Annotated in this window: 47 protein-coding genes, 1 tRNA gene and 3 pseudogenes (1 of these 51 running past the window's edge); 32 read left to right on the top strand and 19 right to left on the bottom strand. The window is 65.1% G+C overall.

What is annotated here, in order from left to right; translation table 11 throughout:
• On the bottom strand, positions 1-683 hold the beginning of the coding sequence (locus tag H9L12_RS04405; RefSeq protein WP_187542779.1) for a tetratricopeptide repeat protein. It extends 892 nt beyond the left edge of the window; only the first 683 of its 1575 coding nucleotides appear in the window; the start codon lies at positions 681-683; its stop codon lies off the left edge, out of view.
• A gap of 261 nt (positions 684-944) precedes the next feature.
• On the opposite strand from H9L12_RS04405, the gene alaS reads away from it, so the two are divergent.
• The 10 genes from alaS (at position 945) to H9L12_RS04455 (ending at position 12340) form a co-directional block, all read left to right on the top strand.
• Complete coding sequence (gene alaS, locus H9L12_RS04410; protein WP_187542780.1) at positions 945-3602, top strand: alanine--tRNA ligase; 2658 nt, start codon at positions 945-947, stop codon at positions 3600-3602.
• On the top strand, positions 3602-4045 hold the full coding sequence (locus H9L12_RS04415) for a GFA family protein (protein WP_187542781.1): 444 nt from the start codon (positions 3602-3604) through the stop codon (positions 4043-4045). The genes alaS and H9L12_RS04415 overlap by 1 nt, the downstream gene beginning before the upstream one ends.
• Positions 4042-4764: a tRNA (guanosine(37)-N1)-methyltransferase TrmD gene (gene trmD, locus H9L12_RS04420; protein WP_187542782.1), complete on the top strand. Its 723-nt coding sequence runs from the start codon at positions 4042-4044 to the stop codon at positions 4762-4764. Before H9L12_RS04415 ends, trmD begins: the two co-directional genes overlap by 4 nt.
• Before the next feature lie 13 nt (positions 4765-4777).
• Entirely contained in the window at positions 4778-5170 is a 393-nt protein-coding gene (gene rplS, locus H9L12_RS04425) for a 50S ribosomal protein L19 (protein ID WP_187542783.1), read from the top strand.
• A 92-nt stretch (positions 5171-5262) separates the two neighbouring features.
• Entirely contained in the window at positions 5263-7533 is a 2271-nt protein-coding gene (locus H9L12_RS04430; protein ID WP_246450602.1) for a S9 family peptidase, read from the top strand.
• 54 nt (positions 7534-7587) lie between these two features.
• On the top strand, positions 7588-8619 hold the full coding sequence (locus tag H9L12_RS04435) for an aspartate-semialdehyde dehydrogenase (protein ID WP_187542785.1): 1032 nt from the start codon (positions 7588-7590) through the stop codon (positions 8617-8619).
• A 152-nt stretch (positions 8620-8771) separates the two neighbouring features.
• The gene (locus H9L12_RS04440; protein WP_187542786.1) at positions 8772-9200 is read left to right on the top strand and encodes a DUF4440 domain-containing protein; all 429 of its coding nucleotides are present in this window, start codon (positions 8772-8774) and stop codon (positions 9198-9200) included.
• Positions 9197-9637, top strand: coding sequence for a GFA family protein (locus tag H9L12_RS04445; protein WP_187542787.1), 441 nt, complete (start codon positions 9197-9199; stop codon positions 9635-9637). Before H9L12_RS04440 ends, H9L12_RS04445 begins: the two co-directional genes overlap by 4 nt.
• 3 nt (positions 9638-9640) lie before the next feature.
• Positions 9641-10402, top strand: coding sequence for an alpha/beta fold hydrolase (locus H9L12_RS04450; protein WP_187542788.1), 762 nt, complete (start codon positions 9641-9643; stop codon positions 10400-10402).
• A gap of 66 nt (positions 10403-10468) precedes the next feature.
• A complete protein-coding gene (locus H9L12_RS04455) occupies positions 10469-12340 on the top strand; it encodes a M2 family metallopeptidase (RefSeq protein WP_187542789.1) in 1872 nt (623 codons plus the stop codon).
• A gap of 48 nt (positions 12341-12388) precedes the next feature.
• On the opposite strand, the gene H9L12_RS04460 is transcribed toward H9L12_RS04455, so the two are convergent.
• Both H9L12_RS04460 and H9L12_RS04465 read right to left on the bottom strand, forming a co-directional pair.
• Positions 12389-12820 carry a hypothetical protein gene (locus tag H9L12_RS04460; protein WP_187542790.1) on the bottom strand — a complete coding sequence of 144 codons (432 nt, stop codon included), beginning with the start codon at positions 12818-12820 and terminating at the stop codon, positions 12389-12391.
• Between the two features lie 87 nt (positions 12821-12907).
• Positions 12908-13387, bottom strand: coding sequence for a peroxiredoxin (locus tag H9L12_RS04465; protein WP_187542791.1), 480 nt, complete (start codon positions 13385-13387; stop codon positions 12908-12910).
• A 100-nt stretch (positions 13388-13487) separates the two neighbouring features.
• Here H9L12_RS04465 and H9L12_RS04470 point away from each other — a divergent pair, with 100 nt between their 5' ends.
• The 3 genes from H9L12_RS04470 (at position 13488) to ahcY (ending at position 16253) form a co-directional block, all read left to right on the top strand.
• A complete protein-coding gene (locus tag H9L12_RS04470) occupies positions 13488-14048 on the top strand; it encodes a YqgE/AlgH family protein (protein ID WP_187542792.1) in 561 nt (186 codons plus the stop codon).
• A gap of 171 nt (positions 14049-14219) precedes the next feature.
• Positions 14220-14717 carry a hypothetical protein gene (locus H9L12_RS04475; protein ID WP_187542793.1) on the top strand — a complete coding sequence of 166 codons (498 nt, stop codon included), beginning with the start codon at positions 14220-14222 and terminating at the stop codon, positions 14715-14717.
• Between the two features lie 144 nt (positions 14718-14861).
• Positions 14862-16253, top strand: coding sequence for an adenosylhomocysteinase (gene ahcY / locus H9L12_RS04480; protein ID WP_425506814.1), 1392 nt, complete (start codon positions 14862-14864; stop codon positions 16251-16253).
• Here ahcY and H9L12_RS04485 read toward each other — a convergent pair.
• On the bottom strand, positions 16250-17185 hold the full coding sequence (locus H9L12_RS04485) for a prolyl hydroxylase family protein (RefSeq protein ID WP_187542795.1): 936 nt from the start codon (positions 17183-17185) through the stop codon (positions 16250-16252). The genes ahcY and H9L12_RS04485 overlap by 4 nt on opposite strands.
• A 148-nt stretch (positions 17186-17333) precedes the next feature.
• Here H9L12_RS04485 and H9L12_RS04490 point away from each other — a divergent pair, with 148 nt between their 5' ends.
• The 6 genes and pseudogenes from H9L12_RS04490 (at position 17334) to H9L12_RS04510 (ending at position 24682) form a co-directional block, all read left to right on the top strand.
• A complete protein-coding gene (locus H9L12_RS04490; RefSeq protein ID WP_246450604.1) occupies positions 17334-19685 on the top strand; it encodes a sensor histidine kinase in 2352 nt (783 codons plus the stop codon).
• 41 nt (positions 19686-19726) lie between these two features.
• On the top strand, positions 19727-20119 hold the full coding sequence (tsaE, locus tag H9L12_RS04495; RefSeq protein WP_343060487.1) for a tRNA (adenosine(37)-N6)-threonylcarbamoyltransferase complex ATPase subunit type 1 TsaE: 393 nt from the start codon (positions 19727-19729) through the stop codon (positions 20117-20119).
• Positions 20116-21101: pseudogene (locus H9L12_RS04500) on the top strand (aminoglycoside phosphotransferase family protein). Before tsaE ends, H9L12_RS04500 begins: the two are co-directional and overlap by 4 nt.
• A gap of 26 nt (positions 21102-21127) precedes the next feature.
• Positions 21128-21817, top strand: coding sequence for a nucleotidyltransferase family protein (locus H9L12_RS04505; protein ID WP_246450607.1), 690 nt, complete (start codon positions 21128-21130; stop codon positions 21815-21817).
• On the top strand, positions 21810-22217 hold the full coding sequence (locus H9L12_RS14075) for a hypothetical protein (RefSeq protein WP_343060488.1): 408 nt from the start codon (positions 21810-21812) through the stop codon (positions 22215-22217). Before H9L12_RS04505 ends, H9L12_RS14075 begins: the two co-directional genes overlap by 8 nt.
• Entirely contained in the window at positions 22175-24682 is a 2508-nt protein-coding gene (locus tag H9L12_RS04510) for a PD-(D/E)XK nuclease family protein (protein ID WP_343060490.1), read from the top strand. Before H9L12_RS14075 ends, H9L12_RS04510 begins: the two co-directional genes overlap by 43 nt.
• On the opposite strand, the gene H9L12_RS04515 is transcribed toward H9L12_RS04510, so the two are convergent.
• Entirely contained in the window at positions 24679-24822 is a 144-nt protein-coding gene (locus tag H9L12_RS04515) for a hypothetical protein (protein ID WP_246450609.1), read from the bottom strand. The two genes, H9L12_RS04510 and H9L12_RS04515, sit on opposite strands and share 4 nt — an antisense overlap.
• An 87-nt stretch (positions 24823-24909) precedes the next feature.
• Between H9L12_RS04515 and H9L12_RS13425 the strand changes: the two genes are divergently transcribed.
• The 4 genes from H9L12_RS13425 to secA all read left to right on the top strand — a co-directional run bounded on the left by H9L12_RS13425 (position 24910) and on the right by secA (position 31563).
• Positions 24910-26691: a UvrD-helicase domain-containing protein gene (locus H9L12_RS13425; RefSeq protein WP_246450610.1), complete on the top strand. Its 1782-nt coding sequence runs from the start codon at positions 24910-24912 to the stop codon at positions 26689-26691.
• Positions 26646-28328: a 3'-5' exonuclease gene (locus H9L12_RS13430; RefSeq protein WP_246450612.1), complete on the top strand. Its 1683-nt coding sequence runs from the start codon at positions 26646-26648 to the stop codon at positions 28326-28328. Before H9L12_RS13425 ends, H9L12_RS13430 begins: the two co-directional genes overlap by 46 nt.
• A 60-nt stretch (positions 28329-28388) precedes the next feature.
• Entirely contained in the window at positions 28389-28715 is a 327-nt protein-coding gene (gene trxA, locus H9L12_RS04525) for a thioredoxin (RefSeq protein WP_187542799.1), read from the top strand.
• Between the two features lie 121 nt (positions 28716-28836).
• On the top strand, positions 28837-31563 hold the full coding sequence (secA, locus tag H9L12_RS04530; RefSeq protein ID WP_187542800.1) for a preprotein translocase subunit SecA: 2727 nt from the start codon (positions 28837-28839) through the stop codon (positions 31561-31563).
• Between the two features lie 16 nt (positions 31564-31579).
• Here the strand turns inward: secA and H9L12_RS04535 are convergent, their stop codons facing one another.
• A complete protein-coding gene (locus H9L12_RS04535; RefSeq protein WP_187542801.1) occupies positions 31580-32698 on the bottom strand; it encodes an acyltransferase family protein in 1119 nt (372 codons plus the stop codon).
• Positions 32699-32791: 93 nt separating this feature from the next.
• Between H9L12_RS04535 and putA the strand changes: the two genes are divergently transcribed.
• Positions 32792-35902, top strand: a complete 3111-nt coding sequence (putA, locus tag H9L12_RS04540) for a bifunctional proline dehydrogenase/L-glutamate gamma-semialdehyde dehydrogenase PutA (protein ID WP_187542802.1) — start codon at positions 32792-32794, stop codon at positions 35900-35902.
• Between the two features lie 49 nt (positions 35903-35951).
• Here putA and H9L12_RS04545 read toward each other — a convergent pair.
• Positions 35952-36026, bottom strand: a tRNA-Asn gene (locus H9L12_RS04545).
• Positions 36027-36083: 57 nt separating this feature from the next.
• Positions 36084-36896 (bottom strand): NAD kinase, encoded by an 813-nt coding sequence (locus H9L12_RS04550; RefSeq protein ID WP_246450613.1) that lies wholly within the window; start codon positions 36894-36896, stop codon positions 36084-36086.
• A 203-nt stretch (positions 36897-37099) separates the two neighbouring features.
• Here H9L12_RS04550 and H9L12_RS04555 point away from each other — a divergent pair, with 203 nt between their 5' ends.
• On the top strand, positions 37100-37864 hold the full coding sequence (locus H9L12_RS04555; protein ID WP_187542804.1) for an EAL domain-containing protein: 765 nt from the start codon (positions 37100-37102) through the stop codon (positions 37862-37864).
• Here H9L12_RS04555 and mfd read toward each other — a convergent pair.
• A pseudogene (gene mfd, locus H9L12_RS04560) lies at positions 37861-41372 on the bottom strand (transcription-repair coupling factor). The gene H9L12_RS04555 and the pseudogene mfd sit on opposite strands and share 4 nt — an antisense overlap.
• A complete protein-coding gene (locus H9L12_RS04565) occupies positions 41369-41629 on the bottom strand; it encodes a succinate dehydrogenase assembly factor 2 (RefSeq protein WP_187542805.1) in 261 nt (86 codons plus the stop codon). Before H9L12_RS04565 ends, mfd begins: the two are co-directional and overlap by 4 nt.
• 102 nt (positions 41630-41731) lie before the next feature.
• On the opposite strand from H9L12_RS04565, the pseudogene recG reads away from it, so the two are divergent.
• A pseudogene (recG, locus tag H9L12_RS04570) lies at positions 41732-43788 on the top strand (ATP-dependent DNA helicase RecG).
• Here the strand turns inward: recG and tyrS are convergent.
• Positions 43785-45011 (bottom strand): tyrosine--tRNA ligase, encoded by a 1227-nt coding sequence (gene tyrS / locus H9L12_RS04575; protein ID WP_187542806.1) that lies wholly within the window; start codon positions 45009-45011, stop codon positions 43785-43787. The pseudogene recG and the gene tyrS overlap by 4 nt on opposite strands.
• Before the next feature lie 55 nt (positions 45012-45066).
• Between tyrS and H9L12_RS04580 the strand changes: the two genes are divergently transcribed.
• Positions 45067-45609, top strand: coding sequence for a DOMON-like domain-containing protein (locus H9L12_RS04580; protein WP_187542807.1), 543 nt, complete (start codon positions 45067-45069; stop codon positions 45607-45609).
• Between the two features lie 7 nt (positions 45610-45616).
• Positions 45617-46813 (top strand): exo-beta-N-acetylmuramidase NamZ family protein, encoded by a 1197-nt coding sequence (locus H9L12_RS04585; protein ID WP_187542808.1) that lies wholly within the window; start codon positions 45617-45619, stop codon positions 46811-46813.
• Here H9L12_RS04585 and H9L12_RS04590 read toward each other — a convergent pair whose 3' ends face one another.
• Positions 46814-47995: a vWA domain-containing protein gene (locus tag H9L12_RS04590; protein WP_187542809.1), complete on the bottom strand. Its 1182-nt coding sequence runs from the start codon at positions 47993-47995 to the stop codon at positions 46814-46816.
• 112 nt (positions 47996-48107) lie between these two features.
• On the opposite strand from H9L12_RS04590, the gene H9L12_RS04595 reads away from it, so the two are divergent.
• The gene (locus H9L12_RS04595; protein WP_187542810.1) at positions 48108-49505 is read left to right on the top strand and encodes a methyl-accepting chemotaxis protein; all 1398 of its coding nucleotides are present in this window, start codon (positions 48108-48110) and stop codon (positions 49503-49505) included.
• A gap of 6 nt (positions 49506-49511) precedes the next feature.
• Here H9L12_RS04595 and H9L12_RS04600 read toward each other — a convergent pair whose 3' ends face one another.
• Positions 49512-50174, bottom strand: a complete 663-nt coding sequence (locus H9L12_RS04600; protein WP_246450697.1) for an ABC transporter permease — start codon at positions 50172-50174, stop codon at positions 49512-49514.
• A gap of 60 nt (positions 50175-50234) precedes the next feature.
• Positions 50235-51140, bottom strand: coding sequence for an ATP-binding cassette domain-containing protein (locus tag H9L12_RS04605; RefSeq protein ID WP_223177151.1), 906 nt, complete (start codon positions 51138-51140; stop codon positions 50235-50237).
• An 85-nt stretch (positions 51141-51225) separates the two neighbouring features.
• Here H9L12_RS04605 and H9L12_RS04610 point away from each other — a divergent pair, with 85 nt between their 5' ends.
• The gene (locus tag H9L12_RS04610) at positions 51226-51675 is read left to right on the top strand and encodes a DUF2975 domain-containing protein (protein ID WP_187542812.1); all 450 of its coding nucleotides are present in this window, start codon (positions 51226-51228) and stop codon (positions 51673-51675) included.
• Complete coding sequence (locus H9L12_RS04615) at positions 51675-51887, top strand: helix-turn-helix domain-containing protein (protein ID WP_187542813.1); 213 nt, start codon at positions 51675-51677, stop codon at positions 51885-51887. Before H9L12_RS04610 ends, H9L12_RS04615 begins: the two co-directional genes overlap by 1 nt.
• Here H9L12_RS04615 and H9L12_RS04620 read toward each other — a convergent pair.
• The 4 genes from H9L12_RS04620 to H9L12_RS04635 form a co-directional block, all read right to left on the bottom strand.
• The gene (locus H9L12_RS04620) at positions 51884-52726 is read right to left on the bottom strand and encodes an AAA family ATPase (RefSeq protein ID WP_187542814.1); all 843 of its coding nucleotides are present in this window, start codon (positions 52724-52726) and stop codon (positions 51884-51886) included. The genes H9L12_RS04615 and H9L12_RS04620 overlap by 4 nt on opposite strands.
• A gap of 63 nt (positions 52727-52789) precedes the next feature.
• Entirely contained in the window at positions 52790-53461 is a 672-nt protein-coding gene (locus H9L12_RS04625) for a DUF6975 family protein (protein WP_246450615.1), read from the bottom strand.
• A gap of 162 nt (positions 53462-53623) precedes the next feature.
• Complete coding sequence (locus H9L12_RS04630) at positions 53624-53932, bottom strand: PspC domain-containing protein (RefSeq protein WP_187542815.1); 309 nt, start codon at positions 53930-53932, stop codon at positions 53624-53626.
• A gap of 216 nt (positions 53933-54148) precedes the next feature.
• Positions 54149-55648 carry a winged helix-turn-helix domain-containing protein gene (locus tag H9L12_RS04635; protein ID WP_187542816.1) on the bottom strand — a complete coding sequence of 500 codons (1500 nt, stop codon included), beginning with the start codon at positions 55646-55648 and terminating at the stop codon, positions 54149-54151.
• A gap of 111 nt (positions 55649-55759) precedes the next feature.
• Here H9L12_RS04635 and H9L12_RS13435 point away from each other — a divergent pair, with 111 nt between their 5' ends.
• A complete protein-coding gene (locus tag H9L12_RS13435) occupies positions 55760-56341 on the top strand; it encodes a PEPxxWA-CTERM sorting domain-containing protein (RefSeq protein WP_246450616.1) in 582 nt (193 codons plus the stop codon).
• A 111-nt stretch (positions 56342-56452) separates the two neighbouring features.
• Here H9L12_RS13435 and H9L12_RS04645 read toward each other — a convergent pair whose 3' ends face one another.
• Positions 56453-56590 carry a hypothetical protein gene (locus H9L12_RS04645; protein ID WP_187542817.1) on the bottom strand — a complete coding sequence of 46 codons (138 nt, stop codon included), beginning with the start codon at positions 56588-56590 and terminating at the stop codon, positions 56453-56455.
• Positions 56591-56826 lie beyond the last annotated feature (236 nt).

The raw sequence follows: 56826 nt of genomic DNA on the forward strand, positions 1-56826 counted from the left end.
GTGGCATGGATGTAGAAATGAATCGCCGGCGTGTAGGCGGGATTGCGCTTCAGGACCGTCTCGAGGATTTCAGCCGCCTTGATTGATGCCTGCTTCCATTCGTCTTCGCTCTCTCCGACGGCCAGCAGGACGGCGTCGGCGGCAATCGTTGCCAGCTCGTCGCTATCGGGGTTCTGCGCGACGATGCGCTGCATCGCGGCCGCAAAAGCGACGTCGCCAGGCTTGCCGCCGCCGCCGTTGCGGTAGCGGGCGACGATGGCGCTGGCGAGCGAGCGTTCGAGGGGAGTACCGTTGGCACGGGCCAGCCGGTTGGCCCTCGCCGCCAATTTCTGCGCCGCTTCCAGTTCGTCCCCTTCGACTCCGTAGTTGATGGTCGGCCCCGCCGCCCAGGCTTCACCCCAGGCACACATCACGCAGGAAGGATCGAGCCTGACACTTTCGGCCATCGCGTCGCTGGCCGCCTTGTGAGCGAACGCGTGGGCGAGTTGCAGGCCGTTGTCGAAGAAGGCCTGGGCCCGCGGGTTCTTGCTCTGGGTTTGCATCCCGCCGTGGCCGTAGCCGTCCAGGATCTGCGCGGCCTTGGGCTTGGTTGCGTCAGCGTGCCCGGTATGGCTGTTGCTATCTTGCGCCCAAGCCGGCGCGGCGAGGCTCATTACCGACGCGAAGATCACCGCTGTTTTCATGCCATTATCCCCCCCGAACGACCGTCCGAGATTAGCATGGATCAAGCGGATGCGGAGCGGAAAAAGTAAAGCCCGGCAACCGAAGTTGCCGGGCTTCCATGGTTCGCATCCGAAGATTTGAACCACGCAAGTAAAACGGCAAAGGCCGCCATCGGTTCCACGACGCTGCAAAAAAATTTTCGCGATCATGAAATTTTGCCGGGAGCGCTCCAGGGGCGCTACCGCTTGCCGCGTTGCAGCAAGACGCATATCTGGCAAGCCATGACCTCGACCAACGACATTCGCCGCGGTTTCCTCGACTATTTCGAGAAGAACGGACATGCGCGCGTCCAATCCGCGCCACTGGTACCGCACAACGATCCCACGCTGATGTTCGTCAACGCCGGCATGGTGCCGTTCAAGAACGTGTTCACCGGCCTGGAATCGAGGCCCTATTCGACGGCGGTCAGCAGCCAGAAGTGCGTCCGCGCCGGAGGCAAGCACAACGACCTCGACAACGTCGGCTACACCGCGCGCCACCACACCTTTTTCGAAATGCTCGGCAACTTCTCGTTCGGCGACTATTTCAAGGAACAGGCGATCCTCCACGCTTGGACCCTCCTCACGAAAGAGTGGGGCCTGCCGGCGGATCGGTTGACGGCGACCGTCTATCACACCGATGACCAGGCGTTCGACCTGTGGAAGAAAATCGCGGGCCTTCCCGAAGAGCGGATCATTCGCATCGCCACCAAGGACAATTTCTGGGCGATGGGGTCGGACGGTCCGTGCGGGCCCTGTTCGGAGATCTTCTACGACCATGGCGATCACATCCCTGGCGGTCCGCCGGGAAGCCCGGACGAGGACGGCGACCGGTTCGTCGAGATCTGGAACCTCGTTTTCATGCAGTTCCTGCAGGAGAATGACGAGATTGTCGGCGACCTGCCCAAGCCGTCGATCGACACCGGCATGGGACTGGAACGGGTTGCGGCGGTGCTTCAGGGCGTCACCGACAATTACGACACCGACACCTTCAAGGCGCTGATCGCAGCATCGGAAGCGCTGACCCATACCAGGGCGGAAGGCGAGCAGCAGGCCTCTCACCGCGTCATCGCGGACCATCTCCGCGCATCGGGCTTCCTGGTCGCCGACGGGGTGCTGCCGGCCAACGAGGGCCGTGGCTACGTCCTGCGCCGGATCATGCGCCGGGCGATGCGCCACGCGCATATCCTGGGCGCCAAAGATCCGCTGATGCACCGGCTGGTGCCGTCGTTGGTGTCAGAAATGGGCGCGGCGTTCCCCGAGCTCGTTCGCGCGCAGCCGCTGATCGAGGCGACGCTGGAACAGGAAGAAACGCGTTTTCGCCAGACTTTGTCGAACGGGCTCCGGCTGCTCGATGAAGCGACGGCCTCGATGGGCGAGGGCGGTACGCTGCCCGGTGCGACCGCGTTCAAGCTCTACGACACCTATGGCTTCCCGTACGACCTGACCGAGGACGCGCTGCGGGCGCGCGGCATGAGCGTGGATCGCACGGGCTTCGACGCGGCGATGGCGGAGCAGAAGGCAGCCGCACGCGCGGCGTGGAAGGGTTCGGGCGAGAAGGCTTCGGACGAGCTATGGTACGACCTTGCCGAGGAAGTCGGCGCAACCGAATTCACCGGCTACAACGGCACCGAGGGCGAGGGCGCGGTGGTCGCGATCGTCAAGGACGGTGCGCGGGTCGACAGCGCGTCGGAGGGCGAGACCGTCACCATCGTCCTCAACCAGACGCCGTTCTACGGCGAGAGCGGCGGCCAGGTCGGCGATGCGGGAAAACTGACCGCGCTCAACGGTTTCGAAGGAGTCGTCGAGGACACGTCGAAGCCGCTGGGCAAGCTCCACGCGCTTCGGACCCGGATCGCCAAGGGCAGCGTCAAGGTCGGCGACAGCCTGCACCAGTCGGTCGACGCCGAGCGACGCGACGCGACCCGCGCCAACCACAGCGCGACCCACCTGCTTCACGCCGCGCTTCGCGACGTGCTGGGCGGACATGTGTCACAGAAGGGCAGCCTGGTAGCGCCGGACCGCCTGCGCTTCGACTTCTCGCACCCCAAGGCGCTGACCGCTGACGAGATCGAGCGGATCGAGGCGGACGTGAATGCGGAGATCCGCGCCAACGAGGATGTCGCGACGCGGCTGATGACGCCGGACGACGCTGTCGCGGCCGGCGCGCTGGCGCTGTTCGGCGAGAAATATGGCGACGAAGTGCGCGTGCTCAGCATGGGCCGACCCGGCGACGCCAAGCATTATTCGGTCGAATTGTGCGGCGGTACGCACGTGTCGGCGACCGGCGACATCGCACTGTTCAAGATCGTTGGAGAAAGCGCGGTCAGCTCCGGCGTGCGGCGCATCGAGGCGCTGACCGGCGAAGCGGCGCGACTGTGGCTCAATGCCCGCGACGAAAAACTCCGCGACGTCGCGGCCAGCCTCAAGACCTCTCCCGACGACGTGCCGTTGCGCGTAGCGACGCTGGTCGAAACCACGCGCCGCCTGGAGCGCGAACTGGCCGAGGCCAAGAAGGCGTTGGCGATGGGCGGCGGCAGCGGCGCGCCCGCGGCTGGCCCGGAACAGGTTGGCGGCCACAGCTTCCTCGGCCAGGTCGTCGACGGGCTCGACCCCAAGGGCCTTCGGGGTGAGGTCGATGCGATGAAGCAGCGGCTCGGCACCGGCGTCGCGGCGCTGGTCGCCGTCAATGACGGCCGCGCCAGCGTGGCGGTCGGCGTTACTGACGACCTGGTCGCCGAGGTGTCGGCGGTCGATCTGGTAAAGGCGGCGGTGGCGGCGCTCGGCGGGCAGGGCGGCGGTGGCCGGCCGGACATGGCGCAGGGCGGCGGTCCCAATGGCGGCGAGGCCGACGCGGCGCTGCAAGCGGTGAGGGACGCGCTCCAGTCCGTCGCGGCCTGATGGACGTCACGTCGTCTGAGCCGATCACCTTGAACGGCGCCTGCCATTGCGGCGCCGTGCGGTTTACCGCGACCCTTCCCTACGGCCTCGCCACTGCTCGGCGGTGCAACTGCTCACTGTGCCGGATGCGCGGTGCTGTCGCTGTCACCGCGCTGGTCGACGGAGGACTGACGGTGACGGCTGGCGAGGAATTCCTTGCGACCTACCAGTTCAACACCAAGGTCGCTGAGCATCATTTCTGCACCAGTTGCGGCATCTATACGCACCATAAACGTCGCGGGAATCCCAACGAATATGGGGTGAACGTCGCCTGCCTCGAGGGTCTGTCGCCGTTCGACTTCCCGGAGGTGACTGTCAACGAAGGCCGGGTGCATCCAAAGGACGCATCCGCGCCGGACTATGACCCGGTGGCAGGCTGGTTACGATTTCAGGCGAACCGATGACATTCCGCGCGACCGTTCTCACGCTCTATCCCGAAATGTTTCCCGGGCCGCTGGGCGTCAGCCTGGCGGGACGGGCGCTGGCCGAAGGGACCTGGTCGCTGGAGGCCCGGAACATCCGCGACCATGCGATCGACAAGCATCGCACGGTCGACGACACGCCGGCCGGCGGCGGGGCGGGGATGGTGCTTCGTTGCGACGTTCTGGCGGCGGCGATCGACGCAGTCGCCGATGGTCGGCCAGTGATGGCGATGAGCCCGCGCGGGGCGCCGCTGACGCAGGCCCGCGTGCGCGACCTGGCGGCGGGCGAGGGGGCGATCATCCTGTGCGGCCGCTTCGAAGGGTTCGACGAGCGCATCTTCGAGGCGCGGGCGGTCGAGCCGGTGTCGATCGGCGACTATATCCTGTCCGGCGGGGAAGTGGGGGCGATGGTGCTGCTGGACGCTTGCGTTCGGCTGCTTCCCGGCGTAATGGGCGCGGCCTCCAGCGGTGAGGAAGAGAGCTTCGAAACGGGGCTTCTCGAATATCCGCACTATACCCGACCCGTTGAATGGGAAGGACGCACGATCCCCGAAGTGCTGCGATCGGGGGATCATGCGAAGATCGCGGCGTGGCGAAAGCAACGCTCGATCGACGATACACGGCTACGGCGGCCGGACCTGATTTCGCGCCATGGGGGCGCGGAGGGGTCGTCGCCCTCTGGTGCGCAGCGCGAAAAATAGGGTCGTAAAGACAATGAACCTGATCCAGACGCTCGAAGCCGAGCAGATTGCCTCGCTGACCGAAGGCAAGACCATTCCCGAATTCCGTCCCGGCGACACGCTGAAGGTCGGCGTGAAGGTCGTCGAAGGCGAGCGCAGCCGCGTCCAGATGTACGAAGGCGTGTGCATCGCCCGCGCCAACAAGGGCGTGAATTCGAACTTCACCGTTCGCAAGATTTCGTTCGGCGAGGGCGTCGAGCGCGTCTTCCCGCTCTATTCGCCGATCATCGATTCGATCGAGGTCGTCCGCCGTGGCGCCGTGCGCCGCGCCAAGCTGTACTACCTCCGCGGCCGCCGCGGTAAGTCGGCCCGTATCGCCGAGCGCCGCGACACCCGTCCGGCCAAGGGCGAGAAGACCGAAGCTTAAGCTTTTGGCTTGCGGGGGTTGCATCCTCCGCGCCAGTCGCGATGAAGGGGCGTCCGGGTTCTCCGGGCGCCCTTTTCCTTTGCAGCCGAAAGGTGCCTTACTTGCGTAATGCGTTCTTGCTTGCCGCCTGTGCCGCTCTCGTGACCGTCCCGACCACCGTCAACGCCCAGGTCGGAAACAAGCCACTGACCCTTGAACGCGTCTACGCCAGTCCGTCGCTGACCGGTTCGACGCCGCGTTCGCTGGAACTGTCGCCTGACGGCAGGCTGGTGACGTTGCTGAAGCCGCGCCCCGATGACCTTGAACGGCTCGATCTTTGGGCGATCGATCCGCAAACCGGGCAGTCACGGATGCTGGTCGACAGCAAGAAATTCGAAAGCGGCGCGGTGCTTAGTGAAGCCGAGCGGATGCAGCGCGAGCGGGCGCGCATTGCCAATCTCAAGGGCATCGTGCGCTACAGCTGGTCAAGCGACGGCAAGTCGATCCTCGTGCCCCTGGATGGAGATATTTTTCTCGCTGACCTCAACGGCAACGTGCGCCGGCTGACCAACAGCAAGGAGACGGAACTTGACGCCACGGTAAGCGAGAAGGGCCGCTACGTCTCCTATGTGCTGAACAACGAACTCAACGTCCTTGATCTTGGCACCGGGAAATCAGCGCAGATTACCAAGGGGGCGTCCGACACGGTCAGTTGGGGGCTTGCGGAGTTCATCGCTCAGGAAGAGCTCGGTCGGACGAAGGGGCATTGGTGGTCGCCCGATGACAGCCGCATTGCGGTGGCGCGTGTCGACGAAAGCGGGGTTGAGCTTGCGACTCGCGCCGCGATAGGCGCCGAGAAGACGACCGTAGTGGAGCAGCGCTATCCGCGCGCTGGGACCAGCAACGCCGTCGTCGACCTTTACCTGATGAATCCGGATGGCAGCGGGGCGGTAAAGGCCGACCTGGGCGACGATCCCGACTATTATCTGGCCCGCGTCAGCTGGACGCACGATGGTCGTTCGGTGATCGTCAAACGCCTGAGCCGGGACCAGCATCGGCTCGACTATCTCGTCGTAGATCCCCGCACCGGCAAGTCGCGGATCCTGCTGACCGACAAGGCCGACAATTGGATCAACCTTGGCAACGACTTCTACGCGCTGAAGGACGGGAGTTTCCTGCTGACTTCGGAGCGGTCGGGGTACAATCACATCTACCGGCTGGCGAACGGGAAGCTTTCCCAGTTGACGTCGGGCCCGTGGGAAGTGGGCCAAGTCAAGAAGGAAGGCCTCAGCGATGCACGCGGCATCCTCGCCGTAAATGAGGAACTCGGACGCCTGATTTTTTCGGCGAACAAGGGGCGGGCGATCGATAGCCATCTCTATGCCCTGGACTATGCCCGGAAAGGCGCGCAGCCGATCCAGCTGACCCTGGATGGAACGTCCAACGGCGGCAAGTTCGACCGGTCGGGCCGTCTTGGCCTCATTTCCACGAACTACCCAGGGCAACCCACCCAGCTTTGGCTGAGCAATGACAAGGGCAAGCGCCTGGCCTGGATTGCCGAGAACAAGGTGACCGGCGACCACCCGCTTGCGCCCTACATCGGCGCATTCGTTGCGCCTCAATATGGCCAACTGATCGCCGCCGATGGCAAGACGAAGCTCGATTATCGAATGCTGAGTCCGAAACTGGCGCCGGGGCAGAAGGCGCCGGTCTATTTCAAGGTCTATGGCGGGCCGCAGTCGCGTGACGTGTCGTTCGGTTTCGTTTCCCCAATCGATCAGTATCTCGTTCAACAGGGTTGGATCGTCTTCCAGGCCAGCAATCGGGGGCAGGAAGGACGCGGAACCGCCTTCCAGACCCCGGCATATCACAAGCTCGGCGGGGTCGAGGTCGCGGACCAGCTGGCGGCGCTTGCGTGGCTGAAGAAGCAGCCGGGGGTCGATCCCGCACGGGTCGCCGTGCACGGCCACAGCTACGGCGGCTACATGACGCTCAAACTGCTGGAGGCGGCCCCTGGCGCATTCGCGGCGGGAATTTCGGCTGCACCGGTGACGCGGTGGGAACTGTACGACACGCACTACACCGAAAAGTACATGGGCGACCCACGCAAGGAGCCGGCCGCCTATGCCAAAGCCAGCGCGCTGACCGATAGCGTCAAGATCCGCGACCCGCTCATGGTCATCCACGGCATGTCGGACGACAATGTGCTGTTCCAGAATTCCACCGAATTGTTCGCCAAGTTGCAGGAAGCCAAGGTGCCGTTTGAAACCATGGTCTACCCGGGTCTCGGCCACAGCATTTCGGGCACGAACATCTCGGTCCATCAGTGGACGACCATCCTGAACTTCCTGAAGCGAAACGGGGTGGCGCCGGGGGCTCGTTGACTTTGACAGGCGCGAGGCCCACCTCGCGCCTGTTCATTCAGTAGGAAAGACATGATGTCGGGCTATCGGGTCGTCGTCGTCGGTGCGACGGGCAATGTCGGTCGGGAAATTCTCAACATCCTCGTCGAGCGGCAATTTCCCTATGCGGAGATCGCCGCGGTCGCGAGCCCGCGTTCGACCGGCGACATCATCGACCTTGGCGATTCCGGCGAGGAACTGAAGGTCAGGAACATCGAGCATTTCGATTTCGAAGGCTGGGACATCGCGCTGTTCGCCGCCGGATCGGACGTGTCGAAGGTCTACGCGCCTATCGCTGCGGCGGCCGGCTGCACGGTGATCGACAACAGTTCGCTCTACCGCATGGACCCGGACGTTCCGCTGATCGTGCCCGAGGTGAACGCGGAGGCGATCGACGGATATCGGGCGAAGAACATCATCGCCAATCCCAATTGCTCGACCGCACAGATGGTCGTCGCGCTGAAGCCACTCCATGATCGCGCGCGGATCAAACGGGTCGTCGTCGCGACCTACCAGTCGGTATCCGGCGCCGGAAAATCCGGCATGGACGAGCTGTTTGAGCAGAGCCGCAATATCTTCGTCGGCGACGCCAACGAGCCAAAGAAATTCACCAAGCAGATCGCCTTCAACGTCATTCCGCACATCGACAGTTTCCTCGACGACGGGTCGACCAAGGAAGAATGGAAGATGGTGGTCGAGACCAAGAAGATCCTCGATCCCCGTATCAAGGTCACCGCAACCTGCGTGCGCGTGCCCGTCTTCGTCGGTCACAGCGAGGCGGTGAACATCGAGTTCGAGGACGAAATCTCCGCCGAGGAAGCTCAGGCCATCCTGCGCGAAAGCCCCGGAATCATGCTGATCGATAAGCGCGAGGACGGCGGCTATGTCACGCCGGTCGAATGCGTCGGCGACTATGCAACCTTCGTCAGCCGCGTGCGCGAAGACCCGACGGTCGACAACGGCCTTTCGATGTGGGTCGTCAGCGACAACCTCCGCAAGGGCGCCGCGCTGAACGCGGTCCAGATCGCGGAGTTGCTCGGGCGCCGCCACCTGCAGAAGGCGGCGTAATCGCGCTAGGCTGGGCGGACCATGGGGCGGAACTCACCGCCGCTTAGATCGTCCATCTACGGACCGTCCTCGGGAACGGCGAACAGGGGAGAAGGGTGATGCGATCGGCTTTTATTGCAGTGGCGGCGCTCTTTCTGCTGACGGGCTGTGAAGTGAGGAAGGCCGCAACCGACGCTCCGGTCGCCGCGGTCGATGAGAGCGAAGCCCAGAAGGCGGTGACCGCCGCCCACGCGGCGCTCGTCAGCGGCGACGCCCAGGCGGTGGCCAATCTGTACGCGCCGGGCGCGACCGTGTTCGATTCATCGCATAACGATCCGACGGCGGACCGGGCGCTGCAAACCCGATGGGCAGCGGATTTCGTCTTGATGAAGCCGGCCGATCTGGTGACCAAGCCCGTCATCCAGCCGATCGCCGACGACGCCTTCATCGCTTCCGGGATCATGGCCTTTACCGCCGATGTCGGGGGACAAAGGCGTCTGCTTCACGCCCGCTATTCCCAGCTGTTCCGCAAGCAGCCCGACGGCCGCTGGCTGATCGTGCACGAGCATATGTCGTCACCGCCCGAAGCGCAGCTGCCATGACCGCGATGCCGGGGGGCTGCGCCTGCGGCCGAGTGCGGTTCGAAGCCGACGTCGAGAGCGACGAGGCTTATTTGTGCCATTGCCGGATGTGTCAGCGGGCCAGCGGCAACGTGTCGCTGGCGATGCTGGGGATTGCCCAGGCCAAGGTTCGCTGGGACGGCGAGCCGGACTGGTACGACAGTTCGCCGATCGCGCATCGGCCATTCTGCTCGGTTTGCGGGACGACTCTAGGCTTCGCGTACAGGGACAGCGATAAGATGGACCTGACCGTCGCCGCGTTCGACGAGCCTTCGCGGTTCCGTCCCGTTCATCACTTCGGCGCGGAAAACATCCACGAATCGTGGATCAATACGTCCGACCTGCCGAGGATCCGCACCGACGAGCACAAGTCGCTCGTCAAGCGCTGGGTCGACGCGACCGGCGAGTTTCCGGGCTGAACGATGGAACCGTCTGTTCATCACTGGAACAGCTCTGATGGCCAGAGCCTGGCCTATCGTTCGTTGGGTGAAGGGATGCCGGTCGTCCTGCTCCACGGGCTATTTTCCGACAGCAACGTCAACTGGGTGAAGTTCGGCCACGCAGCCCTGTTGGCGAGCCGCGGGCGGCAGGTGATCATGCCAGACCTTCGCGCCCATGGACTGAGCGCCAAGCCGCACGACCCGGCCAATTACCCGCACGGCATCCTTGCCCGGGACCTGCGCGAGTTGATCGCGCATCTCAGTCTCGTCGACGGCGCGTACGATCTTGGCGGCTTCTCGCTGGGCGCGCGCACGACCGTGCAGGGGATCGGGGAGGGGCTGAAACCGCGCCGCGCCATCCTTGGCGGTTCCGGGCTGGAAGGCCTGATGGGATGGATCCACCGCAAGGACTTCTTCGTCGACGCGCTGCGCCTGTTCGACAGCGCGACGCGTGGCGACCCGCACTGGCTGTCGATCCAGTTCATGAAGACGATGAAGGTCGACCGGATTGCTGCCGCCGACCTGCTCGCGGTGTTCGAGAACGCCCAGGAGGAATGGCTGGACGCCTTCACCATGCCGACCGCCGTCGTCTGCGGGACGGAGGACGAGGACAATGGGTCGGCGGTGAAGCTGGCGGAACGGCTTCCGAATGCGACCTATTTCGCCGTTCCGGGAACGCACATGAGCAGCGTCACCAAGCCGGAGTTCGGCCAAGCCATCGCAGACTTCCTCGACGCGGCTTGACGCGCGGAGCGGGCGCTCGCACCCTTATCCGACGCGACAGAAGATCGTTCAAAGGTGAGGATTTCCATGCTTCGATATTTACCCGCCACCGCGTCACTGGTCGCGCTGGCGCTGACTGCCTGCGCAAGCGTTACAGGCTCGTCCGTCGCCGATGGTTCGACCGCCGTCTCGGCTGGCACCGCGGCATCACCAACTCCAGCCGACGCCGATGCGTTCGTGGCGGAGGCGGAGCGGCAGTTGGGCGAGCTCAATGTCGAAAATAACCGGGCAAGCTGGGTCAACCAGACCTACATTACCGACGAAACCGACGCTCTCGCCGCACGCTTCGACCGCGACTACACCGCGCTGGTCGTCAGGATGGCGACCGAAGCGTCGAAATACGACCGCCTGCCGGGCCTGGCGCCCGACACGGCCCGCAAACTCTATCTCCTGAAGAATGGCATCGCCAATTCGAGCGGCCTCGCTTCGCCAGCGGATCCCGCACTCGGCTCGGAGCTTTCGACCATCAAGGCTCGCCTGCAATCGACCTACGGCAAGGGGCGCGCGACGCTGAATGGCAAGGAGATCACTGGCGACAATGCCGAGGAAGCGATGCAGACGCTTCGCGACCCGGCCAAGCTGCAGGAAGTGTGGACCAGCTGGCACAACAATGTCGGCCGGCCGATGAAGGCCGACTACACGCGGATGGTCGAGCTCGCCAACCGGGGCGCCAAGGAAATCGGCTTTGCCGACACCGGGACGATGTGGCGCGCGGGCTACGACATGTCGCCGGAAGAGTTTTCGGCAATGTATGACCGGCTGTGGACCGAGGTCCGTCCGCTGTACGACCAGCTCCACTGCTATACCCGCACCAAGCTCAACCAGAAGTACGGCGCGTCGGTGCAGCCTGCGTCGGGCCCGATTCGCGCCGACCTTCTCGGAAATATGTGGGCGCAGGATTGGGGCAACATCTATGACATCGTCGCGCCGAAGGGAGCGGGCGACATCGGCTACAGCGTCACCGACCTGCTGGTCGCCAAGAAGACGACGCCCGAGCAGATGGTCCGCATCGGCGAGCGGTTCTACACTTCGCTAGGCCTGGCGCCACTGCCCGACACATTCTGGAAACGCAGCCAGATTACCCGCCCACGCGACCGCGAGGTGATCTGTCATGCGTCGGCGTGGAACATCGACAACAAGGATGACCTGCGCATCAAGATGTGCACCAAGGTCAACGACACCGACCTTGTCACCGTCCACCATGAACTCGGCCACAACTATTACCAGCGAGCCTACAACCAGCAGCCGTTCCTTTATCTGAACGGTGCCAACGATGGCTTCCACGAGGCGATTGGCGACTTCATCGCGCTGTCGGTGACGCCCGAATATCTGGCGCAGATCGACCTGCTCGACCGCCGCCGGATTCCGGACGCCAGCAAGGACACCGGCCTGCTGCTTCGCCAGGCGATGGACAAGGTTTCGTTCCTGCCGTTCGGCCTACTGGTCGATAAGTGGCGCTGGGGTGTGTTCGACGGCTCGATCACGCCGGCGGAGTATGAAAGCGCATGGGTCGAGCTGAAACGCCAGTATCAGGGCATCACGCCGCCGACCCCGCGCTCCGCGACCGATTTCGATCCGGGTGCCAAATATCACATCCCCGCGAACACTTCCTACGCGCGCTATTTCCTGGCGGCGCTTTTGCAGTTCCAATTCTACAAGGCGGCGTGCGATATGTCGGGCTGGCAGGGGCCCCTCCACCGCTGCAGCTTCTATGGCAACAAGCAGGTCGGCGCGAAGCTGAACCAGATGCTGGCGATGGGCGCATCGCGTCCGTGGCCGGACGCGCTGGAGGTCTTCACCGGCACTCGGGAAATTTCCGGCAAGCCGATGCTGGAATATTTCGCCCCGCTGCAGGCGTGGCTGGTCAGGCAGAACGCCGGGAAGCAATGCGGCTGGTAACAAAAAGGGGAGCGCGAACGCTCCCCTGATTGTTCGCGGCGGGCAGACTTAGTAAGCCAGCGCGCCCGCCTTGGTCTGCTGCTGGACAGTTTCGTCCATCGGATGCTCGGCCGCCGGCGTGCTGTCCTTCAGGGTCAGCGCTTCCTCGGACAATTGCTGTTGCGTTTTTGTGCCGGTGGCACGGCGCTTCATTGCCGAGATCTTCTCGCCCGCCTCGTTAAGGCCGTCCTTGATGCGGCCGGTCAGTTCGTCGGCGCTGTCGCTGAAGGAACGGTCCTTGCGCGAGAAGAAGAAGGCGCCCGCGGCGGCGGCGGCGACGGCGGTCACGGCGCCGGTGGCGATCGCCGCGCTGACATAGGGCCGTTCCTTGATCGTGCGGCCGGTGCGGCTCGCCAGCGAATCGTTGGTCTTGCGCGACCGGCTGCGGGTCGTCGTGCTGCTGCTGCTGCTGCTGCTGCGCGATCGTTTGGTGGTGGCCATGGGGAGACTCCTCACTTGTTACGAATACAGGTGAGGGCGGAACGCACGGCGGAAAGACCTGCTCCCCGCCATGCGCCGAAATGAGGCTTAAAGCTGGCCGAGCATGGTCTCCGCACTGGAGGCGGAGTATTCGCCGGGCGCTTCGACATTGATCTGCTCGACGACGCCGTCGTTGACGATCATCGAGTAGCGCTGGCTGCGCGTGCCCATGCCGAACTTGGATCCGTCCATGGTGAGGCCGAGCGCCTCGGCAAACTGGCCATTGCCGTCCGCCAGCATGGTGATGTCGTCCGAGCCCTGGTCCTTGTTCCAGGCGCCCATGACGAAGGCGTCGTTGACGCTGGTCGCGACGATCTCGTCGACGCCCTTGCCCTTGAGCTCGCCGGCCTTCTCGACATAGCTCGGCAGGTGCTTGGCAGAGCAGGTCGGCGTGTAGGCGCCCGGCACGGCGAACAGGGCGATGCGCTTGCCGGCGAAATAGTCTCCGGTCTTGACCGGGACCGGGCCATCGGCCGTGGCCAGCGACAGCTGCACGTCAGGAATCTTGTCACCGACCTTGATCGTCATCTTGAATCTCCTTTTTTCGGGTCGGCGCGAAATAGGTCCGTTCGTCGTGGCCCACAAGGATTGCGGGAGACGATCCGGCGGGTCATGCGTTCGCGTCGAGATGGATGACCCGCCTTTCCTGACCGGCAAATTACTGCTCGCCATGCCAGGCATGGGCGACCCGCGTTTCGACCATGCGGTCATTGCCATGTGCGCCCATGACGAAGACGGCGCGCTGGGAATTGGCATTGGCCATCATCGCAGCGGTATCCGGCTTCGCGCGCTGCTCAGCCAGCTTGGGCTCGATCCGGGCGAAGCTCCCGACCTTGCCATCCATCATGGCGGTCCGGTCGAACCCGGGAGGGGCTTCGTCCTACACAGCACCGATTGGGGCGGTCAGGACACGATCGGCGTGCCAGGGGTTGGCGCGCTGACGGGAACGATCGACGTCCTCAGGGCGATTGCGGAAGGGACTGGCCCCAGCCGCTACATCGTTGCGCTCGGCTACGCCGGCTGGGGCGAAGGCCAACTAGACGAAGAGATGACCCGGCATGGCTGGTTCGCCGTTCCCGCGAGCGAAACGCTTCTGTTCGACACCGATGCCGACGGCCGGTGGCAGGCGAGCTTCCAAGAGGCCGGAATCGATCCGCGCTTGCTGTCCAACGAGACCGGCATTGCGTGAAGGCGGCCTTTACCAGTCCCACTGAACTTTAAGCCATTAACGAAAAATATCGCGGATTTCCGAGCCTTACACCATTCTCTTAACCTTATGTCGCAACGTTCCGCCAACGTTCCGATGTGATCCTCAACTCCACAGGCCGCCACGGGCGGCGGCCGTTGTGGGAGTGGGGAAATGGACAAGACATTCGCCAAGGGGCTGCTGGTAGCTGCGGCATCGGCACTGACCTTCGCGCAGCCGGCTGAAGCGGCCATGAGCTGCTGGAACCCGCAAGCGGCCTCGGCTGTTGCCATCAAGGACCTTCAGTCGCGGCTGATGGTCGGCACGCTGATGTGCAACGCCATGGGCTACGACAGCTCGGCATCATACAACAAGTTCGTGCTGGCCAACCGGGCGGCGCTCAACCAGGCCAACCGGGACGTGAAGGCGCGATTTACGGCCGCCTACGGAAAGCGCTCGCTGAAGGAATACGACCGCTTCAACACGTCGCTGGCCAATGCCTACGGCGCCAAGCCGACCGATCGCGCCATTTGCGACGCCAACCAGCGCGCAGCCCGGGAAGCGACCGCGGCCAAGGGCAACAGCACCAAGCTGCTGGCTATCGCGGAAGACCTCGGCAGCGACGTGCGTCTGCCCGGCGGACGCTGCGGCCGGAACTTCGCTTCACGTTAAGACCCCACGGCAAGTTCCCCTTTCGCTTGCCGTTGAATCCGGCGGTACCTGCGGCTAATGGAGCCGCGCGTACCGCCGGATCTTTTTTCCTGGCGGCCCTATTTCCCGTTCAGGAGACGATCCGTGGCGACCACTGCCGACACCATGACCCGCGACTATTTGGTCAAGGACATCGCCCTTGCCGACTTCGGCCGCAAGGAAATCGACATTGCCGAGACCGAGATGCCGGGCCTGATGGCGCTGCGCCAGGAATATGGCGCGTCGCAACCGCTCAAGGGCGCGCGCATCACCGGTTCGCTGCACATGACGATCCAGACCGCGGTGCTGATCGAGACACTGACCGCGCTGGGCGCCGAGGTCCGTTGGGCGTCGTGCAACATTTTCTCGACCCAGGACCACGCTGCCGCCGCGATCGCCGCGTCGGGCGTGCCGGTGTTCGCGGTGAAGGGCGAGACGCTGGAGGAATATTGGGACTATGTCGTCCGCATCTTCGACTGGGGCCAGGACACCACCGCCAACATGATCCTGGACGATGGCGGCGACGCCACCATGTTCGCGTTGTGGGGCGCGCGGGTCGAGGCGGGCGAGACGCTGTTCACGCCGACCAACGAAGAAGAGGAAATCTTCGCCGCGACCCTGAAGCGTTTCCTGTCGGAGCGTCCCGGCTACCTCACCAAGACGGTCGAGACGATCAAGGGCGTGTCCGAAGAGACGACCACCGGCGTTCACCGCCTCTACGAACTGGCCAAGCAGGGCAAGCTCCCGTTCCCGGCGATCAACGTCAACGACAGCGTGACCAAGTCGAAGTTCGACAATCTCTACGGCTGCAAGGAAAGCCTGGTCGATGCGATCCGCCGCGGTACCGACGTGATGCTGGCCGGCAAGGTCGCCGCGGTCGCCGGCTTCGGCGACGTCGGCAAGGGCTCGGCTGCTTCGCTCCGCAACGGCGGCGCCCGCGTGCTGGTCACCGAAATCGATCCCATCTGCGCGCTGCAGGCGGCAATGGAAGGCTATGAGGTCGTGACGATGGAAGAGGCGGCCAAGCGCGCCGACATCTTCGTCACCGCCACCGGCAACGCCGACGTCATCACGCTGGACCATATGCGCGAGATGAAGGACATGGCGATCGTCTGCAACATCGGCCACTTCGACAGCGAGATCCAGATCGGCGCGCTGTCGAACATGAAGTGGGACGAGATCAAGCCGCAGGTCGATGAGGTCACCTTCCCCGACGGCAAGCGCCTGATCATCCTGTCGAAGGGCCGCCTGGTGAACCTCGGCAACGCGACCGGCCACCCGAGCTTCGTGATGTCGGCCAGCTTCACCAACCAGACGCTGGCGCAGATCGAGCTGTGGACCAAGTCGGACCAGTACAAGAACGAGGTCTACGTCTTGCCCAAGCACCTCGACGAGAAGGTCGCGGCGCTGCACCTCGACAAGCTGGGCGTGAAGCTGACCAAGCTGACCGACAAGCAGGCGAGCTACATCGGCGTGCCGACCGAAGGTCCGTTCAAGCCGGACCATTACCGCTACTAAGCGTTAGCGTGCTGGTTGGGGTCCGGGGCGAAAGGTCGCTCCCGGATCCAGCGGCTGGCAAGCAGCTTCGTGCCCTTCGTCACGGGGCAGCCGCGATGCGCGGTTCGCTTGTCGGGCCGTCCTTCGTCGTCGACATTGCGGAAGATGAGGGCGGTGCCGGTCTGGCCACGAACGAAGGCGCCGCTCACGAACTGCGTTTCGCCGCCTTCATAGCCGTCGTTGAGATAGACCAGCGCGGTCCACACCCGCTGGTTGTCGAGGCTGGGGATGGCATCGATGTGCGGCTTATATTCCTGCCCCGGCTGGTAACGCAGGACCTGCAGCGGTTCGCCTTGATATACGTTCGTTTCCGTGGCGGCCGCCAGGCGCCGGTTGATGGCCTGGATGACGAGGCTTTCGAGAGGGGGTGTCATCACCGCAGTCTCGGACGTCCGGATGGGGTTGCGGATCGCCTTGCCCGATAGATTATCCACCACCGTCGCAGGTTGAAGATAGGGACCCGCCGCAACCGCGAGATAAGCACATTCGCCCTTGGTCAGCAGGCCGGGGACGAGCCGGATATTGGGCGAGGCGCTGAGCAGCTGGTCCATGGCGATCTCGGTCGGATTGCCGTTTTCGTCGAGGTCCATCTGTTCGATCAGGTCAAGTTCGAAGGCCGCGCGTTCATCGGTTGCCGATCGTTGCCGAAGCCTGTCCACCGCCGCCGCCCAGTCGCGTGATCCTCCGGTCCCGTTGCCAAGAAAATTGGTGAGGATGGTGTCGGCCTGGGGACTACCGGCGTCGGCCGCCCGACCGAAGAGGTCCCGGGCATGGGCACGATCCTGCGCGACCCACCGACCGCTGTCGAACCACACGCCAAGCTCGAACAGGTCGTCGGCGTCGCCGTGCTCAAGCATGCCGATCGCGTCTTGCAGGTGGCCGGCGTCGGCCAATCGATTTGCCCGTTCGGCGAGCGATGATCCCGATGTCATTGCGTGGGTATGGGACAGCGCGGCGAATGCCTCAACCCGCGCGGGCTTTCCTTCCCCGGTGCGACCCTTATGAGAGAGGGATGAACCGGGGCGTATCGATAGTGTGACGATGGGGCCGAACCTCGCTTCCGCCATTATCGTGATCGCCGCCCTGTGGGTGGCTATCGCCGCGTTCCTGTCGGTCCTCGCCGTCCGACGGATACGGCAGGCGCAGGGCCTGATCTCCGCCGCACAGGACTTCCGGTCGCTGCTGGAAGCAGCGCCTGCGCGACCGCTCGTCGTTTTCCCGGATGGCAAGATCGAGGCTGACCGCCAGTTGCTCAGGGACATTGGCCTGGAAGAAACGCCTAAACGCTTCGTCGAACTCGCTCGCGGCGATCATGGCCTCGTCGCCGAAGACGTCGCGGCGCTCGAGACTGAAATCACCAATGCATCGCTTGGCGGCAAAGCCTTCCGGCGTCAGGTGCGGGTCGCCGGATCAAGCCGTGCGATCGAGGTTCGTGGCGGCCCCGCTGCCTCGTCCGCGGTGCCGGGAACGATGCTGTTGTGGCTGTCGGATGTGTCCGGGGCGGAGGCGGAGCGCGCGACGCTGGCGCGCCGGCTGGACCAGACGGAGGGCGCGCTGGATGCCCTTACGCACCTGATCGAGGCCGCACCATTTCCGATGTGGTATCGCGGTCCCGACCTGAGCCTGGGCCTGGTCAATTCGGCGTTCGTGTCCGCAGTGCAGGCGCGTGACGCGGCGGAGGTCATTGCCGAAGGCAGCGAGCTCATCGAACCGCGCGCGGAGGAGGATGCGCAGGCCGGGGCGGCGCGAGCGCTGGCGACGGGTCGGCCGTATTCGCGGACCCTGCCGGCGACGATCGGCGACAAGCGGCGGATGCTTCGGCTGGTCGACGTGCCCTTGCCGACCGGAGCCGTGGCCGGTTTCGCGATCGATATCCAAGACCTGGAGGATGCCCGGATCGAGCTCGCCCGGACGATCGAATCCCAGCGCGAACTGGCGGACCGGATGACGGCGGGCACGGTCCAGTTCGATGCGGACCGGAATCTCGACTTCTTCAACCAGCCGTTCGCCATCATGGCGCGGCTGGAGCCCGAGTGGCTCGCCGAGCGCCCCGAATTCGACCGTGTCCTGGAACGGATGCGGGAAAGTCACCGCCTGCCGGAGGTGCGCGACTTCCCGGCGTGGAAGGCCGAGCGGCGGGACTGGTTCATCAGCGCCGACGAGATGATCGAAGAGGACTGGATCCTCGCGAACGGTGATCACCTTCGAGTGGTGGCGCAGCCGATGCCCGACGGCGGCCTGCGGCTGATCCTTGAGGACAGGACGGAGCAGGTTCGACTGGCGTCGGCGCGCGATACCCTGCTTCGTGTGCGCGCGGCGACCTTCGACAATCTGTTCGAAGTGATTAGCGTCTTCGCATCCGACGGGCGGCTGTATTTGTGGAATCGCCGCTTTTCCGAGGTCTGGAACCTCGACGAGACCTGGCTTGGCGAGCATCCGCGCGTCGACGAGCTGGTTCCGGCGCTTGCCAAGCAACTCGTCAACCCCACTGCAGCGGCGCAAGTTCGCGAGATGGTGCGTGCAACGACCAGCAACCGCACGTCGGGAAATGGCCGGGTGACGATGAACGATGGTCGCCAGTTCGAGTTTGCGGCAGTGCCGCTGCCCGATGGCAATGCCCTTTTCACGATGATCGACATCACCGATTCGTCGCGCATCGAATCGGCCCTTCGCGAACGGGCCACGGCGCTGGAAGAGGCGGATCGGGTGAAGACCGGTTTCGTCGCGAACATGAGCTACGAACTGCGCACACCACTAACCTCGATCGGCGGTTTCGCGGAGATGCTGCAGGCGGGTTATGCCGGGAAGCTGGCGCCCGCCGCCGCCGACTATGTCGACGCCATCCTCGAATCCGTGGCGCGTTTGTCGAAGATGATCGATGATGTTCTTGACCTGACACAAGGCGATACGCGCGGCGTGGTCCTGGAAAAGGAACGGGTCGACATGGCTGGCCTGTGCCGCGCCACCGGCGAAGCGATCCGGCCGCGGGCGATCGAAAAATCGATGAAATTCGATGTCGAGGTCGCCCCGTCGACAGGCTACGTCGTCGGCGATGCGCGGCGATTGCGTGAATCCGTCGAACATCTGCTCCGCAATGCGATCGCCTACACCGATGCCGGCGGCCGGGTGGCGCTGCGCGTGTCAGGCAGCGACGATGAAGTGATGGTCAGCGTTGCCGACAACGGTCCGGGGATCGCGCCCGAAGACCATGCCCAGGTGTTTGACCGCTTCCATCGCGTCGGCGGCGCCGGTCGTGGCGGCGATGCGGCGCTGGGCCTTGGCCTTCCGCTCACCCGCCAGTTTGTCGAGGCGCACGGCGGTCGCGTCGAGCTCATGTCCGCATTGGGCAAGGGGACGACGGTCAGCTTCACGATCCCCCGAGGGCCCGCTTGATTCTCGCCGATGAAGACAAAACTCGAGCCGCCGGCGGTGCTTTGGCCAGTCGGCTGCAGGCTGGCGACATCGTCACGCTCGAGGGGCCTCTCGGGATCGGCAAGACGACCTTTGTCCGCGGGCTGCTGGAGGCGCTTGGGCATCGCGGAGAAGTGCCAAGTCCAAGCTTCGCCATCGTGCAGCCATACGAAGAACTGGACCCGCCGGTCTGGCACGCCGACCTTTATCGCATCGACGACCCTGCAGAATTGGATGAGCTCGGATTGGAATCGATCCTCGAGAACGGCGTCCTGCTGGTCGAATGGCCGTCCCATGCCGGCGAGGGGTTCTTTGTCGATGCACTCGCCCTGTCGCTGGAGCCGCTTCCGGACGGCGCGCGGCGCTTGACAGCGCGGGTACCCTCGTCATGGCAGGGCCGATGGCCGTTTCCATGATCCCGCCCGCGTCCGCGCCCGAATTCCTCGCCGCCAATGGCTGGGCGGGTGCACGCATCGAACCCCTTGCCGGGGACGCGAGCTTTCGCCGCTACTTCCGGGTAATCGACGATGCTGGCGGTCGCCACGCCGTGCTGATGGACGCGCCACCGGAGCATGAAGACGTCAGGCCGTTCCTCGCCATCGCCGATCATCTGATCGAGCACGGGATGAGGGCGCCGAGGCCGTTGGCACGAGATCTGGAACGCGGCCTGTTGTTGCTTGAGGACTTCGGCGATCGCCGCGTCAATCCGGTCCTTGCGGCCGAGCCCGCTCGGGAATGCGCCATCTATGAGCAGGCCGTCGACACGCTGGTCGCGCTTCACCGCCAGCCCGTTCCCGATGTCCCGCCGTACGACGAGGCCGCCTTGCTTCGCGAAGCGCGGCTGTTCCCCGAATGGTACGCGCCTGCTCTCAACCTCAACGTCGACGAGGAGAGCTACCAGTCTTCGTGGGAAGCTGCTTGGGCGGGGGTCCTCGATCGTACGACGGCAGCGCCGGTGCTGGTCCTTCGCGATTATCACGCTGACAATCTGATGTTGCTCGACGATGGTGGGCTCGGGCTCCTCGATTTCCAGGACGCGTTGGCCGGACATCGCGCATACGACCTGGTTTCCCTGTTGCAGGATGCTCGCCGCGACGTTTCTCCGGAGCTCGAACGGGCCATGATCGAGCGATATGTCACGAGCGCGGGCATCGACGACGTCGACATCTTTCTCGCCGATTATGCCGTAATCGGGGCGCAGCGGCACGCCAAGGTCCTCGGTATCTTCACCCGCCTGTGGAAACGCGACGGCAAAGCGCATTACCTCCCGTTCCAGCCCCGGAATTGGGAGATGATGGAGCGTTGTCTCGCGCATCCAGCGCTGGGGGCGTCCGCAACTGGTTTGATGCGAACGTGCCCGCCGAGGCCCGCGCTGACGCGTTCCGCGACGCCGCATGAACCGGGTGCCGCGAACGGCCATGGTGATGGCGGCCGGACTCGGCAAGCGAATGCGGCCGCTCACCGATCATCGGCCGAAACCTCTGGTGCCGCTCGCCGGAAAGCCACTGATCGATCATGTGCTCGACCGGCTTCGCGCGGCCGGGGTCGCGAAGATCGTCGTCAACGTCCATTATTTCCCCGAGCAGGTCGAGCGCCATCTGGCGGCCCATGCGTCCGGGTTCGACGTGGCGATCAGCGACGAACGCGACGAACTCCTCGAGACAGGGGGAGGCATGGTTCGCGCGTTGCCGTTGATCGACGGCGATCCGTTCCTCGCTGTCAACAGCGACAATTTCTGGACCGACGGGGAGGGCGACACGCTGCGCAAGCTCGCCGCGGCCTGGGACGAGAAGGCGATGGACGCCCTGTTGCTCGTGATCCCGCGCGATCGTGCCGGGAATCATGCGGGACGGGGCGACTTCAATCTGGACGATGGTGGTAGGCTCCATCGACGGCCGCAGGAGGATCCGTTCGACTATCTCTACACCGGGATCCAGATCGTTTCGAAGCGGCTTTTGCGTGACGCCCCGGACGGTCCGTTTTCGACCAACATCCTGTGGGATCGCGCGATTGCCGAGGGCCGCCTCCATGGCATGGTCCATGACGGCCGGTGGTTCGACGTCGGGACCCCGGCATCGATCACCGCGACCGAGGAAGCGATCGCACATGGGTGAGGCCGTCTCGCCCGCCGTCTTTACCATCCCTGCCCACCGCAGCTTCGCCGACGCCCTTGTCGCCGGGCTGCTTCGCCGACACGGTGATGATCCGCTCGCCCTGGCGCGGGGCAGGTTACTGCTCCCCAATAATCGCGCCGTCCGTAGCATCACGGAGGCGTTCGTCCGTGCAAGCGGCGCCGGCCTGGTCCTGCCGCGCCTGATCGCGATCGGCGACCCGGACCTCGACGAACGTGTCGGGGAAGCGCTCGATCCGCTCGACCTTGCACAGCCGGTGCCCCGGCGATCGATCCGCTCGAGCGGCAATTGCTTCTGGCATCACTTGTCCGCCAGGATGGCGAGGGCACGGCAGAAGCGATGCGCCTTGCCGCCAATCTTGGTCGTGCGCTCGACGCGCTGACCATCGAGGAAGTCGATCCGTCCCGTCTGCGGCGCATTATTCCGGAAGCGGCGAGCCTGGCGGAGCACTGGCAGCAGGGGCTGGCCCGCTTCGATGCGCTGGCCGAACAATGGCCACGAACACTGTCCGGGCGAGGCGAGGTAGATCTTGCTACGCGCCGGGGGATCTTGTTGCGTCGAATGGCGGAACGCTGGCGCCGGCAGCCGCCCACTGGCTTCACCATCGCGGCCGGCATCACGACCGCCGCTCCGGCCGTGGCGGCATTGCTGGCGTCGGTTGCGCGGATGCAGGACGGCGCGGTCGTCCTTCCCGCGCTGTCGCTCCGGGACTCGATGCCGGATGCGGAGTGGGAGATGCTCGGCCCCGATGAGGACGGAAGAGGCGAGGAACGCCACCCGCAATTTCACCTGAAGCTATTGCTCGACCGGATCGGCGTTGCTCGCGACGAGGTCCGGATGTGGCATGGTGGCGGCCGGGCGGCGTCTCCGGCAGTCCGGGGTCGCGCGGTTGCTCACGCCATGACGGCGGCGGAGTTTTCCGACAAGTGGAGCAGTCTGCCTCTGCGTGAGCGCAGGCTGACGGGCATCCGCTGTGTCGAGCTGGCGGATCCGGCGAGCGAATCGCAGGCCATCGCCATCTCTCTTCGCGAGGCCATCGAAATACCCGGCCAGACGGCGGCGCTGGTGACCCCCGACCGTGGCTTGGCGGCTCGCGTTTCTGCCCACCTGACGCGGTGGGGCATCAGCGCTGACGACAGCGCGGGGCAGCCGCTGTCGCAAACGCCCGCCGGAACATTCCTTCTGGCCATGTGCGATGCGGTCGAACAACAGTTGGCGCCGGTTGCATTGCTGGCGCTGCTCAAGCATCCACTGATCGGCGGGGAAGGCGACGACCGCCGCCAATGGCTCGACCGCGTCCGCTCGCTGGACCTTGCCCTTCGCGGCCCGCGGCCTCCGGCCGGTATGGCCGGTCTCGACGGAAAGATCGACCAGATCCTGAAAGCCGCGCTCCGGCGGATCCTGACGGCCTTTGGAACTCCGGGCGATCTGGCCGCGCTGGCGGAGTCGGTTCGGGCCGCGGCAATGGCAGCGGGAGACTCTGTCTGGCGGGGGCCGGCGGGCCGTTCCGCCAGCGATCTCCTGGAGAAGCTGGAACAATCGACCGCTGCACGCGCGCTGCACATCGAGCCCGGGGAATGGACGGCCATCCTTCGTCACTTGCTTGACGGTGTCGCTGTTCGCCGCCCGTTCGGCGGTCATCCGCGCATCGCCATCTGGGGCCTGCTCGAAGCGCGTTTGCAGCACGCCGATTTTCTTGTCCTTGGCGGACTGAATGAGGGGGTCTGGCCGGCCGTGCCCACCCCGGATCCATGGCTGGCACCGGCCATCCGCCGCTTGCTCGGGATTGGCGGGCTCGAGACGCGGATCGGACTCGCCGCGCATGATTTCGCCTCGGCGCTGGGTGCGCCGCGGGTGCTGCTGACGCGGGCGAAGCGCGATGGACGTTCACCGACCGTCGCGTCGCGGTTCTGGCGGCGGCTGCAGGCGATGACCGGCGGCCTCACGCGCGACATTCGGCTGGAACGTCTGGCAAGATCGGTCGATGCCGCGGGCGTGCCGGTGCCCGCGGCGCCGCCGATGCCGCGCCCCAAGATCGATCAGCGGCCCAAGGAAATCGCGGTAACCGACCTCGACCGGCTGAATGCGGACCCGTTCGCTTTCTACGCTCGGGCGATTCTCAAGCTCTACGTCAAGGAGCCGGTCGACGCGGACCAGACCGCGGCGTGGAAGGGAACCGCCGTCCATGACGTCTTCCAGAAGTGGTACGACGACGATGGCTGCGATCCTGCGAAGCTTGTGCCGCGCGCCGAAGCGCTACTGGGCGACGAAAACATTCACCCGATGCTCCGGGCGCTGTGGGCTCCGCGCCTGCTGGAAGCGATTGGCTGGGCAGCCCGCGAGATGGCTGACGACCTTGACGGCGGACGCCGACCGATCGCCGCCGAACTAGCGGGCCAGGCCGAGGTCGCGGGCGTCACGCTGAAGGGGCGCGTGGACCGGATCGATGCGCTCCCCGACGGGCGCATCGCGATCGTGGATTACAAGACCGGCAAGGCCCCCAGCCAGAAGGCGGTCGACGAGGGCTTCGCGCTCCAACTCGGTCTCTTGTCGTTGATCGCGGAAGCCGGCGGCTTTGAAGGCATCTGCGGCCAGACCGGTGCGCACGAATATTGGTCGCTGGCGAAGGATGGAGATTCGTTTGGCAAGCGAGTCGCAGCGGACAAGCAGGTCGGGCCGGAGGATTTCGTCCGCCGCGCGCTTGTGAACTTCAAACGCGCCGTTGACGATTATCTGCTCGGCGACAAACCGTTCGAAGCCAAGCTGAACCCCGCCTATGCGCCCTATGGCGACTACGATCAGTTGATGCGGCTTGAGGAGTGGTACGGCCGCGAACGGTCGGCCTAGCTGGCGTTGCTGCCCCGCTTGGGTTTCTTGACCTTCGACGCATAAAGCAACGCCGCGACGATTGCTGCCGAGCCAACCCCGACCGCGACTCCCGCCTTGACCAGCTTGGTCCGCCGTTCGTCGTCCGCGTCGTCGCTCATGCCTCACTCCTTACCTGATCGCGACGATGGTCTAGGCGAGAGGGCTGCACTTGGGAAGCGGCGGATGGCTTGCTATGCCCCGCGCGGATGTCGCGTCGTCTCAAATCTTTCCCGCGTCTGGAAGGCGACCAGCGGCTTGCTGCGGACCCGCGTGCTCATGCCGCGCTGTCGGCTTCCGCGGGCACCGGCAAGACCCAGGTACTCACCGCGCGAGTGCTTAGATTGCTCCTCAGCGGAGTCCGGCCGGAATCGATCCTCTGCCTGACCTTCACCAAGGCCGGCGCCGCGGAAATGGCCAATCGCCTTGGCGATCGGCTCGCAGCCTGGGTCCGCATGGATGATTCCGCGTTGGGGAAAGACCTGCTGGCGCTCGACGAAGACGTCAGCCCGGAAGCCCGCGCCCAGGCGCGGAGGCTATTCGCGCGCGTGATCGAGGCGCCGGGCGGCCTTCGCATCCAGACCATACACAGCTTCGCCCAGACTTTGCTCGGCAGCTTTCCGGCGGAGGCCGGAGTCACACCGGGCTTCCAACCGATCGAGGGCAGGGCGGAGAGCGAACTCGCCCGGCGCACGCTGGCGGCCATGCTGGTGGAGGCGGAGGCTGCGGATGACCGGCACCTGATCGCCGACGTCCAATTGCTCAGCCGCCGCCTCGGCGAGCAAGGGGCCGAGTCCTACCTGATCGATTGCACGCGCGCCGACGCGGCCGACCTCGTTCCGTTCATGGTGTCGGGTGCGGCTGAGGCGTGGCTGCATCGGCGCATGGGCCTGCCCGAGGAATCGGTCGAAGACGTCCTGGCGAGCCGCTGCGGCGACGACAGCTTCGATTGCGACCTGCTGCAGGCCGTCGCTGCCGCCAACCGTTCATGGGCGACGAAGTCGGGCCTGGGCTATGTCGAGACGATCGACCGCTGGCTCGCCATGTCGCCTGCGGAACGGGCTGTCGCCTTGCCCGAACTCGCGATGGTGATGTTCACGCAGAAGGGCGAACTGCGAAAAATCCAGCCCGGCCAGCTCAAAGCCGACCCCAATTACGAAGCGCACGTGGAACGGCTAGGCGAAGCCATCGCCGACTTGCGCAGGATACAGCGCGGGGTAGCCTTTGCTGGCGTGGCGGCGGCGGGGCTTCGGGCGGGGTCCGCTTTCGCGGCCGCCTATGCGCGGGCCAAGCGGGCCGAAGGCGTCGCTGATTTCAACGACCTTATCCGGTGGACTCGCGGTCTGTTCGACAAGGCTGGCATGGGCGACTGGATCCGCTTCAAGCTCGACCAGCGAACCGACCATGTCCTGGTCGACGAGGCGCAGGATACCAACGCCGACCAGTGGGCGATCGTCGACGCCCTGGTCGATGAGTTCTTCTCCGGGTCGTCGGAGAGCGAACGGCGGCTCCGGACGCTTTTCATGGTCGGTGATTTCAAGCAGGCGATCTACAGTTTCCAGGGCACCGACCCGCGCCAGTTCGATCGCTTCCGGCAAAGCGTGGCCGAGCGCGCCGGACAGATGGACCTGGCCGCGCTGAGCGCCGATGCGGCGGCGCGCGAATTTCGTGACCTGTCGATCAACGCCAGCTTCCGCTCTGCCCAGTCTGTGCTCGATGTCGTCGACGCGCTGATCGAGCGGGTCGGTTTTGAAGCGATGGGCCTTCCGCAACCACCGGCCCGGCACGAAGCGGCCAGGACAGACAAGCCCGGCACGGTCGAGCTGTGGCCGCCGTTCATCCCCGACCAGATCACCGGGGGCGACGACGGCGAGGCCGGAGAGGAGGGGTGGATCGACGAGCCGCTGCGCCTCTACGCTGACCGGCTGGCGCGGCAGGTGCGGCAATGGATCGACGAGGCCCGGTGCTGGCGACCACCGGACGGCCGCTGAATCCCGGCGACATCCTGATCCTCGTGCGCAGTCGCACCGAACTGGCGTCGCTGATCGTCGCCCGGCTGTATGGCCAGCAGGTGCCGGTGGCGGGGATCGACCGTCTCCACCTCGCCAAGCCATTGGCCGTGAAGGACCTGCTGTCGGCGATCGGCTTTGCAGTCCAGCCTCACGACGACCTAAACCTCGCCGGGCTGCTGGTCTCGCCGCTGGTCGGCTGGGACCAGGACCAGCTGTTCGCTCTGGCCTACGACCGCGGCAAGACGAGCCTGTGGAAGGAACTCCAGCGGCGGCGCGACGAGGTAGGCTTCATCGGCGCGGCGCACGCGCTGCTCGATGGACTGCTGGCCATGGCCGACTATGTGACGCCGGCGCGCTATCTGGAGACCATCCTGTCCGGTCCGATCGGCGGCCGGCACAAGCTGATGGCTCGGCTCGGGGAGGCCGCTCGGGACCCGATCGAGGAACTGGTGTCGAGCGCGCTGGAGTTCGAACGCCAGGAAACGCCCTCGCTCGATCGCTTCCTCGCCTGGTTCGCCAGCGGCGATGTCGAAGTAAAACGCGACCCGTCCGCGCCCTCGAACGCCGTGCGGGTGATGACTGTTCACGGCGCGAAGGGTCTCGAGGCGCCGGTCGTCATCCTCGCCGATGCGACGCACGATCCCGGCAAGGTCGGCGGGAACAGCTCGGTGATGGAGCTGAAGTTCGACGACGACGCCCGGCCGGTGCCGATGGTGCGTCCGCGCGCGGACGAACGGGTCGAGCCTTTCACAACGCTGATCGCCGACCAGAAGGCGCGCGACCTCGAGGAGCATTGGCGCCTCCTCTACGTCGGACTGACCCGGGCGGCCGAGCGGCTCGTCATTGCCGGGGCGATGCCGTCGCGGGGTCTGGCCGACAATAGCTGGCACCGGATGACGCACGAGGCGATGGTCGCGCTGGGCGCCCTGCCATATTTGACGCCGTTGTGGGGAGAGGGGCTGCTGTGGACCCGCGGTGGCTCGGTTTCCGAACGGCCGAGGCGCCCCAAGAGCGAGCTTAGTGAACCGGCACGGCCGGGGTGGCTAGATCGTCCCGCGCCCGTGGAGGAGTCGCCGCCGCGACCGTTGGCGCCGTCGGCCTTGCAGGACAACGAAGGCTCGCCGCCGCCGAGCCCGGAGCAGCGCCAGGCGGCGCGGCGCGGAACGCTGCTCCACTCGCTCTTCGACCGTCTGCCCGGGGTCGCGCAGCCGGACCGGCGCACCTGCGCCTTGGCCTGGCTCGAACGCTCCGGAGTCGCGGATCCGACGGAGCGCGAGGAGATCGCCGGTGCTGCCCTCCGGGTGATCGATGATCCTGCCTACTCGGACCTGTTCGGCGAGCATTCCCTGAGCGAAGCACCGATTGCCGCGACACTGCCTGACGGACGGGTCATCGCCGGTACGATCGACCGGTTATGCATCGGCGAGGAAAAGGTCCGGGTGATCGACTTCAAGACTGGTCGCTCGGTGCCCGAATCGGCTGCCGGGATTCCGCCTTCCCATCGCGCACAGATGGAGGCCTATGCCGCGGCGCTGCGTGTCATTTTTCCGGGGCGGGACGTCGAGGCGGCGCTCCTTTACACGCATGGGCCACGGGCGATCACGCTCGACAGTTGAGGAATGGCCCAAGCGCTCCCATATGGTGGTTCAATCGCCTTGCTTGAAAGGAACCTACACATGGGCGCGAAAACCAAGACCGTGACCGACGACAGCTTCCAGGCCGACGTCCTCGATTCGTCGAAGCCGGTGCTGCTCGATTTCTGGGCGGAATGGTGCGGCCCGTGCCGGATGATTGCCCCGGCCCTGGAGGAAATCGCGGCGGAGCTCGGCGACAAGGTGACGATCGCCAAGATCAACATTGACGAAAATCCCGACACCCCAGGCAAGTACGGCGTTCGCGGCATCCCGACGATGTTGCTGTTCAAGGACGGTGCCCCGGTGGCGCAAAAGGTCGGCGCGGCTCCGCGCGGCCACATCCAGCAATGGCTTGAAAGCCAGATCTGACACGCACCCGCGCGGTGATTGACGGTTCAGGGCGCGGTGCCTACATCGCGCCCCGACTTTGCCCGCGCGCGGGCGAGACCCGTTCGTACATCAATCGCGCGCCGATCCTTTAGGAAATTCAATGTTCGCCGCACTGGCCAAAAGCATCTTCGGCAATAGCAACGATCGCTACGTCAAAAGCCTGGGGAAATATGTCGACGCGATCAACGCGTTCGAGCCCACCATCTCGGCGATGACCGACGACGAATTGCGCGGCCAGACCGAGGTTTTCCGTGCGCGCTTGGACTCGGGCGTGAAGCTCGACGACCTCCTGCCGGAAGCGTTCGCCACGGTCCGCGAAGCAGCGAAGCGTACGCTCGGCCAGCGGCACTACGATGTCCAGATGATCGGCGGCATCGCCCTGCATCGCGGCGAAATCGCCGAGATGCGTACCGGCGAAGGAAAGACGCTCGTCGCCACGCTCGCGACCTACCTCAACGCGTTGCCGGGGACCGGCGTCCACGTTGTCACCGTCAACGATTACCTTGCCCGCCGCGACGCCGACTGGATGGGGCAGATCTATCGCTTCCTCGGCCTGACGGTGGGCGTCATCGTCCCGAACCTCAGCGACGAACACCGGCGCGCGGCCTACGCCTGCGACATCACCTACGCGACCAACAATGAGCTCGGCTTCGACTACCTGCGCGACAATATGAAATATTCGCGGGAGCAGATGGTCCAGCGTCCGTTCGCCTACGCGATCGTCGACGAAGTCGACTCCATCCTGATCGACGAAGCGCGCACGCCGCTGATCATTTCCGGGCCGACCGACGACAAGTCGGATCTCTACATCGGCGTCGATGCGATCGTGAAGCAGTTCGTCAAGGAAGACTACGAGCTTGACGAGAAGCAGAAGTCGGTCGTCCTCACGGAAGAGGGCACTGAAAAGGCCGAGCGCATGCTGGAGGCCGCCGGCCTGATCGAGGGCCAGAACCTTTACGATATCGCCAACACGCAGACCGTCCACCACTTGAACCAGGCGTTGAAGGCCAACGTCATGTTCAAGCGCGACATCGACTACATCGTGAAGGAAGGCAAAGTCGTCATCATCGACGAGTTCACCGGCCGGATGATGGACGGTCGTCGTTGGTCGGACGGCCTTCACCAGGCGGTGGAAGCCAAGGAAGGCGTGCAGATCGAGCCCGAGAACCAGACGCTCGCGTCGATTACCTTCCAGAACTATTTCCGCATGTATCCGAAGTTGTCGGGCATGACCGGCACCGCGCTGACCGAGGCACCGGAATTCTACGACATCTACAAGATGAATGTCGTGTCGATCCCGACGAACGTGCCCGTGCAGCGGATCGACGAGGACGACGAGTTCTACAAGAACATCACCGACAAGTTCGCCGCGATCGCGAAAGAGATCAAGAAGCGGCAGGAGATGGGCCAGCCGGTGCTGGTCGGCACCGTCTCCATCGAGAAGTCGGAAATGCTGAGCGAATTCCTTCAGCAGGAAGGCATCCGCCACGAAGTCCTGAACGCTCGCTTCCACGAAAGCGAAGCGCATATCGTCGCGCAGGCCGGCCGAATGGGCGCCGTCACCATCGCCACCAACATGGCCGGCCGCGGTACCGACATCAAACTGGGCGGCAACCTCGATTTCCGCATCGAGGACGAACTCAAGGACATGGCCGACGGTCCGGAGCGCGACGCCAAGATCAAGGAATTCGCGGACGAGATCGAGGCCGAACGTCAGCGCGTGCTCGCGGCCGGCGGTCTGTTCGTGCTTGGCACCGAGCGGCACGAAAGCCGCCGCATCGACAACCAGCTTCGTGGCCGTTCTGGCCGTCAGGGCGATCCGGGCCTGTCCCGCTTCTACCTAAGCCTCGATGACGACCTGCTGCGCATCTTCGGGCCGGAGACAATGTTCTCGCGCCTCATGAACAAGAACCTCGAGGACGGCGAGGCGATCGTTTCCCCGTGGATTTCGAAGGCGATCGAGACGGCGCAGAAGAAGGTCGAGGCGCGCAACTACGACATCCGCAAGCAGGTCGTCGAGTTCGATGACGTCATGAACGACCAGCGCAAGGTCATCTATGAACAGCGCGCCGACATCATGGATTCCGACCATGTCAGCGACGTTGTCGAGGACTTCCGCATTGAAACCATTGCGAGCCTTGTCGCCGCAAGCTGTCCGCCGGGTACCTACCCGGAACAGTGGGACGTCGAGCGCCTTCGCACCGACATGCGCGAAGTGATGGGCCTCGACCTGCCGATTGAAGAATGGATGGCCGAAGAAGCGGTCGAGCCGGAGCTGATCGTCGAGCGGGTCGAAGCCCGGTCAAGCGAGATGATGGCGGAGAAGATCGCGTCGCTCGATCCGCAGCAGTGGATCCAGTTCGAAAAGCAGGTCCTGATCCAGAACCTCGACAATCACTGGAAAGAGCATCTCTCGACGCTCGATGCGCTTCGCCAGGTGATTTACCTGCGCAGTTATGCCCAGAAGAAGCCGATCGACGAGTATAAGCAGGAAGCGTTCATGCTTTTCGAACGCCTGCTCGTCGCGATCCGCGAGGACGTGACCCGCACGCTGATGCGGACGCAAGTGCAGGTCGAGCAGGCTCCGCCGCCGCCGGTCCTCCCGGAATTCATCACGCACCATATCGACCCGCTCTCGGGCGACGACGACACGGCCGATCTCGATGCGGGCGCGATGGCGCGGATGTTTGACACGGCGCCTCCGGGTCAGGCCATCCCGGCGACCATGCCGGACGGCTCGCCGATCCCCGAGCCGGAAAGCCGCAACGCGCCGTGTCCGTGCGGATCAGGCCTGAAGTACAAGCACTGCCACGGCCAGTCGGCTTAAAACCAGCCGACTGCGCTTAGACGTAGACGCGCTGGCGCTTGGCTGCCTGGGTCCGGATCCAGTCCTGGGCAGGGCGCTCGAAGCGTTCGAAGACGAGACGCGACAGCACCAGTGTGACGGCGAGATAGCCGATCAGGAACAGCGGGCTGGCGACTGGCAGCGCAAATCCGCTCACGGCGGCAGCGATGGCGAGACCGAGTTGCAGCGGGAAATGACAGAGGTAGCTTGAGTAGGTGAGGTTGCCGGCAACCTGGATCGGCCCCTCCCAACGCTCCAGCAAGCGCCATTCCTGCGCGGCGAGAAACAGCATCGGCGGAGCCGCCAGCAGCAGCGTAAACTGCAGGACCCCGCGCTCGCCCAGCATCCCCGTCCACCAGGCGCAACCGAGGACCGTGGCCAGCATCGCGGCGGCGACGAAGCGCGGGCCGGCGATGTCGTTCCCGCGGGCGGTCTTCAGCATCAGCTTCGCCGCCGCGCCGCCGGCGTAAAAGTATCCGGCGCAGATCAGGGCAGGGGATCCGATCCCCGCCACCATCGCCGCAAGGCAGACGACGACCGCGCCGCCAAGGAGCCACGGCGACGAACCCAGCCGCTTCACCGTCAGGAAGAAGACGGCATAGACGAACACTTCCGCCGACACCGACCAGATCGGCCCGTTGAACGTATAGGGCATGGGCCCGAACCAGTGCGTCGCCATTCCCAGTTGCAGTAGAAAATTGGGGAGGTTGTTGTCGTGATAGACGAAGGAGCCGCCGGTCAGGGCCAAATGGATTGGCTGAAGCGCCGCGATGAGTAGCAGGGTGACGACATGCAGCGGGTAGAGGCGCGAAAAGCGCAGCCAGAAGAATTTGATCCCGCTTACCGCACCGCTGGCGATCGCTTCGCCATATTTCCAAAAGAAGATGAAGCCGCTGATCGCCCAGAAGATCTGCACGCCAAACTGGCCATAGCCGTAGAACAGGCTGAGCAGCGGGTAGAGCGGCTGATCTTCGCGGACGAAGGTCGGCGATCCGGCGGCTTCGTAGAAATGCTGGTAGTGCCAGATGAGCACCGACAGGGCGCACAGGAAGCGCACGACTTCCAGCCCGAGCATCTTGCTCGCGCCGCCGTGCGGTTCGGCCCGTGGTTCGCTCATCTGCCCGTCCTTACCATTCACACTGCGCTGGAAAGTCGGCCGACCTCCCTTTATGCGCCGCCTCAACTTGTCGCCGATAAGGGTTAGAAAAAGATGATCGACCGTTCCGCGCTTCGTCGTGCCTACCGGCCCGACGAGAACCTCCTTGTCCTTGATCGGCTTCAGGAGGCGCGTCTCGACGGGCAGCAGCAGGGCGAAGCCGGTAAGATGGCGCGGACGCTGGTCAATGCCGTGCGCGGCCACAAGGCGGCCGGTCTCGACGCTTTCCTGCAGGCCTATGACCTGGGCAGCGACGAGGGAATCGCGCTGATGTGCCTGGCCGAAGCGCTGCTGCGCGTTCCCGATGCGGCGACCGCCGACGACCTGATCGCAGACAAGCTGACCGGGCCGCAATGGGCGGAGAAGCTTGGTGGAAGCCGATCGACCTTCGTCAACGCCGCGACCTTCTCGCTGCTGTTGACCGGCAAGGTGCTGGAAGAGGCCAACGACACGACCGAAAGCTGGCGCGCGGCGCTCGGACGGGCGGTCGGCCGCCTTGGCGAGCCGGTGATCCGCACCGCAGTCGCGCAGGCGATGAAGATCCTCGGCCGTCAATTCGTGTTCGGCCGCACCATCGAAGAGGCATTGAAGCGGGCCAAGCCCGAGCAGGCAAAGGGGTGGAGCCACAGCTTCGACATGCTAGGCGAAGCAGCCAAGACGCACGCCGACGCCGCGCGCTATGCCAAGGCCTATGGCGACGCGTTGGACACCATCGCCGCCAGCGCGAAGGGCGGGTTCAAGGCGGCGCCGGGCATCTCGGTCAAGCTGTCGGCGCTCCATCCGCGCTACGAGTGGAGCCATGCGGAGGAAGCCAAGGCGGCGATCCTGCCGGTGCTGCGCGACCTCGCCGCCAAGGCGTCGGCCGCCGACGTCCACTTCACCATCGATGCCGAGGAAGCCGACCGGCTCGAACTGTCGCTCGATCTGATCGAGGCGATTGCCGCCGACGACGCCCTGTTTGCCAATGGTTGGGGCGGGTTCGGCATGGCGCTCCAGGCCTATTCGAAGCGCGCCGTCCCGCTGTGCGACTGGGTGGTGGCGCTGGGCCGCAAGTACAAGCGGATGCTGATGGTTCGCTTGGTCAAGGGCGCCTATTGGGACAGCGAGATCAAGATGGCGCAGGTCGCCGGCCTGACCGACTATCCGGTCTTCACGCGCAAGGTCGCGACGGATGTCAGCTACCTTGCTTGCGCCAAGCGGCTGCTCGCTGCGCCGGACTGTATCTACGCGGCCTTTGCGACGCACAACGCCAACACCATCGGCGCTGTGAAGGCGATCGCCGGCAAGACCCCCTTCGAGTTCCAGCGGCTCCACGGGATGGGCGAGGGGCTTTACGAGGAACTGGCGAAACTGGAGCAGGGGATTGGCGATCCGGTGACGCCGGTGCGCATCTACGCGCCGGTCGGCAGCCACAAGGAATTGCTCGCTTACCTCGTCCGCCGTCTGCTGGAGAACGGCGCCAACAGCAGCTTCGTCAATCGCGTCGCCGACGACGACGTTCCGGTCGACCAGCTCGTCCGCGATCCGGTCGCGGACCTGGCCGCGCTTGAACCGAAGCGCAACCCGTCGATCCCGCTGCCCAACGAGATCTTCGGCAAGAGCCGCCGCAACAGCGCCGGCTGCGACTTGTCGGACCCGCTGGTCCGCGAACCGTTGCTGGAACGGCTGAAGGCGATGGAAAGCCGCGACTGGACGGCCAAGCCGACATTGGGGAACGGCGAGGCACGACCCGTGACGTCGCCGGTGGATCGACGGATCAAAATTGGCACCGTATTCGAACCGAGTGCTGCCGAGGTAGACCGGATGGTCGAGGCTGCCGACCGCGCGCAGCCGGCGTGGGATGCGCTCGGCGGCGAAGCGCGCGCCAAGCTGCTCGACCGCGCTGCCGACCTTTATGAAGAGCATGCCGAGGAATTTTTCTCGCTGTGCACTCGGGAAGCCGGGAAGACGCTGGTCGATGCCGTCCTGGAAGTGCGCGAAGCAGTCGATTTCCTGAGGTTCTACGCCAACGAGGCGCGGCGCCAGTTCACCACGCCGCTTAGGCTGCCCGGTCCGACCGGAGAGCATAACGAGCTCCGCCTCCACGGCCGCGGCGTGTTCGCCGCCATCTCGCCGTGGAACTTCCCGCTGGCGATCTTCACCGGCCTGGCGTCGGCGCCACTGGCTGCAGGGAACGCCGTCATCGCCAAACCCGCCGGCCAGACACCGCTAATCGGCGCACTCGCCATCGACCTGATGCACAAGGCCGGCATTCCCAAGGCGATCGTCCAGCTGGCGCCGGGATCGGGCCAGGTCGTCGGCGGCGCGCTGACCGCCCATCCGCAGCTTGCCGGCGTGGTATTCACCGGCTCCAACGCGACCGCGCGCTCGATCAACCTCACGCTCGCCAACCGCGAAGGACCGATCATTCCGTTCATCGCCGAAACCGGTGGCCAGAACGCGATGATCGTCGATTCCTCCGCGTTGCCGGAGCAGGTCACCCGGGACGTGATTTCCTCTGCGTTCCAGAGCGCCGGACAGCGTTGCTCGGCGCTACGCGTGCTGTGCGTCCAGGATGATGTCGCCGATTCGATGCTGGAGATGATCTCCGGCGCGATGCGGGCACTGACCATCGGCGATCCGGCCGACGTCCGCACCGACGTCGGCCCGGTGATCGACGAGGGGGCGAAGAAGGCGCTCGACGATCATCTTGGGGAATTGAAGACGGTTGGTCGCCTGCTGACCGAGATCGATCTGCCCGCGGGGACGGAGCACGGCTACTTCGTCAAGCCGTCGATGTACGAGATCAAGGGCCTGGCCGACCTCGACCGCGAGCATTTCGGACCGATCCTTCACGTCGTCCGGTGGAAGTCGGGGCAACTCGACAGGCTGATCGCGGATATCAATGCCACCGGATACGGGCTGACTCTCGGCCTTCAGAGCCGCATCGACACCACCCGGGACTATGTCGAGGCCAACGCGCGTGTCGGCAACCTTTACGTCAACCGCAACCAGATCGGCGCGGTGGTCGAAAGCCAGCCGTTCGGCGGCGAGGGGCTCAGCGGCACCGGGCCGAAGGCGGGCGGCCCGCACTATGTCGCGCGCTTTGCCACCGAGCGGGTGACCTGCATCGACACGACGGCGGCGGGCGGCAATGCCAGCCTGATGGCGGCGATGGAGGGCTGAAACAAAAAAACGGCGGGGGAAACCCCGCCGTTTGCGTTCCGTCAGAAAATGGCTCCCCGAGTTGGATTCGAACCAACGACCAAGTGATTAACAGTCACCTACTCTACCGCTGAGCTATCGGGGAGCGGTCCTCATCGGACGAGCGCGCCTATGACGCAGCGAAACCAGATTCGCAACCCTCTTATGTCGCGAATTGCTCCATCGCGATCCGTTCGTCGAGCGCATGTTCGGGATCGAACAGCAGGGTGAGCTCGACACTCCGGTCAAGCCGAACTCCGACCGTGGCGACGTCGCGGACCTCGAACTGGTCGGCGACGGCCGATACGGGTCGATTGGGTGCCTCCAGCACTCGGAACTGGATGTTGACGTCATCGGGCAGGATCGCGCCCGACCAGCGGCGGGGCCGGAAGGGACTGATTGGCGTCAGCGCCAGCATCCGTGCCGCCAGCGGCAGGATTGGGCCGTTGGCGCTGAGGTTGTAGGCCGTCGATCCCGCCGGCGTCGCCACCAGCACGCCGTCGGCGACCAACTCCGGCAATACGACCCGGCCATTTACGCAAATCTCGATCTTTGCGGTCTGGCGGGTTTCGCGCAGCAGCGAGACTTCGTTGATCGCGGGATTGGTGAGCACCTCGCCATCGATGGTCGTCGCGGTCATCGCGAGGGGAGCGACCTTGATGCGCTTGGCTCCATCGAGCCGCTCACCGAGCCGGTCGAGCCGCCATTCGTTCATCAGGAAGCCGACCGTCCCGCGGTTCATGCCGAACACCGGCCGCGGCGAACCGTCCGCCAGCATCGCGTGAAGGGTCTGGAGCATGAAGCCGTCGCCGCCCAGCGCAACCAGCGCTGTCGCGTCCCCTTCGTTCGCCCAGCTAAAGCGGCGGCGAAGCATTTTCTCCGCCGCTTGAGCGGCTTCCGTGGGGGACGCGGTCAGCGCAAAGCCGCGCGCGGCAAGATCCCGCGGGTCCGTCACGTTGGCCAGGCCCTGCTGCACGAACACGCTCCGGGAAAGGGGCTGAAACTGACGGGAAGCATAGCCGAATATTCCGGTCACGCTACCTGTCCCGTATCGTGACATGGCCAGCGCCAGACTTGGGGACGCAACAGGCGAAGGGTAACTCGACCGCCATGTCCACCGCACCCACCCACCCATCGCTCCGGGCATCGGACCACGCAGCGGAACCGCCGCCGGCTCCCATGTTCGATTGTCAGCTGGACGAGGCGATCCGCCTCGATGCCATCGATATCCAGTTCCAGCCGCAGATCGACCCGGTCGGCGGGCGCGTGACTGGTGCGGAAGCGCTGGCGCGGTGGGACGAGTGTGCGACGGCCGACGAGCTGTTCGATCGCGCAGAGCGTGCCCGCTTGGGCGAACGGCTGTCGCGGACGGTGCAGCGCAAGGCGATCGCGATGGCCGCGCGCTGGCAGGGACCGCTGGGCAAGCTGCGCCTGTCGATCAACGCGCTCCCGGCCGACCTCAACCGTGCTGAATATGACCAATGGCTTCTGGATGTCCTTGATGCCGAAGGCCTCGATCCGTCGCGCCTGACGCTCGAGATCGTCGAGAGCGCGCTACTGGTCGACCGCCCTGCGGTCGCGGAGCGCCTTGAGCGTCTGCGTGAGGTCGGCATCCGCATCGCCGTCGACGATTTCGGCACCGGCTATGCCAACCTGGCCTATCTCACGTCGTTGCCGCTGGATTGGCTCAAGATCGACCGTGCCCTGGTGGCGGACATTGTCGGCGGCGCGCGCGACCAGATCGTCGTCAAGGCGATGATCCGGATGGCCCGCGATCTCGGCCTTCGAGTGACGGTCGAGGGCGTCGAAACGGCGGCGCAGCTTCAACTGCTCGCCGCATGGGGCGCCGACAGTTATCAGGGCTTCCTTGGCGCCGGAGCGCTCAACGAGGTCGAACTCGACCGGTTCGTCACCGCGGCCAATTCGCCGAGGATCGCAGCCTAGGCGGGCTCCGGCTCACGCTGGGTCGCCTGCTCACCGGCGGCGACCACGCGCATCAGCCCGCGCGACAACTGGACCGCGCCATTGAGCCGTGCCTCACCGGTCGGCCATTCGCGGCTGACGACCAGCTTGCTGTCGGGCCGCAGCTTGGCCGCGCCCTTCAACCGGTCCACATAGGCGAGCAGCCCGGCAAGGTCGGGGAAGCCACCGTCTGCGAAGGTGATGAGCGCGCCCTTGGCGCCGACGTCAAGCTTGGCGATGCACGCCTTGCGGCAATTGATCTTGGTTTCAACAATTTGCAGGAGGTTTTGCGTTTCCTGCGGCAGGTCGCCGAAGCGATCGATCAGCTCGGCGGCGAACTCTTCGACTTCCTGGCGGCTGTCGAATTCACCCAACCGGCGGTAGAGGCCCATGCGAAGATCGAGGTCGGGGACATAGGTTTCGGGGATGAGGATCGGTGCTTCGACGCTGATCTGCGGCGTGAATTCCTCGCGCCGTTCCGAATGGCCCGACTTGAGGTCGAGGATCGCGTCCTCCAGCATCGACTGGTAAAGCTCGAACCCCACTTCCTTGATATGGCCGGACTGCTCGTCGCCGAGCAGATTGCCGGCACCGCGGATGTCGAGGTCGTGGCTGGCGAGCTGGAAGCCCGCGCCGAGGCTGTCGAGGTTGGCGAGTACCTGCAGCCGCTTGTCGGCATCCTCGGTGACGACGCGATTGGTTTCGGTCGTGAGGTAGGCGTAGGCGCGGGTCTTCGACCGGCCGACGCGGCCACGGAGCTGGTAAAGCTGGGCAAGACCGAATCGATCGGCGCGATAGACGATCAGCGTGTTGGCACTGGGGATGTCGAGCCCGCTCTCGACAATGGTGGTCGACAGCAGCACGTCATATTGCCGGTCGTAAAAGGCGCTCATGCGCTGCTCGACCTCGGTCGGGCTCATCTGGCCATGCGCGGTGACCGCCTTTACCTCCGGCACCTCCTCGGCCAGCCACTTCTCGAGGTCGGGCAGGTCGGCGATCCGCGGTGCGACGAGGAAACTCTGTCCGCCGCGATAATGTTCGCGGAGCAGCGCTTCCCGCATCACCACCGGATCCCACGGCGCGACGTAGGTGCGAACCGCCAGCCGGTCGACCGGCGGGGTCTGGATGACCGACAGTTCGCGAAGACCCGACATTGCCATCTGCAACGTGCGCGGGATCGGGGTAGCGGTGAGAGTAAGGACATGGACGTCCTCGCGGAGGGCCTTCAACCGCTCCTTGTGGGCGACTCCGAAATGCTGCTCCTCGTCGACAATGACGAGACCCAGCTTCTTGAACTTCAATCCTTTTCCAAGGATGGCATGGGTGCCGACGACGATGTCCACCGTGCCCTTTTCCAGCCCTTCCTTGGTGGCTTTTGCTTCTGCCGACGGGACCAGGCGCGACAAGCGGCCCACTTCGATCGGAAAGCCGGAGAAGCGCGCCTTGAAATTCGCATAATGCTGGCGGGCGAGGAGGGTGGTCGGGCAGATCAGCGCGACCTGCTGGCCAGCCATTGCCGCGACGAATGCAGCACGCAGCGCCACCTCCGTCTTGCCGAAACCGACGTCGCCGCACACCAGCCGGTCCATCGGGCGACCGCTCTGCAGATCGTCGAGGACGTCGCTGATGGCGCGATCCTGGTCCTCGGTCTCTTCGTAAGGGAAGCGGTCGACGAACTGCGGAAAGGCAGAGTCGGTCTCGATCGTGCGGCCCGGGCGGGTGGCGCGGAGGGCGGCGGTCTTGATCAGTTCACCCGCGATCTCGCGGATCCGCTCCTTCATCCTCGCTTTGCGCCGCTGCCACGCTTCGCCACCGAGCCGGTCGAGCGAGGCCTTTTCGCTTTCGGAACCGTAGCGGGTAAGGACGTCGATATTCTCGACCGGCACGTAGAGCTTGTCGCCGCCGGCATAGGACAGCGCGACGCAATCGTGGGGCGCCTTGCCGACCTGGATCGACGTCAGCCCCTCGTAGCGGCCGATGCCGTGGTCGGCGTGGACGACGAGATCGCCCGGCGATAACGCCGCCAGTTCGGCGAGGAAGGCGTCGGCGCTCTTGCGGCGCTTCTTGCGGCGGACCAGCCGGTCGCCGAGCATGTCCTGCTCGGTCAGCACCGCGACGTCAGCGGCGGTGAAGCCGTGGTCGAGGGCAGGACCAGCAGCGCGGCGGCCGCCTTGCTGCCGAGCGCTTCCTGCCAGGTGCGGACCTGCGCCAGTTGCTTCAGGCCATGGTCTTCGAGCAGCCCGGCCAGACGCTCGCGAGCGCCGGCGCTATAGCTGGCGAGAATTACTTTCTTGCCGTCTTTCCGTAGCTTGCTAACATAAGCTGCGACGGCTTCGTACACATTGGCGTTCTGCGCCCGCTCGGCGCCGAAGTCGCGCGGCCCATCGACGGCGAAGTCGATCACCCGGTCGCTTTCGGGTTCGCGGAAGGAAGTCGCTAGATGGATCGGGTGCCCGCGTACCGCGTCGTCCCATTCTTTCTTCGCCAGATAAAGGGCGCTCGGCGCCAGCGGGCGATAGCTCCCCGGCTCCGCCACCATCGCCCGTTCGCGATTGGCGAAATAGTCCTCAATCGCCTCGCGCCGCTGTTCCAGCGCGTTGTCGCTGCCGGTGTCCCGCACGATCATGTCATTGTCGCCGAGGTGATCGAAGAGGCTTGCCAGCTTTTCCTCGAACAGCGGTAGCCAATGCTCCATGCCGCTCAGTCGGCGGCCCTCGCTGACCGCCTGGTAGAGCGGGTCTCCGGTGGCATTGCCGCCGAATTGCTCACGGTAACGTGCCCGGAAGCGCTTCACCGTTTCCTCGTCCAGCAGGGCCTCGCTGGCCGGCATAAGCGTAAATGCCTCCGCAGGGCCGGTGGTGCGCTGGTCGGCGGGGTCGAAGCGGCGCATCGTTTCGATTTCGTCGCCAAAGAAATCGAGTCGGATCGCGCTCGGCTCGCCTGCCGGATAAAGGTCGACGATCGACCCGCGCACCGCGAATTCGCCTGCGTCATGGACCGCGTCGGTGCGCTGGTAGCCGTTGGCGACCAGCATCTCGACCAGCTTGTCACGCTCGATCCGCTCGCCCTCGGCCAAGCGCCGGGTGAGCTGGCGAATCCGGAAAGGGGTAAGCATTCGCTGCGTCGCGGCGCTGGCGGTGGTGATGAGCAGTTGCGGCCCCTTGCGGGTCGCCTGCAGCGCCTGCAGCGCCTGCAGCGTCGACAAGCGCTCGGCCATGACGCGAAGAGCCGGGCTGGCGCGGTCGTAGGGCAGGCAGTCCCATGCGGGGAGCGACAGAACCTGCACTTCCGGAGCGAACAGCGGCGCAGTGTCGGCCAGCGCGCGCATCGCCGCCTCGTCGGCAACGATCACGACGGCGCGGCCGCCCGCACCCGTACCGTGCGCCGCCCGCGCAAGATCCGTCGCCAGCCACGGTAAATAGCCCGCCGGGACCCCGGCAAGGGTCAGTGGCGACTTGGCCTTGAGGATCTTGGGAAGCAAGTCGCTCATCGGGGAATCTCGATGAAATCGAGGCGTTGCAGGGCGTTCATCATGGACCCCTGATAGCGTTCGGGTACTGGTGCGGTTCCAATCGCCCAGGCCATGATGTCGACATCGGTCTCGGTCAGCAGCGCCGCGAACAAGGCGCGGTCATGTGCGTCCCACGTGGCATGGTGCGCGTCGAAGAATCCGCCGATCATCATGTCGGCCTCCCGCGTGCCGCGGTGCCAGGCGCGATATTTCAGGGCGCGCAACAAATCGTCCATGATGAAGCAGGCTTTCCGACGCAAAAATCCCGCCGGCGAGTTTCGCCGCGGGTAATAACGCCCATGTAGGCAGTCTGGCGCAGCCACGCTAGGGTGGCTGCGATGCGGCCCGACGTGCTCAACCCGCTGTTCGCCGAGGTCGAAGCGCTGAACGGCGTCGGGCCGGCCAATGCCAAGGCGCTGGCCCGCCTCGGGCTGACGCGCGCGATCGATCTTGCCTATCACCTTCCCACCGGGACGATCGACCGGGTTCGGACTCGAAGCGTTAGCCATTCTCTGGTCGGGCGGACGGTGGTGGTCGAGTTGATCCCCTTCGATTTGCGCGCCGGGGCGGGAAGGGCGCCGCTTCGAATTTACGCGTCTGACGCCGACGGCAATACGGTCACGCTGACCTTCTTCAACAATCCCGGCTGGGCAAAGAAACAGCTGCCGCTCGGCGAGCCGAAGCTGGTGGTGGGCAAGCTCGACGCCTGGGGAGACGAGTTGCAAATCGTCCATCCCGAAGTGCTTCCCCCGGCAGCGAGGCCGACGTGCCGTTGCGTGAGCCGGTCTACGGCTTGACCGAGGGCATTTCCAACAAGCGGATGCGCGAATTGGCGCTGACCGGCCTGGACCGGGCGCCCGAGCTGGACGAGTGGATCGAACCGTCGCTCCGTGCCCGCGAAGGCTGGCCGGCATGGCGTACAGCCTTGGCTGAAGCTCATTCCGATCCCGCCGCAGCCAACGCCCGCAAGCGACTGGCGTATGACGAGATTTTCGCGAACCAGCTCGCGTTGCTGTTGCTTCGCCAAGTGGCGCGGCGCAAGCGCGGGACGCCCCTGCAGGGCGATGGCCGGCTGACCGACAAGCTTCAACTACCCTACCGGCTGACCGGGGCGCAGGCGCGGGTCGTCGACGAGATACGGGGGGACATGGCGCAAGCCCGACCCATGCTTCGCCTGCTGCAGGGGGATGTCGGATCGGGCAAGACCTTGGTCGCGCTGCTGGCGATGCTTGAAGCGGTTGAAGCAGGTGCGCAGGCCGCGTTGCTCGCCCCGACCGAGATTCTCGCGCGGCAGCACTACGCCACGCTCCAGCGCCAGTGCGAGGCGATCGGCGTCCACGTCGCCATACTGACCGGCCGTGAGAAGGGGCGGGTGCGGGAATCGGTGCTGATGGGCCTGGCCGCCGGGACCATCGACATCCTGATCGGAACCCACGCCATTTTCCAGCAGCACGTCGCCTACCAGCAGCTAGGCCTGATCGTGATCGACGAGCAGCACCGTTTTGGCGTGTCGCAGCGGTTGTTGCTCAGCGAAAAGGCCGAGCGGCCGCCGCACTTGCTGGCGATGACCGCGACGCCGATCCCGCGCACGCTGACGCTGACCCACTACGGGGAAATGGACGTCAGCAGGATCGACGAGATGCCACCCGGGCGGACGCCGATCGAGACGCGGGTGATCAGCGACGAGCGCCTTGGGGAGGTCGTGGACGGCTTGGCGCGGCACCTGTCCGCCGGCGGGCAGGCCTATTGGGTTTGTCCGCTGGTCGAGGAAAGCGAGAAGTCCGACGCCGCTGCGGCGGAGGAGCGGGCGGCAACGCTCCGGGCGCGATTCGGAGCGGAACGAGTGGGCCTGGTACACGGGCGCATGAAAGGGCCGGACAAGGATGCCGTCATGGCGTCATTCGCGTCCGGATCGCTCGGCGTACTGGTGGCGACGACGGTGATCGAAGTCGGGGTCGACGTCCCCAACGCCACCCTTATCATCATCGAGGGCGCGGAGCGGTTCGGCCTGGCGCAGCTTCACCAGCTTCGCGGTCGCGTCGGCCGCGGGTCGGGCGCGAGCCGCTGTATCCTTCTGCGCGGCCAGCAACTCAGCGAGACGGGGAGGGCGCGCTTGGCCCTGATGCGCGAGACCAACGATGGCTTCCGCATCGCCGAAGAAGATCTGCGCCTGCGCGGTCCGGGGGAAATTCTCGGCACGCGGCAGTCAGGCGAGCAGGCGTTCCGTGTCGCGAGCTTCGAGGACGTGACGGAACTTGCACCCAAGGCTCAAGGCGACGCGCGGCTGCTGCTGGAACGCGACGGCGGGCTCGCCAGCGAACGAGGGCAGGCCGCACGACTGGCCCTGTACCTGTTCGAACGCGACGCCGCCGTAGGCCTGCTTCGCTCGGGCTAAGCCCGCAACAGCCCGTGGCGCTTCTTGCCGAGGCTGATCTTGACGGGCTCGCCGTCGACCAGCGTGACCTCGAATTGCGGGTCGCCGATGGTGACGCCGTTCAGCTTGACCGCGCCCTCGCCGATCTTGCGCCGCGCCTCGCCGTTCGACGCGGCGAAGCCGAGCGCAGTCAGCGCATGGACGATACCGATCCGGCCTTCGACGATCTTTAGCGAGGGCAGGTTGTCATCCGATGCGCCCTCCTCGAACGTACGGCGCGCGGTCTCCGCCGCGGTCGCGGCGGCCTCCTCGCCGTGCAGCATGGCGGTTGCCGCGTTCGCCAGCGCGACCTTGGCATCGTTGATCGCCTGTCCTTGTAATTCGGCCAGTTTCTCAATGTCTTGAATCGGCAAGTCCGTGAACAATCTCAGGAACCGGACCACGTCCGCGTCGGCCGTGTTTCGCCAGAATTGCCAATAGTCATAGGGGCTGAGCTGGTCGGCGTTGAGCCAGATCGCGCCGCGCATCGTCTTGCCCATCTTGCCGCCGTCGGCGGTGGTGATGAGTGGGGTGGTCAGGCCGAACACTTCGATGCCGTCCATGCGCCGGGTCAGTTCGACGCCGTTGACGATGTTGCCCCATTGGTCGGAGCCGCCCATTTGCAAGCGACAACCCCGGGTTCGCGAGAGTTCGCGGAAGTCGTAGCCCTGGAGGATCATGTAATTGAACTCCAGGAAGGTCATCGGCTGCTCGCGTTCCAGCCGCAGCTTGACCGAATCGAACGTCAGCATCCGGTTGATCGTGAAGTGTGGGCCGACTGTGCGCAGTACCTCGAGGTAACCTAGCCCCGACAGCCAGTCGTCATTGTTGACGAGGATGGCGTCGGTTGGCCCGTCACCGAAACTCAGGAAGCGTTCGAACACACGGCGGATCGAGGCGATGTTCGCCTCGATGTCCGCATCGCTCAGCATCTTGCGGCTTTCGTCCTTGCCGGTCGGATCGCCGACCTTGGTCGTCCCGCCGCCCATCAGGACGATCGGCCGGTGCCCGGCCTGCTGCATGCGGCGAAGCATCATGATCTGCACCAGGCTGCCAACGTGAAGGCTGGGCGCAGTGGCGTCGAAGCCGATATAGCCGGTGACGACATCCTTCGATGCCAGCGCGTCGAGGCCTTCGGCGTCGGTCACCTGATGAATGTAGCCGCGCTCGTCGAGCAGGCGGAGGAGGGAGGATGCGTAAGCCATTGCGGCCTTCGCTTAGCTACTTCGTCATCCGCGCGAAAGACGATAGAGTGGGGTGGTGCACAGCTATCCGCTTATCGCCCATCCTTCGACGCCGGCCGAGACCGCGGCTCTCAAAATCTGGGTCAACGTCAGCCACTCGGCGGCATTCGGGCGCGACGCCACCGTCGACATGACCTTCTGCGTTGGCGCGCCCGCCAGCCGCTTCACTATTCCGACGGCGGAGGATCCGTCCCGGCGCGACGAGCTGTGGAAAGCGACCTGTTTCGAGGCTTTCCTTCGGCCCGACGGGCTTGGAGGGTATACCGAATGGAATTTCGCACCGTCGGGCGATTGGGCGTCGTACAGCTTCGAAGGGCCTCGCGCGGGCATGCAGCCCGCCGAAGTGGCGGCGCCGCCCTATATCCGTCTTGAGGACAACCTGACCTGGTGGGCGGTGGGCGCCACGATCGCGGTGCCGGCTGACCTGACGTTCCAGCTCGGGCTGACGGCGGTGCTTGAAGAGCGCGACGGCTCGAAATCCTATTGGGCGCTCGATCATGGCAACGACGCGCCGGATTTCCATGACCCCTCTTGCTTCCTGGCCCGCCTCCCCGGATAGCACCGCCATGAAGCTTGGTATCGAACGCCTGCTCGCCGACCCGGCGCTGCGTGCCCCGCTCGCCGGCAAGCGCGTCGCGCTCGTCGCCCATCCGGCCTCCGTCACGCGCGACCTGACCCATAGCCTCGACGCGCTGGCGGCGACCGGCGATGTCAAGCTGACCGCAGCTTTCGGTCCGCAGCACGGGCTGCGCGGCGACAAGCAGGACAATATGATCGAAAGCCCGGACTTCATCGATCCGGTCCACGAAATCCCGGTTTTCAGCCTCTACGGCGAGGTCCGCCGCCCGACCGGCCAGTCGATGTCGACGTTCGACACGGTGCTGATTGACCTTCAGGACGTGGGCTGCCGAATCTACACCTTCATCACCACGCTGCTCTACATGCTCGAGGCCGCGGCCGAACATGGCAAGGCGGTCTGGGTGCTCGACCGGCCCAATCCCGCGGGACGCCCGGTCGAAGGCACGACGCTGGTTGCAGGCTGGGAAAGCTTCGTCGGCGCCGGGCCGATCCCGATGCGCCACGGCCTGACGCTGGGCGAGCTTGGGCAATGGTTCGTCGACCATTTCAAACTCGACGTCGATTACAGGGTCATCGCGATGGAGGGATATGATCCCGACGGTGCAGGCTTCGGCTGGCCGACCGACCGGATCTGGGTCAATCCGTCGCCCAACGCGCCCAACGTCAACATGGCGCGCTGCTATGCAGGCACGGTCATGCTGGAAGGCGCGACGCTGAGCGAGGGCAGGGGAACCACCCGTCCACTCGAGCTTTTCGGCGCCCCGGATATCGAGGCGCGGGCGGTCATCGCCGAAATGCAGCGCATCGCGCCGCGCTGGCTCGCCGGCTGCACGCTTCGCGACATCTGGTTCGAGCCGACCTTCCACAAGCATGTCGGCAAGCTCTGCAGCGGCGTGCATATCCATGCCGAAGGCGATGCTTACGACCACCAGGCGTTCAAGCCGTGGCGGGTCCAGGCACTCGGCTTGAAGGCGATCCGCTCGCTATTCCCCGAGTACGACTTGTGGCGCGATTTTCCGTACGAATATGCGTTCGGGAAGCTGCCGATCGACGTCATCAACGGCGGCCCGAGCCTTCGCGAGTGGGTCGATGATGCGGGCGCGGAACCCGGCGATCTCGACGCCATCGCCACGCCGGACGAAGAGGCGTGGATGGAAGAGCGGAAGCCGTTCCTGCTCTACTGATCAGCCTTTCCGGCTGAGCGCGCGCATCGCCTCGTCGAGGCCTTCCAATGTCATCGGGTACATCCGGCCGTCCATCAACGTCTTGAGGATCGAGGTCGAGGCGCTGTGGCCCCAATAGGGCTCGGGCGTCGGGTTGATCCACGCTGCTGAGCGGTAGGTGTCGGTCAGCCGCCTGAGCCAGACCGCGCCGGCTTCCTCGTTGAAATGTTCGATCGACCCGCCGGCGTGTGTGATCTCGTAGGGGCTCATCGCCGCGTCGCCGACGATCACCAGCTTATGGTCGCTGCCGAACTTGTGGATGATGTCGTGGGTCGGGATTTTCTCGACGTGACGGCGGCGGTTGTCCTTCCACACGCCCTCATAAATGCAGTTGTGAAAGTAATAATGCTCAAGATGCTTGAACTCGGTCCGCGCCGCCGAGAACAGCTCTTCAGCCTGCAGGACATGGCCATCCATCGACCCGCCAATGTCGAGGAAGAGCAGCAGCTTGACCGCATTGTGCCGTTCGGGGCGCATCCGGACGTCGAGCCAGCCGCGTCGCGCCGTCCCTTCGATGGTGCCGTCGAGATCGAGTTCGTCGGCGGCGCCTTCGCGGGCGAAGCGGCGCAGGCGGCGGAGCGCGACCTTGATGTTGCGGGTGCCAAGCTCGCGGTCGCCGTCGAGGTCGCGGAACTCGCGCTTTTCCCACACCTTGATCGCTCGCCCGTGACGACCCGGGCCGCCGATCCGGACGCCCTCGGGATTGAAGCCGCCATGACCGAACGGGGAGGTCCCGCCGGTGCCGATCCACTTGTTGCCGCCCTGGTGCCGTCCCTGCTGCTCTTCTAGCCGCTGGCGAAGCGCGTCCATGATCTCGTCCCATGAGCCTAGCGACTTGATCGCTTCCATCTCTTCGGGCGTCAGATATTTCTCGGCGACGAGGCGCAGCCATTCTTCCGGGACGTCCGCGCGAAGCTCTTCGCCCTCGCCGGGAAGGACGCCCTTGAACACTTCGGCGAAGACCCGGTCAAAGCGGTCGAGCTGGCGTTCGTCATGAACGAAGGTGGCGCGGGCGAGGTAGTAAAATTGCTCGGGGTCCTGGGCGATGACATCGGCGTCGAGCGCTTCGAGAAGCAGCAGATGCTCCTTGAGCGAGGCCGACAGCCCGCCGCGCCGAAGCGCTTCGACGAAAGAGATGAACATGGCGACTGCCATAGCCGTGGCGCCGGTCGCGCGCCACGGCTCGCGTGGTTAACCAGCTTTTAGGGGTTGGCCGATACTCCGGCGGGCAAGCACAGACTGGGGAACGTCCGCGATGGCCACGCTTGGCATTGAAGAAATTACCGAGAACGCCATCCGCGCCGTCGCGCGAGACTGCGGCTCCCTGTCGATCGAATGCAGCGATGTCGCTGGCTACGTGCAGGATGTTGCCGAGCGCATCGGCGAACATCTCAACATGCTCGATGGCCTTGAGGAAGTGACCAGCCGACTTCTCGCGGACCAGGCACGGGTCAGCGATTCGACCGACGAGGCTCGGCTGCTGTCGGAACAGGCCAAGGCCAAGCTAGACGCCGGCCGCGAGGCGATCGAAGGCACTATCGCCGGATTCAAGGGACTGACCGAACTGGTCGTCCAGTTGGGCGAGCGCATGGCCGGCTTCGCCACCGCGATGAATCAGGTCCAGTCGGTCAGCTCGACGATCGAGACTATCGCGCGCAAGACCAACATGCTGGCGCTTAACGCCACCATCGAGGCGGCACGCGCCGGCGACGCGGGCCGCAGCTTTGCGGTCGTAGCCGCGGAAGTGAAGAAGCTGGCGCACGACACCCGCGCCGCCACCAGCCAGATCGCGACCACCATCGGCGACCTGACCCGCGAGGCGGGGGCCGTCACCAGCGAGATCAAGACAGGCGTCGAGCGCAGCCGCGCGGCCCAGGCCGGTTTCGGCGAGATCAGCGAGACAGTTCGCGAAGTGACCGAGATCGTGTCGATGGTCGATCGCCAGACGGAGGGCATCGCCCATTCGACCAACATGATCCAGACCAGCGTCGACCGCGTGAAGGCCGGCCTGTCGGCCTTTGCCGGGGACGCGCGCGACAATGGCGGTGCGCTCATCAAGGCGCAGAAACGACTCAGCCACCTCGAGATGCTGTCGAACACGATGCTCGACACGCTCGCCAACTCGGGCGCCGAGATCGACGACACGCCGATGATCATCCTGGCACAGGAAGCGATGCGGCAGATCGTCGAGACCGTCGAAGCCGGCATCGATTCGGGCCGCATCGCCTTCGATGCCGTGCACGATCGCGATTATGTGCAGATCATCGGGTCGAACCCACCGCAGTACGACAATGGCTTTGCCGACTTCGCCGACGCCAACGTCCGGCCGCTGCTCGACCGCTACAAGGTCGCCGATCCCAAAATCATCAGTTGCGCGGTGACCAACCTGGACGGCTATCTGCCGACCCACGTGTCGGAGCGCTGCAATACGCCGGGTCCCGACCCGGTATGGAACGACGAGCATTGCCGCAACCGCCGGATCTTCATGGACGAAACGACGCGCAATGCCTGCAACAGTGACAATCCCGCGATGCTCGCGACGTACCGCATGGAAATGGGCGAGCGCACCTTTCCGGTGAAAAACGTGTTCGTGCCGGTGTATTTCAAGGGCAAGCGCTGGGGCAATTTCGAGCTTGCCTACCGCGACGAGTGATGCCGGTCAGACCGCTTCGCGGCGGTTGAGGTCGACGATCATGGCCAGCAAAGCGCCGGCGCCGCCGATGATGCCGATTTGAAGCGCCATTACGCCCATCGCCGGATCGGTCGACAGGATGTGCAGCGGCATCAGCCAGGGAAAGTAGGCTCCTTCGCGGGCACTGGCGGCGGCAACGGCGACGAAGGTGCCGGTGATGCCCAGGACCAATGGCGGGACGAAGCTCCGGGTGCGAAGCGCCAGCCATAGCTGGAGGACGATCATCAGCCCGCTCGCCGCCCACATCTTGCCCAAAGTCATGGCGAGGCCCGCCTTGTCGAACGTGCCGACCACCGGCTTCATCGCCGCCACGACCTGCCAGCCGGCAAAGAGCAATGTCCAGAGCCACGCCGACATGGCAGCGACGACGATCGCCAGCACGATAAGCTTGGCCAAGAACATTCGGGCCGGGCCCGGGAAGGGCAAGCCAATGATCCCAGCTTCGGGGCCATGTTCCATCTGGCTCATCAGCACGGACAAGGCCGTCACGGTCATCGGCAACATGGCGAAGGCCCAGAAGGCGGCGCCGGTCATGCCGAAGTTGAGATAGGGCACGGCAGACTTGTTGCGCAGCGCGATGAGGACGGTGATCACCGCGACGAAAATGGGTGCGGCGATGGCGAGAAGCATCACCAGCGAACGGCGCAGCTTCAGGAATTCGGTAACGAGATAGGTTATGGTGCTTACTCCTCAGGCCGCGGCGCGCGCGATTTCGCGGTGGTAGACATGCTCCAGGCTGGGCCGGTGGCTGGCGAGGTGGATCAGCTGCTGGCCCTGCTCGACGAGCAGTTGGGCAACCCGCTCCGGTTGGACCCTGAGAGAGGGCGAGCCGCCACGAACCAGCAAGCGCTGCTCTTCTTCGGCGACAACGAACCCAGCGCTCTCAAGCAGGCGAGCCGCGGCGTTCCGGTCCGCGGTGTCGACCGCCACCGCGCCGTCGCCGCCGAGGACATTCTCAAGGCGATCTTCGACCAGCAGTCGGCCGCGGTGCATCAGACCGACGTGCGTGGCGATTTCCTGCACCTCTCCGAGCAGATGGCTTGAGACGATCAGGGTCGTCTCCTCCATCTCCGGCAACCGGCGGAGCAAAGTGCGCATGTCGGCAATTCCGTCGGGATCGAGGCCGTTGGTCGGCTCATCAAGGATCAACAGTCGCGGTCGGCCGAGCAACGCGCGGGCCAGGGCCAATCGCTGCTTCATTCCCAGGGAATAGCCGCCGACCCGTTGCCGGCCGGCATGGCCAAGTCCGGCGATCCCCAGCACCCGGTCGATCTCGTTCGCGGGCAATCCCAGTACCCGGCGCGTGAGGTCGAGATTCTCGCGGCCCGTGAGGTGCGGGTAAAGCGAGGGGCTTTCGATCAGTGCGCCGACCCGGGGCCGCGACCGCCGCCGGGCGACGTCTTCGCCGAACAGGGAAAGGCCGCCCGCATCGGGGCGCAGCAGCCCGAGTATGAGCCGAAGGCTGGTCGTCTTGCCCGCACCGTTCGCGCCGAGGAACCCATAAATCGCGTAAGGCGGGACCGTCATCGATAATCGGTCGACAGCCACCTTTCCTCCAAACGCCTTGATCAGGCCGCGTGTCTCCAGCGCACTCATCTGCACCTCCGAATTTAACTGGTACTTAAACTTGCAAAAACGTGAAATTTAAGTCAAGCTTAAATCTTGAGTTGAGGAGGGTGTCATGGTCAAACGTCATTTGACCCCGCGTCTAGCGCTTGCCGGCGTGACGTTGGTGATCGTGCTCTTGGTGTCCTTCACCGCCATCGTGCTGGCGTCGGCGATCGGCGGGCGGGCGCCCGGACGCCTGCTCCTTCTCCCGATGGCGCCACTGCCATTCTACCTGTTTGCGCTTTGGACTGCGCGGACCGCGATTGTGCGGATCGGCCACGGCGACGCCTTGCGCGTGCTCGTTTCTCCGATGCTTCGACGAATTGGCTGGGCATTGTTCCTCGGCGGGCTCACCCAGGTCTTTGTCGTGCCGTGGCTCGGGCATCTGAATGGAGGGCGAACCCTGGCACACTATGACATCGGCGCGATCACGCTCGGCGCGGTTGGTGTCACGCTGGTCATCGTCGCGCGCCTGGTCCGGGATGCAGAGGCCGACCGGGCCGAGCTGGACCAGATCGTCTGATGCCGATCACCGTTACGCTCGACCAGCTGCTTGCCGATCGCGGGATGACCGGCAAGCAACTTGCGGAGACGATCGACCTGAGCGAGACCCAGCTGTCGCTGTTCCGATCAGGCAAGGTCAAAGGGATCCGCTTTTCGACGCTGGAGCGGATGTGCGAGGTGCTGGCCTGCCAGCCGGGCGACTTGCTCGGCTTCGAGCCTGGTGCTGCCTAGCCCTTGCGGCGGGCCATGAACGCCAGGCGTTCGAACAGCATCACGTCCTGCTCGTTCTTGAGGAGAGCGCCGTGCAGCGGCGGGATCGCCTTGGTGGGATCGCGCTCCTGCAGCGTTTCCAGCGGCATGTCCTCGTGCAGCAGCAGCTTCAGCCAGTCGAGCAACTCGCTGGTCGACGGCTTCTTCTTGATGCCGGGCACGTCGCGGACCTCGTAAAACAGGTCGAGCGCGCGGCTGACCAGCATCTTCTGGATGCCGGGGAAGTGGACCTCGACGATCTTCAACATCGTCTCGCGGTCCGGGAAGCGGATGTAGTGGAAGAAGCAGCGGCGCAGGAAGGCGTCGGGCAGTTCCTTCTCGTTGTTGGAGGTGATGACGACGACCGGGCGTTCGACCGCCTTCACCGTCTCGCCGGTCTCGTAAACGTGGAATTCCATCCGATCGAGTTCCTGGAGAAGGTCGTTCGGAAACTCGATGTCGGCCTTGTCGATCTCGTCGATCAGCAGCACTGGCAGTTGGGGCGAGGTGAACGCCTCCCACAGCTTGCCCTTGCGAATGTAGTTGGCGATGTCGTGGACGCGCGGATCGCCGAGCTGGCCGTCGCGCAGGCGGGCGACCGCGTCATATTCATATAGGCCCTGAACCGCGCGGGTGGTCGACTTGATATGCCATTCGATCAGCGGCCCGCCGAGCGCCGCCGCGATCTCATGCGCCAAGACGGTCTTGCCGGTGCCGGGCTCGCCCTTGACGAGCAACGGCCGGCGAAGCTGGACGGCGGCATTGACCGCGACCTTGAGGTCGTCGGTCGCGACATAATCGGTAGTGCCTTCGAAACGCATTTCACCGCCCTATGGTCGGGCGGGCAGCGGCGCAAGCGTCAGGCGTGGCCGCGGGCGTTGAGCTTAAGAGTCGCCGCGAGCGCTGGCGCGGGCTTCGAGCAGGTCGAACAGGCCGCGATTCTGAAGCAGCAGTTGTTCGCCGCCGAAGCCTAGGGCGCGTTCGGCCGCCATGCCCGATGCGCCATGGTTGATGGCCGACGTCAGCGACTCTTCGTCAGGCATGGTGGATACCGGAACCTCCATGTTGCTTCGTCCCGCGGCGCAGTCAAGGACGCCACGGATGGCGCGCCAGTCACCAATCAGCGCGGTCGCCGCGCCCAGCGCACAGCCGCTGCGCTCCGACCGGGCAAGCGTTTCCAGCGCATGACGCTGGGCGAGCAGAGTGGTTTCGGTATCCGACGCGCCGGGGGTCGAGGGCACCGGGCCGACCGCGGCGGTCAGGCGGACGAGGAACAGCCGTTCCCGCTCGAACGAGTCCGACGCGGCGAGCAGCCAATCGCGAACCGGGCCGGCGGGGCAATTGCCAAGCGCGATCTCGATCAGGCCGGGATGGCGACCGTATAGCTGGCAGAGAAGGTGCACCGCGTCGCTGAGGTCGCGGGCGGTGTGCACGTGGGTGACGGTCGTCAACGCGGCGAGGTGCGGATGACCCGCCAGGCCCTCATGCGCGACTCGGGCAAGATGGGCTTCGGCCACACTCAGCGCCTGCCGGTCGGTTGCCCGATTGACTGCCATTCCCACCACTCCCGTCACTCATTTCGATGCTATCCGTTGCATCCTAGGCGGCGGTCGTAACCCAAGGGCGTAAAGAGCCGGTTACGGCGGCGGAAAGGTTTTGGTCAGCGAGGTTAAGAAACGGCTCGAAACGGGACATTTTCGAGCCCTCCGGGGCAAACGTCAGGCGGCGAGCGGAAGTTTTTCCGATGGCTCGGCGGTGGCGGCTTCGGGTGTCGCCGGCTCCGCTTCGATCGCCGCAACGCGCGGCGCGCGGACATCGGGCATGAACAGGCGCAGCGCGAGCAGGAACACGCCGGTCGCGAAATAGCCGACGATCGTCCCGATCGGGTTGAGGAACAGCAGCGGTGCCAGCGCAACGCGGAACCAGTCCGGGTTGACGCCGAGGTCGTCGCCCAGCGCTTCGCAGATGCCGAAGATCGGTTCGGCGCGCGAGTAGATCGGGGTCCGGTCGGCGTTGGTCGTCATCATCTTGGCTCCTCAAAATGCAGGGACGGAGCGAACCGCCCTTTGCCTTGAAAGAAGCAAGGCGCGTGCCAAGTCCCGGAAACCGCCGTTTCGAGCGAAATTCGGAAAAATCGGGCTGGCGGGCAGCGGACCGGTTAGGAAATTTTGCCACCCGATCTGGGAATTCGCGCCGATGAGCGGAGCACACGGAGCCGGAGCGGGACGACGCTTCAAAGCGCCTCAGGCCGTCGGGTTGCCGTCCACAAGGCTGATGCCGCGGTCGCGCCAGTAACGTGCCAGACCGATATCCCGGCACAAAGGCCCGAAGCGCGGATCGCGGCGGATGGTCGCAAGCGGGGGCATGAACAGCCACTGCGTGCGGCACCAGCTGGGCGCATTGGCCAGGAAACTGCGCGCGACGACCGGCCGGTTGGCGACGAGCGCACCCCTGTCAAGAAGCAGCGCGTCCATCACGAGATAGGCGGCGTCGACCTCGCCCAGCTTGCTCAGGATCATGGCGGCATAGGTTGCCTGCCCCGGATTTCCCTGGGCAGCCTTGAGGTTGGCGTCCCGCGCCCGGGCGATGTTCTGACGGGTGGGCGCTGCGAACGCCTCCAGCGTCGGAAGCCATTGTTCCGGCTTGGCCGGGTGCGCATTGCCCGCCGGAGTAACGCCGTTGCCAAGCATCGCGGCAGCAGCGGTCGTCCGGCCCGAGAAGGCCAGGATCATGAAGCGCGCGTTCCAGACCAGCGCGTGCGCCGGCCACAATTGCAGCAGGCGTTCGCTGAGGACCAGCGCCCGGTCTTCGCGGCCCAAGGTCCAAAGCCGGAGCGCCCGCCGCCACAGCGGCGTTGGCGAACTGGGTGCCTGATGGGCGGCTGCCTCATTGATTCCCCATGCCGTTCGGGTTCGCCCGGCCGCCTGAAGAAATGAAGTGAGGGCGCCCAAAAGGTGCACATTGGCCGGCGCCGCCCGGAGCAAGTTGCGAAGCTCGTCCTCGATCTCCGACCATTCGAGTCCGGCCGCCTTGATGTCGAGCATCGCCAACCGGGCGTGCGGCTCGGCCGGATCGATGCCGAGTGCCTGCTTGGCGGCCTTTTCCGCGGCGCGCAGGGTCTCCGCCGGATTGGCGCTTCCGCCATTGTTGGCGCGGGTTTCCTCGGCGAGGGCGAGCAGGCCGAGGGCCCGGGCGTTGCCGGGATCACGCTCGAGCGCCGAGCGGAGGGGCGGGACGGCCTGACCGGCCTGCATCGGCACGGCATCGCGAAGCAGGACATCCCCCTGGTCGATCGAACGGGCAACGTCGGCCTGCGCGTTGCGGCGCGATTGCCAGAGTCCGGCACCGGCCAGGACCGCCAGCGACGAAGCGCCGGCCACTACCAGGGATCGCCGGGAGACCGCAGGCGATGACTTCGACCCGGTCACCCCTGTGAGAAGCCGATATCCGACACGCGGCACGGTTTCGATCTCGACCGACCCGTCGCCCGTCCGGTCGATGGCCTTGCGAAGGCGGACGACCAGGCGGTTGAGGCTGTCGTCGCCGACCTGCGCATTGCCCCAGAGATGTTTGAACAGTTCGCGCCGTTGCAGCACCTCGCCCTGGCTGTCGATGAGTTGGAGGAACAGCTGCATCACCAGCGGCTCGACCGCGACGTCTCCCCGCGGCCCGGCGATATGGCGGCGGACGGGATCGACTGTCAGCGTCGCAACGCTGATTGGAAACGTGCGCAACTCGTTCATGACTCTCCGCTCATCGGCAGATCATCGGCAAATCATCATGGGCTAAATCTAGGTTAAGGCCAAGCCCCCCTGGGCCGGACGACGGGACCGGTTCGATAGTTGGAGGAGCACATGCGTAAGTTCGCCGCGACGGCCACCGCCGCCATGCTTTTGGGGGCGGCCGTGCCTGCCCATGCCGATGTCTTGTCCTTTTCGGGCAGCGTGACCGGACTCAGCACTTTTGTCGGCGTGGACGCGACCTGCGCGCCGCTGTCGTTCCGGTCGATCATCGATCCGTCGAGTACGGTGGGAACGTCGTCCTTTGGCGGCTTCACCTACAGCACCAGCACCTGCCTGTCGGCGGGCGGGGTGTCGTCGTTCGGCAGCTTCCTGATCGATTTCGGCGGCGACGATTTCAGCGGCACCTTCACCGGCGGGGCGACCCCGACCAGCACGCCGGGGATCAGCGATACGTCATGGCTGTTCACGATCGCCGGCGGCACCGGGCGGTTCGAGGGCGCGTCGGGGACGTTCAGCGGGACGGGGACCACCGACGCCCGGTCAAGGCCATCGATCGTGTCGATCAACTTCCTGGGCGACATCAACGCGCCGGCGGTCCCGGAACCGTCGACCTGGGGCATGATGTTGCTCGGCTTCGGCGGGATTGGCTGGGCGTTACGACGAGCGCCCAAGCGCATACGAGCGATTGCCTAGCAATCGCGAGGAAGCGCGAAGAGAGCGCGAGCCCCGGCCGGGCGGCGCGCTCCACCGCGACCGCTTCGACGCCACGGATTTACTCCGTGACGGGATGATTCTTTGTAATGCTCACGGTGTTTTCAAAGTAGCCAAAGCGCCTGGACTGACCGCGAGCGGCTTTCCTTTGAAAAAAAACGGCAATCCATAAATGCCTTCTGATAATCGCAGCGATAACGTTGTGGCGAGATTGGCGAACAGTTGCGTCATTCAGCGCGCGTTGCAACGCGTTCGCCGACTGTCTTGTGAAGCCTCTAATTACCTCAGCACTGGAAAAGACTTTTAAAAGCCGTCGGAGTTGGTGCTTGCATGCAGCTCGAACATATACCCGGTCGTAGCTGGGTGCTTCTTCGGGATTCACACGCTGAATGAGTATCAAATGCCGCCGCGGAGTAGATCCGCGCCGTCGGTCCTGTCGCGCCTAAGCGCGCAGGCCGTCCGAATCT

This window comes from Sphingomonas rhizophila, from assembly GCF_014396585.1.
GTDB classification, from domain to species: Bacteria; Pseudomonadota; Alphaproteobacteria; order Sphingomonadales; family Sphingomonadaceae; genus Sphingomicrobium; species Sphingomicrobium rhizophilum.

What these genes read in the sequence shown, in the direction of transcription:
- alaS (WP_187542780.1), top strand. Translation starts at nt 945, where the DNA reads ATGACCTCGACCAACGACATTCGCCGCGGTTTCCTCGACTATTTCGAG.
- H9L12_RS04415 (WP_187542781.1), top strand. Translation starts at nt 3,602, where the DNA reads ATGGACGTCACGTCGTCTGAGCCGATCACCTTGAACGGCGCCTGCCAT.
- trmD (WP_187542782.1), top strand. Translation starts at nt 4,042, where the DNA reads ATGACATTCCGCGCGACCGTTCTCACGCTCTATCCCGAAATGTTTCCC.
- rplS (WP_187542783.1), top strand. Translation starts at nt 4,778, where the DNA reads ATGAACCTGATCCAGACGCTCGAAGCCGAGCAGATTGCCTCGCTGACC.
- H9L12_RS04435 (WP_187542785.1), top strand. Translation starts at nt 7,588, where the DNA reads ATGTCGGGCTATCGGGTCGTCGTCGTCGGTGCGACGGGCAATGTCGGT.
- H9L12_RS04445 (WP_187542787.1), top strand. Translation starts at nt 9,197, where the DNA reads ATGACCGCGATGCCGGGGGGCTGCGCCTGCGGCCGAGTGCGGTTCGAA.
- H9L12_RS04450 (WP_187542788.1), top strand. Translation starts at nt 9,641, where the DNA reads ATGGAACCGTCTGTTCATCACTGGAACAGCTCTGATGGCCAGAGCCTG.
- H9L12_RS04455 (WP_187542789.1), top strand. Translation starts at nt 10,469, where the DNA reads ATGCTTCGATATTTACCCGCCACCGCGTCACTGGTCGCGCTGGCGCTG.
- H9L12_RS04460 (WP_187542790.1), bottom strand. Translation starts at nt 12,820, where the DNA reads ATGGCCACCACCAAACGATCGCGCAGCAGCAGCAGCAGCAGCAGCACG.
- H9L12_RS04465 (WP_187542791.1), bottom strand. Translation starts at nt 13,387, where the DNA reads ATGACGATCAAGGTCGGTGACAAGATTCCTGACGTGCAGCTGTCGCTG.
- H9L12_RS04470 (WP_187542792.1), top strand. Translation starts at nt 13,488, where the DNA reads ATGGATGACCCGCCTTTCCTGACCGGCAAATTACTGCTCGCCATGCCA.
- H9L12_RS04475 (WP_187542793.1), top strand. Translation starts at nt 14,220, where the DNA reads ATGGACAAGACATTCGCCAAGGGGCTGCTGGTAGCTGCGGCATCGGCA.
- ahcY (WP_425506814.1), top strand. Translation starts at nt 14,862, where the DNA reads ATGACCCGCGACTATTTGGTCAAGGACATCGCCCTTGCCGACTTCGGC.
- H9L12_RS04490 (WP_246450604.1), top strand. Translation starts at nt 17,334, where the DNA reads ATGGGGCCGAACCTCGCTTCCGCCATTATCGTGATCGCCGCCCTGTGG.
- H9L12_RS04505 (WP_246450607.1), top strand. Translation starts at nt 21,128, where the DNA reads ATGGCGGCCGGACTCGGCAAGCGAATGCGGCCGCTCACCGATCATCGG.
- H9L12_RS14075 (WP_343060488.1), top strand. Translation starts at nt 21,810, where the DNA reads ATGGGTGAGGCCGTCTCGCCCGCCGTCTTTACCATCCCTGCCCACCGC.
- H9L12_RS04510 (WP_343060490.1), top strand. Translation starts at nt 22,175, where the DNA reads ATGCGCCTTGCCGCCAATCTTGGTCGTGCGCTCGACGCGCTGACCATC.
- H9L12_RS04515 (WP_246450609.1), bottom strand. Translation starts at nt 24,822, where the DNA reads ATGAGCGACGACGCGGACGACGAACGGCGGACCAAGCTGGTCAAGGCG.
- H9L12_RS13425 (WP_246450610.1), top strand. Translation starts at nt 24,910, where the DNA reads ATGTCGCGTCGTCTCAAATCTTTCCCGCGTCTGGAAGGCGACCAGCGG.
- H9L12_RS13430 (WP_246450612.1), top strand. Translation starts at nt 26,646, where the DNA reads ATGGATCGACGAGGCCCGGTGCTGGCGACCACCGGACGGCCGCTGAAT.
- trxA (WP_187542799.1), top strand. Translation starts at nt 28,389, where the DNA reads ATGGGCGCGAAAACCAAGACCGTGACCGACGACAGCTTCCAGGCCGAC.
- secA (WP_187542800.1), top strand. Translation starts at nt 28,837, where the DNA reads ATGTTCGCCGCACTGGCCAAAAGCATCTTCGGCAATAGCAACGATCGC.
- H9L12_RS04535 (WP_187542801.1), bottom strand. Translation starts at nt 32,698, where the DNA reads ATGAGCGAACCACGGGCCGAACCGCACGGCGGCGCGAGCAAGATGCTC.
- putA (WP_187542802.1), top strand. Translation starts at nt 32,792, where the DNA reads ATGATCGACCGTTCCGCGCTTCGTCGTGCCTACCGGCCCGACGAGAAC.
- H9L12_RS04555 (WP_187542804.1), top strand. Translation starts at nt 37,100, where the DNA reads ATGTTCGATTGTCAGCTGGACGAGGCGATCCGCCTCGATGCCATCGAT.
- H9L12_RS04565 (WP_187542805.1), bottom strand. Translation starts at nt 41,629, where the DNA reads ATGGACGATTTGTTGCGCGCCCTGAAATATCGCGCCTGGCACCGCGGC.
- tyrS (WP_187542806.1), bottom strand. Translation starts at nt 45,011, where the DNA reads ATGGCTTACGCATCCTCCCTCCTCCGCCTGCTCGACGAGCGCGGCTAC.
- H9L12_RS04585 (WP_187542808.1), top strand. Translation starts at nt 45,617, where the DNA reads ATGAAGCTTGGTATCGAACGCCTGCTCGCCGACCCGGCGCTGCGTGCC.
- H9L12_RS04590 (WP_187542809.1), bottom strand. Translation starts at nt 47,995, where the DNA reads ATGTTCATCTCTTTCGTCGAAGCGCTTCGGCGCGGCGGGCTGTCGGCC.
- H9L12_RS04595 (WP_187542810.1), top strand. Translation starts at nt 48,108, where the DNA reads ATGGCCACGCTTGGCATTGAAGAAATTACCGAGAACGCCATCCGCGCC.
- H9L12_RS04600 (WP_246450697.1), bottom strand. Translation starts at nt 50,174, where the DNA reads ATGCTTCTCGCCATCGCCGCACCCATTTTCGTCGCGGTGATCACCGTC.
- H9L12_RS04605 (WP_223177151.1), bottom strand. Translation starts at nt 51,140, where the DNA reads ATGAGTGCGCTGGAGACACGCGGCCTGATCAAGGCGTTTGGAGGAAAG.
- H9L12_RS04610 (WP_187542812.1), top strand. Translation starts at nt 51,226, where the DNA reads ATGGTCAAACGTCATTTGACCCCGCGTCTAGCGCTTGCCGGCGTGACG.
- H9L12_RS04615 (WP_187542813.1), top strand. Translation starts at nt 51,675, where the DNA reads ATGCCGATCACCGTTACGCTCGACCAGCTGCTTGCCGATCGCGGGATG.
- H9L12_RS04620 (WP_187542814.1), bottom strand. Translation starts at nt 52,726, where the DNA reads ATGCGTTTCGAAGGCACTACCGATTATGTCGCGACCGACGACCTCAAG.
- H9L12_RS04625 (WP_246450615.1), bottom strand. Translation starts at nt 53,461, where the DNA reads ATGGCAGTCAATCGGGCAACCGACCGGCAGGCGCTGAGTGTGGCCGAA.
- H9L12_RS04630 (WP_187542815.1), bottom strand. Translation starts at nt 53,932, where the DNA reads ATGATGACGACCAACGCCGACCGGACCCCGATCTACTCGCGCGCCGAA.
- H9L12_RS04635 (WP_187542816.1), bottom strand. Translation starts at nt 55,648, where the DNA reads ATGAACGAGTTGCGCACGTTTCCAATCAGCGTTGCGACGCTGACAGTC.
- H9L12_RS13435 (WP_246450616.1), top strand. Translation starts at nt 55,760, where the DNA reads ATGCGTAAGTTCGCCGCGACGGCCACCGCCGCCATGCTTTTGGGGGCG.
- H9L12_RS04645 (WP_187542817.1), bottom strand. Translation starts at nt 56,590, where the DNA reads ATGACGCAACTGTTCGCCAATCTCGCCACAACGTTATCGCTGCGATTA.